Consider the following 57,671-nt stretch of genomic DNA (forward strand, 5'->3'; position numbering starts at 1 on the left):
ATCATACTGACCAACAAATCATTGGCGCCAAAAGGAAAGTACGGATTTACGATAGGAATGAATTAAGAAGCGATTGTTGAAGCGCGAAACGTACACTTATTTTACGGAAACACCCCTGTTGATTGGCTACCAACAGGGGTGTTTCCGCAAATGGGCGTTTTAAATCGTGCTTATTAACCTAAAAGCCTACTTTTAATCAAATCTTTCAGGGAAGCTATTGAGTTTTACCTTTGATTTATTATTACATTTAAGTCATCGCAAAAACGTTACTTTCAGACAAGTGAAAATGAACAACTCTATTCTGTACATTATGCTTGCCATTACGGCGGGCGTGTTGATTCCTTTCCAAAGTGCCATGAATTCGGCCTTGGGCAAAGGGCTTCAAAACCCTTATTTTTCAGCGCTTACCATCTTTATCGTAGCCGTCATTGGGCTATCTGCCTATATAGTGTTATCGCGTCAAACCGTTCCCAACATGACGCATTTTGCCGCCCCTCCCAAGTGGAGCTATATCGGTGGCCTTTTGGGCGGCACCTACGTCTTGCTCGTTGTTTGGCTTGCACCGAAGCTAGGCATCGGAAACGTAACCGTTCTGGTATTGATGGGGCAGGTAATCGCCGCCATGGTAATTGACCAATTTGGGCTACTCGGCGCCCCGCTCCACCCCATCACTTGGCAACGATTGATAGGCGTAGTGCTTTTGTGTACGGGAGTGTATGTGATTCGGAAATTTTAGAGACTGTTTTTTTAGAATTATGTTACTTGGATTCCAGTTTCAAACAATCCCCCGTCACACGTATTCTATTGACAAATACAGCATTGACTCAAAGGCAAAAGCATAAATTAGTCGATGCGTTCAAATGTGGATTTTTCTTGACAAGTTGACAAGAAAAATCTACATTTGAATAAAAATAGGTAAAATGAAAATAATGACTGTTGGAGACTTAAAAACGCGATTCTCTGAGGTACTCCAGGAAGTGCAGGCCGGAGAAGAGATTGCCGTTGCTTTTGGAAAAAAAAAGGAAATTATTGCTTATCTCGTTCCAAAATCAGCGCGTAAGCCTGCAAAACGTACTTTAGGAATTTTGGCTAACCAAGGAAAAGTCACCTTTCAGGAGGATTTCAGCATAACCGAAGAAGAGTTTTTGGGCGTATGAGTTATCTACTTGATACCCATACGCTTATTTGGGCAATAACAGAGCCACAGAAGTTGTCTGCTACCGCAAAAAAAGTGCTTATTAATTCTGAGAATGAAATTTTGGTAAGCGCTGTTAGTTTTTGGGAAATCTCATTAAAGTATTCCATTGGCAAATTAACATTGGAAGGCTATATGCCTGAAGATTTTCCGACAGCTGCCATAGCTACGGGATTTAAGGTCATTCCTTTAACCGCGGAAACCACCAGCACTTATCATCGTCTCAAAGCATCTTACCATCGTGATCCTTTTGATAAGATGCTTATTTGGCAAGCCATTCAACATAACTTCACTCTCATAAGCTGTGATGAAAATGTACACAAATATGAGAGTGAAGGGTTAAAAGTTATCTGGTAAAACCGCCTTAAATCACCTCCCGTAAGGCCTCTTCGTTGGCCTCAATCAGCTGCTGAATGTGCGCATCTTCCAAGGCATACGAGAAAAACAGGCTTTCAAACTGCGACGGTGCCAAATAAATACCCCGCTTAAGCATGGCTTGGAAATAGCGACCGAACATCGGCAAATCCGACGCTTTGGCAGAGGTAAAATCCGTGACGGGCTGGTCGGTCATAAACAGCGTAAACATCGACCCGATGTGATTGATGGTGAAGTTCAGCCCTAGTTTTTGAAGGGATGCTTTAAACCCAGCGGTAATGGTGTTTCCAACTTCATCGAGGCGCGTATATACTTCGGGGTGCGCTTCCAAATAACGCAGCATCGCCAATCCCGCCGACATTGCAATCGGGTTCCCAGAAAGCGTACCTGCCTGATACACAGGCCCTGCGGGCGAAACACAATCCATGATTTCGCGCTTACCACCGTAGGCCCCCACGGGCATTCCTCCGCCGATGATTTTACCCATCGTAGTCATGTCGGGCACAATGCCGAAGCGCTCCTGCGCGCCGCCTTTGGCCAACCGAAAACCCGTCATCACCTCGTCAAAAATCAGCACGATTCCTTCTTTGGTACACAACGAACGAATGGCCTCTAAATAACCTGCATTGGGCAACACACAACCCATATTTCCGACAACCGGCTCCAAAATCAAAGCGGCAATTTGACCTTTGTTGGCATCAATGAGTTGCTCTAACGCGGGCAAATCATTAAACGGAGCCGTCAAGGTATCGTTGGCTACGCCTTTGGTCACGCCCGGACTATCGGGAACGCCCATCGTCACCGCACCACTGCCCGCCGAAATCAAAAAGCTATCGCCATGACCGTGGTAACACCCTTCAAATTTAATGATTTTGTCACGCCCCGTGTAGCCACGCGCCACCCGAATCGCCGACATGGTGGCTTCGGTCCCAGAATTGACCATCCGGACTTTTTCAACCGACGGCACCATCCCTACAATCAGTTCGGCCATTTCAACTTCTTTGCGCGTAGGCGCACCAAAAGAAAAGGAGTTCTGAATGGCGTCCGAAACCGCCTTTTCAATCAGCTCGTGGGCATGACCCAAAATCATGGGTCCCCATGAATTGATGAATTCTAAATATTGATTTCCGTCTTCGTCGTAGATGTAGGGACCTTTGGCCCACTTGATGAAAACCGGCGAGCCACCCACGGCCCTAAAAGCTCTCACGGGGGAGTTTACACCTCCCGGAATATATTGTTTTGCTTTTTCAAAAAGGTCCTGACTTTGTGTACGTTGCATTCGTTTTTGTTACTTAATTAGATGTAGATGATATAAATTTATTATTGCCCGTTGGCCAACACCCACCGCATATCGTCCATTTTCACAATAGGCACAACTTGGTTGTCGTTTGAACTCTTATAATTAAATCCTGAAAGCAGATAATCGTCCTCAAAAACCCGCGTATCCAGTCCGCTGCGCAGTTGATTGCGGTACTTATGCAACAAACGGCCAAAAAACAAAAGGGCATCGTACCCCTGCATGGCATATATCGACGGAATCGTATTTCGCTTGGCTAGATAGTTTGTCTGAAAATCTCTTACCTGCGCCTTAGAGGTATCAATAAACTCAGTATCAATTATATAAACTTCTCGTCCTGCTAAGGTAGAAGAAACAACGTTTTGCATGTTAAACGCCAATGAACTCGCCAAAATCGGGACGTTGATTCGCCGTTTGTTCAGCATATTAATCACCTTGTTTCCATCCGTTTCAGTACTACTAAAAACCACCACGTGGCCCGGTTTGTTTACTTCCGTAATCGTAGCACTTGAGTCGAGTTTCTCGCGCGTTTTGCGAAAATCAATGGTTTGGTAGCCCGCTTCCGTGGCCTTGGCCTTATAGGAAGCCGCGAGGGTAGAATCGCGCCGGGATGCTCCGTAATAAATGGCCAGTTTGCGGTTGGTCGAAGGCTGCGAGCGCATAAAATCAAAACTTTGTTGCGCCTGGCGTTCAAAGGAGGGCTGCAACAATAACGTATTGGCATGATTCACCAAAATATCAGTCGCTAGGCTCGTTGGATGCACATAAAATATGTTGTTGCTTTCGGCATAGTCTGCGGCCAGCTTGGCAGGCTCATTGTAAACTGGTCCAATCAACAAGTCGGTTTGCGCAAAATTGGCATTGTTGACCACATTGACCATCTCTTCGGGGTCGTTGCTGACATCGTACGTAAATAGATTGACCAAAATGCCCTCCTGCTGTAATTTGGCCTTAGCCAGCTTCATCCCTTCATACATATCATACGCAAATTGATTACTACGTACCCGCTGGTTGGGACTGAATTCTTTAAGCCGAAACGGCAGCGCCACGGCCACGTTATAATAGCCTTTCTGAAGGTTGTTATTACTTTGACGGACGGGAGTAACTGGCGAAGAGGGCTTGGAAGAGACAACCCCAAAGCGGTTGGTCAATTGGTCCGACAGCTCTAAATCCGATTTTTCATTGGACGTTCGCTGAATCATATCAATCAGCGCCAACGCTACCGTCTTATCGGCAGGATGTTGGCGGTTCAGGCTCTTGAGGTAGGCAATGTCCTGTAGTTTATTAACGTAAAAACGCTTTAGATTTTCAGCCTCTTTTTTGACGGAAGGGGTTGAAATTTCCGCTAGGTAGTCCAATGCCTCTCCAAACTGTTTTTCCTGAAAAGACACATCGGCCAGCACGTAGCGTACATCGTCCATTTTTTTCCAATCAGGAAAACGCTCCCGCAGTTGCATCAGCATCTGGCGGCTTTCCGACAAACGATTGGTTTTGAGGGCCGCCAACGACCAATAATAATGCGCAAAAGGCGCCAAGCCGTGGGTATATTTACGGGCCGTCAATGGGGTAAGTGCGCTCATGGCGGAGGCAAAATCGCCCGATTTGTATAACGCCACGCCGCGCTTGTATTCGCGCTCGTAGGTGGCGTCAACACCCTGGGCATACATAAAAAAAGGAAAGAGGTAAATCAGCAAAAAGGATTTTCTCATTAGAAAAACATTAGTGGGTAAAACCGGAAGTCAAAGTTAAAAACAATTTTAACGTGTCTACTGCTGGGACGGCAAGTAGCTGTAAAAATAATGAAGAGGATGTAAAACAAAAAAGCCATCACGCTATATGCGAATGGCTTTTCTCACACTTAACCTATGATGAAAAGTTCTGAAGTATCTTCGGAACTTCAAACGTAACGTGAATATACGTTAATTTGTTTTATTTCTACAAACTTTTTTCAAAAAAATATCAAATTCCCCTATTTCAGGTGAAGTTCTTCGCCGATATTTTTCACTTTTTGTTTCAATGATTCGTACACCGCATCAAAATCTTCGTTGCGTTCTAGCTTGGCAACTACGCCCACGTAAAACTTGATTTTGGGTTCAGTACCCGAAGGACGGCACGTAAATTTGGTACCATCAGCCGTAAAGAATTGCAGTACATTTGAAGACTCAATCCCCATACTTCCCGACGGGATGTCGACCGTGGTACCGTTTTCGGTACGTTTCAAAAACTTATAATCATCAATCCGAACAACGGGGGAACCCGCAATCGACTGCGGCGGGTTAGCCCGAAAATCGGCCATCATTTGCTGGATTTCTTCGGCGCCTGTTTTGCCTTTTTTCGTCAATGAAATCAGGCCTTCATAATAAAAACCAAACTGCTTATAGACCTCCATCAACAAATCAAAAAGGCTCAGTCCTTTGTCTTTGGCGTAGGCCGTCAACTCGGCAATCATGGCGCAACTTGCAATGGCATCTTTGTCGCGAACGGCATCGCCGATGAGGTACCCGTAGCTTTCTTCACCGCCACCGATAAACTGCTGCTGCCCTTCCAACTCTCTGATTACCTGCGCAATATACTTAAATCCAGTCAGGGTATTGTAGCAGTTGACATCGTATCCCGCCGCCATTTTATCGATGAGGTCGGTCGTTACGATGGTTTTACAAACAAACTCTTTGCCCGTCAACTTACCCGCTTCTTTCCATGCTTGCAAGAGGTAATAGATAAGCAAAGTAGCCGTTTGGTTTCCGTTCAACAATTGGATTTCTCCGTGGTGGTTCTTGACGGCAATACCTACGCGGTCGGCATCGGGGTCGGTGCCCATTACGAGGTCAGCGTCGATTTCTTTGGCGCGATTTACGGCCATCGACATCGCTTCTGCTTCTTCAGGATTGGGGTACACCACCGTTGGGAAGTATCCATTTCCCTGCGGTTCGGCCTGCTCGGCAATAACGGTCACGTTTTCAAAACCCATTTTGGCGAGCAGCTGCGGCACCAGCGTCACACCCGTTCCGTGAATCGGCGTAAAGACAATCTTGAGGTCTTTTTGACGCTTGATGGCTTCTTTTGAAATCGAAAGTGAAAGGATTTGAGCAATGTATTTTTCATCCACTTCTTCGCCAATGAGATGAATCTTGGAAGCATCTCCCCCAAATTTAATATCATCAATGGACTGAATAGCGTTTACTTCATCAATGATATTTTTATCGTGCGGTGCCACCACCTGAGAGCCATCGTCCCAGTAAGCTTTGTAGCCGTTGTATTCTTTAGGATTGTGAGAAGCCGTAATCACCACTCCACTTTTACAGCCCAGCAGACGTGCCGCAAAACTCAATTCTGGCGTGGGGCGCAGTCCTTTGAAAAGATAAACATCGATGCCATTGGACGAAAAAACATTGGCCGTTACCTGCGCAAATACATCCGATTTGATGCGGCAATCGTGGGCAATGGCTACGCTGATTTTTTGTCCCGCAAAGGTTTTATTCAAATAATTGGCTAATCCCTGCGTTGCTGCTCCTACGGTGTATTGATTCATGCGGTTGGAGCCAATGCCAATCAATCCGCGCAGACCGCCCGTGCCAAACTCCAAGTCTTTATAAAATGAGTCAGTAAGTTCAGTAAAATTTTGTTTATCAACCAGTTGCTGAATATCAGCCTTGGTATCGGCATCATAATTACCGCTAAGCCATAGGTCTACTTTGGTTTGTACAGCAGCTTCGAGCATAATGTTTTGAGTTTTGGAGTTACAGTTTTAGATAAAAAAGCAGAAACGTCCCCAAATTTAACGACTCATCCGAATCTTGCAACTTTATGTTTTATTTAACGCCAATTTTATGTTGTTAGAATAACTTTTTACTCCTTTTATCCTGCAAGGGGCCCATTATTATTTCTTCTTTTTCGGATATAAATCTACAATTATTCCCATTTTTTTTCTCAATTCTATCCCGATTGACGGCACAAATTTGAAAAAAAAATCGTTTGTAGAAAGTGAATACACGGCCTAAACTGTCTATAAAAGCAGTAACGTTTAGTGATACCGTTGGTATGACTTGTTGAATACTCAATACGTTAGAAAATCGTTTTACTTACTTAATAGCCATCAATAACAATGCAGTTACAGCCGATTGACAAACGCTCGGGACTTACGCCCGAGGAGTTCAGAGAACAATACCTTTTGCCCGCCCGTCCCGTCGTTTTTCGGGATCTTGCGGCGGATTGGCCCGCTACCCAAAAGTGGACATTTGAGTATTTAAAACAAAATTACGGACACTTAAAAGTCCCACTTTTCGGCAATGACTTCCACGATGCTGGCAAAGGCTACATGAGTCCCAAAGTTCACATGCCTTTTGCCGAATACTTGGATTTGATTCAAGCGGGGCCGACCGAATTACGGATGTTTTTGTACAACATTTTCCAACACGCCCCCGAACTCGTCGACGATGTCAGAATGCCGACCATCATGCCGGGGTTCGTCAAAGAATACCCTTTTATGTTTTTTGGAGGACAAGGCGCAGTGGTAAAATTGCACTATGACATCGACTGCTCTTCGGTTTTTTTGACCCAGTTTCAGACCCGAAAACGGGTAACGCTGTTTGCTCCCGACCAAAGCCGTTTTTTGTATCAACATCCTTTTACGGTGCAGAGCCACGTAGATGTTTTGCATCCTGATTATGAAAAATTCCCTGCCTTCAAAAAAGCGGTGGGCTGGGATACCGTGCTCGAACACGGCGAGACCATTTTTATCCCCTCTACTTTTTGGCACTTTATCCAGTACGTAGACGGCGGTTTTTCCATCGCTCTTCGCGCCAACGACAGCGTGTTTACCCGTCTACGTGGCGTGTCAAACATTGTCCGGCATTTTGTGGTCGACAAGGGCATGAACAAGCTGCTTGGCCCCCGGTGGAAACATTGGAAAGAAGAAAAAGCCGCCGAACGCGCCATGGCGTAGTATGAGCCCCACCCAAGGCATTTTCGGAAAGTTGGGACGGGGTATCATTTTACAAAAAAGTAAGCGTTAAGCAGATACTCCGCTTAACGCTTACCAAATAATGCTCCGTTTTCAACCTTACCTAACTCCCACCTGCACTTCGGTGATGTTGTTTTCGGGCGTTTCAAAATCCATATTGATGTACATTTCTCGGCACTCATCGGTCATGTGAAGTCCTTGGGCGTGGAGTTGACGAATGAGGGTTTCGTAGGTTTTGGGCAGTTGCTCCCAAGGCCCTTCCAACACCGCAGAAACACACTTAAAACCCGCAATACGCCGCCACTCAAACTCCGACGAAACCACCTCTTTTTCTTGAATAGGAAGCGCTATTTCCAACAGAAACTTCGTGTCAGGCTGTCCGTCGATACCATAATAATTCCAGTGAATGGCCCCCGTAACCATCAAATCGAGGCGCGCCGCTTCGCGGTAGAGGCTTTTGGCCACGTGAGCCACGTGGTTTGATAATTCTGGCAGGGTGGTTTCGACGCGAAAAACCAGGGCATTGTACGGTTTTGATTCTTTGATATTCATGGCTGTATGGGTGGTTGTTTAGTTTTGCGGATAGTCGAAGTTAACCATCCATTTGATGCCAAATTTATCGGCGGTCATTCCGAAGTAAGCTCCCCAGAAAGTATCCTGAAGCGGCATTTCAACTTCGCCACCTTCGGCCAATCCGTTAAAGATTTTTTCGGCTTCTTCTTTGCTTTCAGCCCCGATGGCCAACGACAGATTGTTTCCCAGCGTAAGCGTATGACCCATAGATTCGAGGGCGTCGGTTCCCATCAGAATCGTATTGCTGCCAATCGGCAAAGCCACATGCATGATTTTGTCCTGATCGGCGGCTGATAATTTATCCGCCTCTGGGGTGTCTTTAAAACGCTGAAGCCCGACAAATTCTCCCCCAAAAACTGATTTGTAAAAGTTAAACGCCTCCTCTGTGTTTCCCAAAAAATTCAAATACGGATTGACTGTTGCCATGGTTGTGTTTTGTTTAAAGTTGATTAAAATGACTGATTATTTAACTTCAACAAAGGTACAACCCGTTAGTGACAACGGTATGTCAGTAGGGTTTTAGGAAAGATAATGCTCCTGAATTTCGAGGGCCAAGGTGTGCATCATGTCTTTCATTTTTAGGGGGCTTTCTACGCTAACGTGCTTACCAAACGTCAGCAGCCAACGGCCCATTCCTTCAAAAAATTGCGTCATAAACGTCATTTTGACGTATTTGTCGTGTACTTCTTCCGACAGGAACCCCCACGTATAGCGTTGCTCCTGCATAAACATCGCCGCTCCTTTGTGCACCCAAATGGTCACTTCTTCGAGCTGCTCCTCTACGCGCAGGCGGTCAAGGTAGGCTTGCAGGGTAAGTAAGTTTTGTTTCGGAAAAAACACCTCTGTATTGGTCAAGTTCTGAATCCGGTCGACCCTAAAATCACGGTAATCGCCCCGCAGCCGACAATACGCAATCAAATGCCAGTGAGAACTATAATGCACCAAACCGATGGGTTCAATTTCACGCTGCGTACTGTGGCTATGAAAATTGGTAACGTAATCAATCCCCAGTACCTGCTGCCGCACAATAGCCTGTTGAATCACATTGAGGGAATTCACCGAAAAAGGCTCCGCGCGCTGCCGTGCCAGCACCTCCACCCGCGATTCGAGGTCTTCTAAGTGTTCTTTTTCGTTGCGTTTCAGCACGGATTTGATTTTGTAAAACGCCGAATCAAACCCTTCGCGCAGCGACTCGTCGGCCATTTTTCCAATCAATTTGGCCCCAAACAGCAGCGCACTGGCTTCTTCGTTGGTAAACATAACGGGCGGCAGGTGGTAGTCTTCCAAAAAATAGCCCACGCCCGCCTCAGCCCCAATGGGTACGCCGGCTTCTTCCAAGGCCCGGATGTCGCGGTAGACGGTGCGTAAACTCATTCCGAAACGGTCGGCAATTTCCTGCGCTTTTACGACGCGTTTGGATTGTAACTGAATTAAAATGGCGGTAAGTCGGTCGATACGGTTCATAAGAGGAAAGGCTGTTTGACGAAATGACGGGCAGAATTTGCGGTAACATTTTGCAAACTGCCGATTCCGTTATAGTATTGAGTATGATTTTCAAAATTCATAAAAAACCATGACTTCACGCCTTTTTTCGTTCCTTTTTCTGATTTTATTCATGGCTTGCCACCGCCCCGCCGACAACGTACAGGAGGCCCAAACCCGCCTCACGAGCGTACCGAAATGGGAAATTCAGGAGATATTGATGGACGAAGCCCCCATCTTTAAGGACGGCAAAAGCGTACCGCACATCAGCGGGGTAGAATTTGATACCTACATGGATTGGGTGCGGTTTTTGCCCGACGGCAGTTTTGAGGGCCATTTTAAAGGGGCCGCCGACACCAAAAAGTTTCAGTGGGAAGCCTATACCAAGCAAAACGTCATTGCCCTGCGGGATACGAGCACCAAAACGGGCGGCTGGAATATCTACCCGCGCAACGTGTATGAAGATGGTTTTGAAATGGAAACCCGCAGCAGCGTGTATGACCCACCACGGGTCACCAAGCTGACGCTGAAGTTTAAGCCGCTCTAAAACAAGCCACGATTTAAGCACAAAAGCAACGTTAGACAATTCCTACATTTGCATTGAAGCGTTCTTCTCCACAAAGTACATCTTGATTTCACCTTTTCCTTTTGCGCTGATGTTTCCTCGGTATTCAAAGGAGAAAAGTGGGTCGTCTTTTATCAATTCGTAGAATGCCTCGCTGATGTTTACTTTGCCCACGCTTCCGTTGCTTTCCATACGGCTGGCGGTATTGACGGTATCGCCCCAGATGTCGTACTGAAACTTTTTTACGCCTACAACCCCCGCCACGATGGGACCAGCGTGGATACCCAGCCGCATTTCAAAGTGAGGCTTTGGGGCTAGTTGGTTTTCGATGGCCCTTTGGGCAATAAACGCCTGCATTTCCAGCGCTGCCAATACCACATTTTGGGGGGAGTTTTCGTCGGCATTGGCCATGCCTCCTGCGGCCATGTAGGCATCGCCGATGGTCTTGATTTTTTCGATTTGGTATTTTTCTGAAATCCTGTCAAACGCCTCGAAGCAGACATTGATTTCTTCGACCAATCGCTGCGGTGACATGGTTTGGGCGGTTTGGGTGAAGGATTGAAAATCGGTAAAAAGAATGGAAACCATTCCAAAATCTTTGGCTTTGACGCTGCCCGTTAGTTTGAGTTCTTCGGCGATTTCTTGGGGCAGGATATTTAAAAGTAAGGCTTCTGAACGGTCTTTTTCGATTTTGAGGGTTTCTTTAGCTTTTCTCACAAAATTCAGTCGATACCACAAACCGCCTGCTATCAGCAGCACCATTCCCAACGAGGCGATGATGATATTTCGCTGCTTTTCTTTGGCCTGTATTTCGGCTTGGTGTCTGAGTTGGGCGGCGCTTTGTTTTTTGACGAAGGCGATGCTGTCCACCAACTGTTGCTTTTGAAACTCCATGTTCATCATTCGACTGGAGGCTTCTTTTGTGTTCAAACTATCTTCAAAAGCATTTACTTTTTCATAATACAGCAACGCCAACGATGTGTTATTCAGAGATTTATAAGCATGATAAAGACATTCGCAGGCATCTTTTTTGATAGAAATCGCACCCATTTTTTCGGCTATTGTTAGCCCCGCGCTGCATTTTCCAACGGCTTCATTGTATTTTTTTAGTTGATAGAATATATTGCCAATGGCAATGCTACAGCTACTTCTATACTGTAATTTGCCAATTTCTTCGGCTTCTTTTAGACAGCTGTTGTAATAGAACAACGCTTTTTGAAAATCTGATTTTCGGTAAAACAACTCTCCCAAGTTTGACAGCACTTCTATTTCTACCTCTTTTTCTTTCGCTTTTTGAGCAATGGTCAGTGATTCATCAAACTCTTTCAAGGCTTTGTCAAAATTGCCTTGCTCCATAGAGATATAACCCACCTCCATCAGTATTTTGGCAACTCCTCGTTTGTCGTTTGACTCTTTGAAAAGGGCATCTGCTTTGTTGAGGTATTTCAGGGCATTGGGGTAATCTTTTATTTTTGAGTAAATACCTCCAATGTTTCCTGTAATGGTAGCAGTCGTATTTTTATTCCCAATTTTTTCTTGCATAAAAATGGTCTGTTTATACAGCTCTACCGCCTGTGGATAATTGCCCATGCTGTAATAAATCACACCTACGTTGTTTAATAAAGCAGCCACCCCTTTTTTATATCCCGCCTTTTTATAGGCAACTACGCCTTTTTCAAAATAAGAAAGGGCTTTAGAAAGGTTGCCTTGGCGGTAATAACTTGCCCCGATATAGTTAAAACAATGACCAACTTCCCGTTGCTTTCCCAGTTTTTGGTAAATAGATAAGCTGCTTTCAAACAATGGCAGGGCTCGTTTTGAGTCGCCCACACTGTCATATTTTTCAGCAAGTTTGAAAAGGCTATCAGCGGTTGATGGATTTGGGGAAGTGGCAATCTTCTGTATGTTTTGGGCGTGCAGTTTTACCTTCACCAGCAGAAAGCAAAACAACAATAAATACATCCAAGGGTTTTTCACGCGTTTAGTGGGTTTCAATTTGTCTGGTGTCTTTGTTTTACTTCACTCCCAACCCTTCATACACCTCCTGAATAATGGCCGTGCAGACGTTGAGGGTGGAGATTTTGACAGGCCATGCCATTAGACTTTCCAAGACTTTGAGTCTTGGAAAGTCTGCATATAGAAACCTTACTTTAGCCCCAACCCCTCATACACCACCTGCATAATGGCCGTACGGACGTTGAGGGTGGAGATTTTGTTGTTGTCGCGCGTGGGGTATACGCGGTTGGACAAAAAGACGTAGTTGAGGTTATAGGCGGGGTCGTTCCAAATCATAATACCCGTATAACCCGTATGACCGTAGCTCATCGACGTGGCGCTTTTGGGGGCGTTACCGCAATCTCTTCCCCGGCAGGGTTTATCAAAGCCTATGCCGCGACGCGACTCGGGGAATTGATAACTCGTAAACTCGTTCATGGTGTTTTCGGAAATAAACGACTCACCGCCGTAGCTGCCTTTTTGGAGGTACAGTTGCGTTACTTTCATGAGGTCGTTCGCATTACCAAAAAGCCCCGCGTGACCGCTGAGCCCGCCCAACATGCTGGCGCCTTCGTCGTGTACGCGCCCGTGGATGAGCGTTTCGCGGTAAAAAGTATCCCGCTCACTGGGCACAATTTTGCTTAAATCATAAAAGCGTCGCGGATTGAAGGTCAGCGAATTAGCGCCTATTTTACGGTATACGTTGGTTTTTAAATAATCTTCAAACGGCACACCCGTGATGTTTTGCACCACCTGCGGGTACAGAATGAAAGATAAGTCCGAATAAATGTATTCCTTTTTCTCGTTAAGCGGCGATTCGCGAATGGCATCAAAAATCTTCTTTTGGTATTTTTTGTGCAACCAAAGGCTATCCGTCACCTGAACCGTGTACGGCCCATGGGCGGTTTTGCCCCAGCTAAAGGTCTTTTTCTTCCAAGTACCGTCGGCATTTTTGGTATCACGCCAGAACGGAATCCACGCTTTCAAGCGCGCCTGGTGCGTCAGCACTTGCCGCCAGACCAAATCGGCTTTGTTTGATTTGTCATAACTGGGCAAATAATCCTTCATCGTTCCGTCCAGATTGAATTTGCCTTCGCTGTGCAATCGTGCCAAGGCCATGGTCGAGCCGGCAATCTTGGTTACCGACGCAAAATCGTACAAATCCGTCAACTGAACGGGGCGCGGCGGCACATTTACCATCTTCAGCGGAGTTGGATACACATGAGTGCCGTAGGCTTTGCGATAAAATACCTTTCCGTCTTTGGCCAGCTGAACCACGATACTCGGCGTTGCTTTTTGGGCAATGGCGTTGTTGGCCAGTGAGTCAATCTTGAACGAAAGCCATTGGCTATTTAGCCCCACTTCTTCTGGAATGGTGTATTTGAGGCGACCGATGGCAGGAATGTCCAAACCCGCGCCGTAGCCAAACTGCGCATTGACCGTCACGGGGAGTTTGCCTTTGGCAGGAATGGCTCCGAATAACAATTGCGCCGACAACTCTTCGGTAAACGGCGTCAATTGGTAGGCCATCACCAAGGCTTTGGCATTTGAAATATCCTCCAATTTATTGAGCGAATACGCATTTCCAAAAACCGTTATGATTGAATTACCGTTGTTGGCCAACTCTTTTACCCAAGCTGCTGTGGTGGGCGTAATCCCATAATTTGTTCCCGGACGAATGTTGTTGAGGTGCGCCCCTACCAGCACCACATCGTAGCTTTTCAGCGCCGACCGAATACGTGATTGCACGCTGTCGGGCGTTTGGGGATGAATGATAAAATGGTCTATGTTGGTATATAAAGAAAGTGTTTTTTGGAACGTAGTCAGGTCGCCCGTTGAGGCTGTTTCATTACGAGTACCGAGGGCTACAACTCCATCTTTGGTGGCCGCCGTGGCCGCTGGCGCGTCCGTTAAGGAAACGGAAGCAATCGTTATTTTATCTAAATGCTTGATGGGTAAAACATAACCCTCATTTTTCAGAACCGTCAGCGCATTTTCGGTGAGCAGGCGATTGAGCAATTCAGATTCTTTGTCGTTAATATCGGCAATCAGATTTTTGGTTTCAATGGGTTTGAATTGAGCCAATCCAACCCAGGCTTTGGCGGCCAAAACTTTCTTGACCCGCGCGTCTATTTCGGCCTGACTGATGCGTCCTTCGGCAATGGATTTTTTGATTTCGGCAATGGCGGCGGGTACATTGGGGCTAAATTCCAGCACATCCATACCTGCTTCCAATCCTTTGGCGTCGCCTGTTCCGTTGGGGAAATATTTGGTCAGGCCCTTCATGTTCATCGCATCCGAATAAATGAGGCCGTTGAAGTGCAGTTGGTCTTTAAGCAAACCCGTTACGATGGGTTTTGAGAGCGTAGAAGGCACATTTTTGGCAGTATCCAATACTGGTATCGCCAAGTGCGCCATCATGATGCCGTCGGCACCTTTCTCGATGAGTTTACGAAAAGGGTATAATTCTACGGAGTCTAATCGGGCGCGATTGTGCGGAATAACGGGCAAATCATAATGCGAATCCACACCCGTATCTCCATGACCGGGGAAGTGTTTGAGCGAACTCAAAATTCCTCCGTCCTGCATTCCTTTCATGTACGCGTACGATTTTTCGAATACTTTTTGGGGATTTTCACCAAACGACCGAAAGTTAATGACGGGGTTATTAGCGTTGTTGTTGACGTCGACCGAAGGGGCAAAATTGATATGGACGCCCAGACGTTTCTTTTGCGCCGCCAGCGCTTTGCCCATTCTATAAATCAAATCGTCATTGCCCTGAATCGCCCCCATCGTCATCTGGTACGGGAAGCGCACCGCACTGTCTAGGCGCATGGCCAAGCCCCATTCGGAGTCCATCGCTACCAAAAGCGGTACTTTGGAAATGGACTGGTAATAATTGGTCAGTTGCGCTTGTTGCACGGGGCCACCCTGAAAGAAAATCACGCCCCCCACTTTGTAGTCACGAATGTACTGCGCCACCACGCGCGGGTTGGAGAAAGTCGTGTCAATGATGACTCGTTTGGGGTTCATCGGATACCCGTGGGCCGCCACCATAATAAGCTGCGCAATGCGCTCGTCGGGCGTCAGGCTGTTAAAGACCGAATCTACCCAGCGCTGGTTGGGGTTTTGCAAAAAAGGCGGTGTAGTTTGAGCAAAAGAGGAAGTTGCAAGGCAAAAAAAGGAAAAGAGAAATAGAAACAGAGGCTTTTTCATGTAAATCAGCGATAATGCCGGTGTTGATGGTTATTGATAGTCAAAGGTTGAAAAAAGGTAGGCATAAGTCAAATCTCCGTGCTAAAAAGATTGAGCCTTATCCACAAAAAACCCCGCCGAAGTTGGTTTTGGCGGGGCTTTTATCTATTTATTTGCAATGCATTATTTATGGGTATCTGCTTCTTAGGTAGTTTCATTCACAAATGAAGAGGCCTTTAATCGGTTCCACATCCTTCAATCTGTGCTTTGAACACCGCCCCCGCTTTGACCTCAAAGCCAGGTCTAAATTCTACGGACTTGCCCGCCTGATAGAGTACATCGCTGTTGGTGTTCAGTAGATTCGCGGCTTCAATTCGATGCTCTACCTTAAAATAATGGATAGCTCCCGAAGCAGTTGTTTCACCGGGATTGCTAAAGAAATATTCTGGAGGACATTCGGGGCGCATCCTCCACAACTCCCGTCCAACATCGGCCCGGTAGGCAGAAAAATAAACCCGTCCGTTATGGACCGAAACCAATTGTGGCGAAGAGTTGCGGATGCCCGCGTCGATATCCGTCAATCGTACCGTGCCTGAGATGGTGCCGTCCGAACGGTACAATTCGTAGCTTTTATGTTGGGGACCAGAAGCGGGAGAAGATTCATAAGCATTCAAATACAAAGAACTGTCTCCTTTCGTCATTCGATAGTCTGAAAGCAACGTACTTTTTAGCAGTTGGGTCCCCTGAGCGGTACCATTCGATTTCCAAAGTTGCTGGTTGGCAAGGAAATAAAGCTCATTTTTAAAAGTCACCAACGAAAAAGGAGTAGAACTAGCCGTTCCCAAGGTAATATCTTTGACCAATACTGTACCAGCTGCCGTACCATCCGACCGCCACAGTTCAGTGCCGTTTGTTGCATCAGAAGCCCTAAAAAAGAGTTTGTCGTCGTAGATAATCAACGCCCCGTAGGATTCCTCAAAATAGGGATTTTGTCCAAAACCGCTGTTGGGCCCAGCATAAATGTCTTTGACCAGCGTAGTGCCCATAGCCGTACCATCCGACCGCCATAGTTCATAACCTAAACTGTCGGTGTTAGCAATAAAATACAGGGTATCTTTATACACTACAAAGCCATAAGGCATTGAGCCCGCCATCCCCACATTGATGTCTTTGACCAACGTAGTGCTCAAATCAGTACCATCCGTACGCCACAATTCCACACCCGCGCTATCGGAGCCTTGGGCCGCGAAATACAAAAACCCCTTGTAAGCAATCATTTTTACGGAAGAATCTGGCTCCGAATAGCTTCGGGCAGGCGCGCCAGTTATTTTATCGGTTATTTTCTGAAAACCGCTTTGACTGCTTTTATAAAGTCCGTTGGATAGAAAATAGAGTTCATTGTTAAGCGTGGCAAACAGCACTTTTTGGGATGTGGACGAAAAAGTATCAAAAACCTTCGTTGGGGCGGTCTCACCGTTGGTTTTCCACAAATACCGCCCGTTGACCATCCAATAAAGTTCATTTTGGAAAACAGTAAAATTATTAAAGTAGGTAGAAAAACCCGTTGCGCCAACCGAATGCCCTAGGCTTTGTGATGCATTTTTGGTAAAGTCGCCGTACAATAACGCACTAGCGGCGGTGCTATCGGCCCTCCACAGCTCCGTGCCCGATTTGCCGTCGTTGGCGGTAAAGAACGTTGCGTTGTTGAAATGTACCACTCGACCAAAAGGGTTCGTGGCCGAATTGGCCATTTCGGTATTCATATCCTTGACCAAGGTTGTATTGGCCTGCGTTCCGTCGGTGCGGTACAGCTCAAAGCCCGAAACGGGGCTATAAGCCGTAAACAAAACGCCCGTCCCCAACGCCAGCGGCACCACACGGGCCAGTTCAAGACCTAAACTTTGATTGAGGCTTTTGACCAAAACTGTTCCCGCGCTCGTGCCATCCGACACCCACATTTCGTAGGTATCGTTGGGAGAAGGCGCCCTCATAAACGCTATTTTATTGCCAAAGGCAAACGTAGTATTGGTTTCAAAGTAAGAACTGATGGTAGAATCAGCGATGTTTTTTACCAAAGCCGTACCCAGCGTGGTGCCATCAGTTTTCCATAATTCACGCCCATTGATACCATCATTGGCAAAAAAGAAAAGGGTGGTTCCGGCCACGGTAAAGCCTGGATTTGAACCAAAAGTCCCATCATTATAAGCCGCCGAGCTCGGATTGATGTCTTTTAGCAAGGTGGTTCCTGCGGTGGTCCCGTCAGATTTCCACAACTCAAATCCTTTCAAACCTTCGGAAGCGACGAAGAATAGTTGATTGTTAAACACCACGGGGTTTGTCACGTGTCGCAAAGAGTCTTTCACTACCTGCGTGCCCAAGGCCGTACCGTTGGATTTCCACAATCGGGTAGAAACGCTATCGTAAGCCGTAAAATACACCTGATTATTAAGCACTTGCAAATTACTCGGCGTACTTCCAATCGTTCCCGCATGAATATCTTTCACCAAAACAGTTCCTGCTCCGTTGGATTTCCATAACTCGCAACCGTTTGCGCCATTGGTTGCCTGAAAAAACAAGGTGGTATCTACAACCGCAAAATGAGCTGGATAACTACCCAAAACCCCCGTATTGATATCTTTCACCATCACAGTTCCCGCCGACGAGCCGTCTGTTCGCCACAATTCCGCCCCGTTTATCCCGTTATTGGCCTGAAAATACGCCTTCGTTCCAATCACTTTAAAAGACTTTGGATTAGCATTTGCACTACCCAGATTGATATTTTTTACCATATAGGTACCAGCGGCCGTGCCGTTTGTACGCCATAATTCAACCCCAGTACTATCTTGCAAAAAACTGAAATACAATACATTGCTCAAAACTCCTAGAACTTTCATGTAAGCATTTCCCGAGGCAGTATTAAATAATTCGGTGGTTCCAGTGATAGAGCCATTGGTTTTAAACAAGCCGTAACCACTGCCGCGTTTGTGCGCCAAAAAAATCAGCGACCCGTTATAATTCGTCAGATTGCTGGGCGATTGTATATAATCCCCAACGGCCGTCATATCCAACAATACCGTCCCGCTGGGTGTGCCGTCAGTTTTGTACAGCATCGTCCCTTTTTCTGACGAAGCCGTATAATAAACTACCCCACTAATGTTGACGGCATTGGCTACATCCAACGTACTCGCGTTTGTGCCATACACATCCTTGAGCAGTTGTTGTCCATAAGATTGAACGAATAAAAGAAGATAAAAAAAGGTTGTGCAAAATTGTTTCATAACGTTTAACTCAAAGCCCCTCCTGCCAAACTACCCGATGTTAAATAATAAACTCGCATTGTAATATACTATAAAAATTAAGAATTGAAGCGCCATTTTTTCCATTACAATTCAACGACGAATGGGATATATATCAAATAAAAATATCCCTATAAGACAAATTTAGGATATTATATTTAAAAACAAACTAAAAATATCCTTGTGAATCATCGACAGGGATTATTTTTACAAAAAAGGTAAAATGATTTTTTTAGGTTAAAGATGTAGATTTGAAGTGCAATTATCCAGCAGTTGCTGGGTAGGTGATTACCCAAAAAAGAGCCAACTCTTCTAAATAACAAACCATAGTTTTGTGGTGTCAAAAGAATATGTTGCATCGTTAATCAGTCATAACTTTGAACGCTTTTGGCGGCAATCCAGCTACCAAAACGGAGCTACATCGCCTAAAGACCGAAAAACGAGTATTTACGCCAACGCGACGCCAAACAGGAAGAAACCATCCAGGTATTGGAAAATACCATAAAGAAGCTTTCTAAAACCAATTCTTCAAATGGGGAAATAAATGAACAGATTGGGGGGGGGCAACACATTGATTTCCAGTAAATTAAAAAAGGGATAACCTGCTGAGGCTATCCCTTTTTTAATGAATTTTGAACAATAAGTTTACTTCTTTTCTCCTCCTCCTTTCGGTGGGTTATTATTCGGTTTAGTGTTATTGGCAGGATTATTCCCTCCTGCGTTTCCCCCACCTCCGCCTTTTTTCTTTTTATTTCTGTTACGATTGCCGCTTTGTTGCTGGTCACGGTCGCGGCTGCTGAATTTCTTATCCATCTTCGCCAAATCGCTATTGATGCCGGGAGCCGGCAACAACGACACAAGCTCTTCGATTTCTAGCACTTCCAACGAAACAGGTTTTTGTCCTTTGGCATTAAGACTCAATATCCGATTGACGTTTTCTAGCGAAATCGGGTGCCAAGTGGTGCTGTCATTCTCGTAGCCAAACCACATGATTTTCTTGAAAATATCCGTTTTTTGCAGGTGTGCTTTTCCCTTTTGGGTTTGAAGCGGTGCATCTACGTGCGGAATATCCTTGAGGGCATCAATGTAGGTTTCGAGTTCGTAATTCAGGCAGCATTTCAAGCGCCCGCACTGACCCGACAATTTGGTCGGATTTAACGACAAATTTTGGTAACGTGCCGCTGAAGTGGTAATGTTTTTGAAATCGGTCAACCACGTAGAGCAGCATAACTCACGGCCACAGGCCCCGATACCACCCAAACGTCCCGCCTCTTGACGCAGGCTAATCTGCCGCATCTCAATCCGTGCCTTAAATTCTCCCGCCAATACTTTGATTAATTCACGAAAATCGACGCGCTCGTCGGCTGAGTAATAAAAAGTAGCTTTGGTATTGTCTGACTGAAACTCTACATCTGAGAGTTTCATATTAAGTTTCATGTCTTTGACCAACTCCCGGGCGCGGTACATGGTGGTGAGGTCGCGGGCAATGCTTTGCTCGTGCTTTTCCAAATCGCGCGGAGTGGCTACGCGATAAATGCTCTTCAGGTTTTCGTCATTGGCTACTTTCTTTTTGACCATTTGCAGGCGAACCAAATCTCCTTGCAATGATACTGAGCCAATATGATAACCAGAGGCCATCTCGCACACGACGTAGTCGCCAGTGTGCAAATCGAGTTGATTTATGTTGCGAAAATACTCTTTACGTCCGCCCTTAAATTTAACTTCTACGACATCAAACCGTTTCATCACTGGCACGTCCATGTCGCTGAGCCAATCAAAAACGTTCATTTTATTACAGCCACCCGTTCCACAAGCGCCATTATTTTGACAACCGGACGTTTTTTCAGTCAGGCCACGCGTGCCGCAACCTCCGGTTGAACATGATTTACAGGACATAATTTATAGAATAGTGAGTAGTGGGTAGTGAGTAGTGACGGGGCTGCCCGAGCAGTAGTGAGTATTTTAATACTGACCATAAACCACTAATCACCAGCCGCTAGTCGTTATAACGGATCAAATCCAATCCAATATCTTTGCGATAATATTTACCTTCAAATTGTACCGTTGCTGCTGCTTTTTGAGACTTATTGACGGCTCCTTCGAGCGAGTTTGCCAAGGCTGTTAAAGTCAACACACGGCCTCCGTTGCTGAGTACCTCGCCATTTCCATTGGCGGCGGTCCCAGCGTGGAAGACGAGCACGTCTTCTATTCTTTCTAACTCTGCAATTTTCTTGCCTTTTTCGTACGCTTCAGGATAGCCCCCCGACACAAGCACCGTGGTCACGGCCGTTTGCGGCGAAATCAGCAAATCACTTTCCGCCAATTTTTGGTCGGCAGCGGCGAGCAGAAGCGTTACGAAATCGGACTGAATACGCGGCAATACCACCTCGGTTTCGGGGTCGCCCATGCGCGCGTTGTATTCAATCACGTAAGGTTCGCCTTTTACGTTCATTAAACCGATAAAAATAAACCCGACGTAGCGGATTTCTTCGGCCTGCAATCCCGACAAGGTAGGCTTAACGATTTTATTTTCTACCTTCCGCAGGAAGTTTTCATCGGCAAACACAACCGGTGACACCGCCCCCATTCCGCCCGTATTGGGGCCCGTGTCTTTTTCTCCGATTCGCTTGTAGTCTTTTGCTTCAGGCAAAATTTTATAGTTGATACCGTCCGTTAATACAAAAACAGAAAGTTCGATTCCTCTTAGAAACTGTTCAACGACCACTTTGTTTCCAGCATCGCCAAACTTGGCATCTACCAGCATATCTTGCATGGTGGCCTTGGCCGTGGCGATGTTTTCTGCGATAATTACCCCTTTGCCAGCGGCCAATCCATCGGCTTTCAAAACAATCGGCAAAGCATGTGACTCCAGAAAAGTAAGGCCTTCTTCGAGCGTCTCGGAGGTAAATGTGCGAGAAGATGCCGTAGGAATCCCGTACTTCAACATGAAGTTTTTGGAGAAATCCTTGCTTCCTTCCAGTTGGGCGCCCAGTCGGTCGGGGCCTACAATTTTGACTCTTGAAAGCTCAGGACGTGCTTTCAAAAAATCAACAATTCCATTGACCAGCGGCTCTTCTGGTCCCACAATCACTAATTTAATTTTTAGGTCCACAATTGCTTTCGCAGTTGCTTCAAAGTCATTATAGCTAAAGGGGAGATTGGTCGCTACTTGAGCGGTACCTGCATTGCCGGGGGCTACATACAACTCATCACAGTGTGGGCTTTGCGCAATTTTCCAAGCAAAAGCGTGTTCACGTCCGCCCGAACCAAGGATTAGAATGTTCATCTTTTTTGTATAAAAGGGATCGCTACGAGTAAAATGTTGAGTAATCATAAAATTAAGAACAAACGCGGGTTTGTTCTTAATTTTATGGGGTTAGCTTTCCACCTAGTTTGCTACTTCTGACAAGAATTTGATACGCATCAATCGGAGTTCGTCCTCGGTGACATCTTCCTCCGCCAACTCATCCATGGCCACTGCAATACTATCGGTTTCGGTTGCCATGAAGTAATCGTAAATATCCCGTTGGCGGTCACGGTCCATAATCTGATTGATGTAGTAATCCAAGTTTAGTTTTGTACCGGAGTAGCAAATGTGTTCAATCTCCTCAATCAACTCGTCCATCCCAAGCCCTTTTGCTTCCGCAATCTCATCCAAATCCACTTTTCGGTCTATCTGCTGAATAATAAAAATCTTCACTTTAGACTTGTTAGCTGCTGATTTTACAACTACGTCTTTAGCGGTTTCTATCTCATTTTCTTCAACGTATTTGGTGATTAAATCAATAAATGGTCGTCCAAATTTTGATACTTTCCCCATTCCGACCCCGTTGATTTGGGCCATTTCCTGCGACGTGGTAGGGTAAGTGGTGGCCATTTCTTCCAACGACGGATCTTGGAAAATCACGTACGGAGGAAGGTTTTTTTCTTTCGCCAGTTTCTTACGTAGTGCTTTCAATAAACCTAAAAGCGCTTCATCGTAGGCATTGCCCCCACCCGCTGGGGCAAGATCCGTTACATCTTCTTCATCGTTTGCTTTCTGAATCTCACTTTCATCAAACGTATGATCTTTGGAAATCGTAATCGGATAAGGGTCTTTGATAAACTTGCGTCCCTTTTCCGTCATTTTTAAGACCCCAAAATTTTCGGAATCTTTAGACAGAAATCCAAAAATCACCAGTTGGCGAATCATTGAACGCCAGAACTCCACTCCGTATTCTTCTCCTTCTTCTTCATCTTTAAATTTACCAGCCCCGTACATTTCAAGCTTGTTGTGCTCGTAGCTTGTTACGTAGATGTTGTCGGTTGCCGTAATCAAGTCGGCAATGTGGTCTCCGTCAAATCGCTCGTCTGTTTGGTCGATGGCTTTAAGGACCAAAACCGCCTCTTCCTGAATCCTAATCCGCTGGGTAGGCTTAACGCAATTGTCGCAAAACCCGCAGTCTTTCTCCATGTACTCTCCAAAATAACTCAATAACTGACGCCGGCGACACGCGCCGAGGTTGGCGTAGGCCACCATTTCATTGAGCAAATGACGCGCGTTGTCACGTTCGGTAACGGACTTATCTTTGTTGAATTTCTCCAGTTTTTGAATATCGTCGATGCAGTAAAACATGACGCAATTTCCTTCCAGACCATCGCGTCCAGCACGTCCTGTTTCTTGATAATAGCCTTCCAACGACTTGGGGGCGTCGTAGTGAATCACAAACCGCACGTCGGGCTTGTCGATTCCCATTCCAAAAGCAATCGTTGCCACAATCACGTCGGCTTCTTCATTGAGAAAGGCATCCTGATTGTGCATCCGGGTCGACGAGTCCAATCCTGCGTGATAGGGCAGTGCTTTTACATCATTCACATTCAGCAAATTGGCCACTTCTTCCACCGTTTTACGGCTCAGACAATAGATGATACCCGATTTACCTTTGTTGTTTTTAATGTATTTGATGAGTTGTTTGTTAACATCACCTAATTTAGGACGAACTTCGTAGTAGAGGTTTTTACGGTTAAACGATGTTTTAAACATCGCCGCTTCTTCCATCCTTAAGTTTTTGACAATATCCTGCTGTACTTTGGGCGTAGCGGTGGCAGTCAACGCGATAAGCGGCAACTCAGGGTTGATGTTATCAATAATTCCACGGATACGACGGTATTCAGGTCGAAAATCATGGCCCCACTCAGAAATACAGTGCGCTTCGTCTACCGCTACAAAAGAAATATTGGCTCTTTGTAGAAAATCAAGGTTCTCCTCTTTGGTCAACGATTCTGGAGCAATATATAACAGTTTTAGGGTTCCGTCTAAGGCGTCTTTTTTAACTTTATTAATTTCAGCCTTGTTGAGGGTAGAATTCAAAAATTGGGCATTGATTCCGAATGCATTGAGTTGGTCCACCTGATTTTTCATCAACGCAATAAGGGGCGAGATAACGATAGCAATACCTTCAGTTGTTATCGCCGGCAGCTGATAGCACAGGGATTTGCCAGCACCAGTAGGCATAATAACGAAGGTGTTATTGCCGCCCATGATGCTATTGATGATAGCCTCCTGCTCTCCTCTAAACTGACTGTAACCAAATATTTCTTTGAGTCGCTCTTTAAGCGTATGCTGTACGCCTGTGTCTACCTGAATCATCCTCGTGACTTATAAATTTTAGTGGCTTTTACTCTCCTGATTTACAGGGATTTGTATAGCTTTTGTGGTGAGTTGGAATGTAAAAAAACAACGATTATCCAGAGTTTTGCCAATCCGTTGTAATCGGACCCTGAACTTCAGTATCTAAGTTTGAAATTAGTAAAAATTATCAAATTTGACACAACAAATTTTCAGCTGTAAAAAAAACATTTTTTTTTACCGAACCACCCGAAATGACTAACAACCTACTGACAGCCAAAACCTTGCAGGGATTTTACTTAGTAAAATAGGGAGAAAATTTGTTTAAAAATATCCATAATACTTCCGTTTATTTATCGCATCCGCTCCTGCGAACGAACAAATTTCTCGTCGCGACGTATAAAACGGTTGGCAAGTACGTTGGCCAACATGGCTAATATAAGGGAATAAAAACCAAGTCCGAAATCTCCATTGGCGGCGGGATCAAAAAGATTTTTAGCTTTTCCAAACACAAAATACATGACCAAACCCATTATAATCGTCATAAGTACGGAGTTGGCGGCACATAATCCCGACTGAAGCAAACGGTTTTTGTATTGAGACAACGCAAAAGCGGCCAATGCCGCCACAAGTGCCCCCAGCAAAGTTAGGTACCACACTGGCGTGATAACCGAGCTAGTGCCTTGCTGGTGGATAAGCCGCAGGGCCGTCAAATGAACCGATTGAGTTGTATCTAATGCTGTTTTATCCCAAATAGGCAGGGAAATCATACCGCCCATTCCTACGGCAACCAAAGCTAAAAAAAGTGACTGAATACGCTGTAACATAACTTGTTAGTAGTTATTCTTATTTGTTTTTAATGATTTATTTACTAATAAAGGATGGCAAAGGTAATCAATTGACTATAATTTTGATACACCCGCTGGAGGGAAGATTTCAAACCTTCTTACCAACGCAAACGTTGGACCGCAGCACATCACTTTGATAGATAAACTTTATTTTTACGAAAAAATCAGCTTTTAAAAGAATCGAGTATGCTTTCAAAAACGTTCGGCAGTGCAGTCTATGGCGTCAATGCCACCATCATTACCATTGAAGTAACAGTAGGGCAGGGAATGCGTTTTTTTATGGTGGGATTGCCCGACAGTGCCGTAAAAGAAAGTGAACAGCGGGTGGAAGCGTCGCTGAAATACTTTAATTACCGTATGCCTCGCCAAAAAGTGGTCGTCAATCTGGCCCCTGCGGACATCCGAAAAGAAGGCTCGGCCTACGATCTGCCCATCGCCCTGTGTGTACTTCAAGCATCTGACCAACTGGTTGCCCAAAAGAATTTGGAAGACTACATCATCATGGGAGAACTTTCGCTAGATGGCAACCTCCGCCCCATCAAAGGAGTGTTGCCCATTGCCATCGAAGCCCGTAAATTAGGGTATAAAGGGTTCATTCTTCCCGCCGCCAATGCCCACGAGGCCGCGATTGTCAATAACCTAGACGTGATTCCCGTCGAAAACCTTAAAGATGCCATCGAGTTTTTTGAAGGCACCAAAGACATCACGCCCGTAACCATTGATACCCGGGATATTTTCCTGAGCACCCACAACGAATACGACGCTGATTTTGAGCATGTACAGGGGCAGGAAAACATCAAACGCGCCCTCGAAATTTCGGCGGCGGGCGGACACAATGCCATCATGATTGGGCCTCCCGGTTCGGGAAAAACCATGTTGGCGAAGCGAATTCCGTCCATTTTGCCCCCTCTAACGCTCCACGAAGCCCTCGAAACGACCAAAATCCATTCGGTAGCGGGGAAATTGGGCGCAAAAGCCGCGCTTATTTCACGGCGTCCGTTTCGGGCACCTCACCATACCGTAAGCGACGCCGCTTTGGTTGGCGGTGGTTCGTTTCCCCAACCTGGCGAAATCTCGCTGGCGCACAACGGGGTGTTGTTTCTGGATGAACTGCCCGAATTTAAACGTACAGTTTTGGAAGTAATGCGACAACCGCTCGAAGAACGTCGTGTAACCATTTCGCGGACCAAATGGGCCATTGAATTTCCCGCCAATTTTATGCTCATTGCCAGCATGAATCCTTGTCCGTGCGGGTATTATAACCATCCCGAAAAAGAATGTGTATGCCCACCGGGAGCGGTGCAACGCTATCTGAACAAAATCAGCGGTCCGCTCCTCGACCGCATTGATTTGCACGTAGAAGTCACGCCCGTTTCGTTTGACCAAATTGCCTCTACCCGCAAATCCGAAAACAGCACCGCCATCCGCGAGCGAGTCATCAAGGCGCGCGAAATTCAAACCGAGCGTTTTAAAGAAAATACGGGTATTTACTGCAACGCCATGATGCCATCGCAAATGGTGAAAGAAATTTGTGACATTAATCCTGCGGGCAAAATTCTGCTCAAAACCGCCATGGAACGCCTCGGTCTTTCGGCGCGGGCGTACGACCGTATCCTGAAAGTATCACGCACCATTGCCGATTTAGCCGCCAGCCCCGACATCAAAATTGAACACTTGGCCGAAGCCATTCAGTACCGAAGTTTGGATAGAGAAAGTTGGGCGGGGTAGAGCTATATTTGTTTTAATGGTTAAATTTGCGCTACTATGTCAAAAATATTCTTCGAACAATCAAGACCTACATTTTCGGAAATCATAGGGAACGGAAAAACCTTTGAAGTTCCTAATTATCAACGAAATTATAGTTGGCACTACGATGAGTGGGAGGATTTGTGGTTAGATATTGAAGAGCTCAACTCAGACGACAATCATTACATGGGTTATGTTGTTCTTAAGCGTACGCCTAATCCTAAACATTATGAAATAATTGACGGGCAACAACGAATTACGACGCTAAGTATTATTTGTTTGGCATGTATCAGTCTGTTACAGGATTGGATAAACGACGATATTGAGGCTGAAGACAATCGAAAAAGATTAGAATTAATACGAACAGGTTATATCGGCTTTTTGGAAGGGCGTACGCTGGTTACTAAAGCAAAGCTTAGATTAAACCGGATTAACGAATATTTTTTCAGAAGTTACTTGGTACAGTTGCGTAAACCCAGTAATATAAGCAGCGAAAAACCTTCCGTCCAAAAATTGTACAAAGCATTTACTTATTTTAAAAAAAAGGTAGAAGAAAAGTTTGAATCAAATAAATCTGGCGCGGATTTGTTTGATTTTGTAGACGGTAATTTAGGCAGCAATTTATTTTTCACACTTATTGAAGTAGGTGATGATACAAATGCTTACAAAATTTTTGAAACTCTTAATGCACGAGGGGTAAAACTGTCGGCTTCTGACTTGCTAAAAAATTATTTATTTTCTCTTATCTTATCTGATTCACCTGCATTGGTAGAAGATTTAGATATGAAATGGGACGCCATAAACGACATCCTTGGAAATACAGAAGTTACCACCTATTTACGCCATTATTGGAATGCTCGCCAAAATAAAATCGAACGAAAATCCACCTTATTCAAGGCGTTAAAAAGAAAAGTGGCTAAGCAGCAGGAAGCATTGGACTTATTAAACAGCTTGGAAGAAAATGTTAGTGTATACGCAGCGTTAAGCGATGAAAATAATGCATTGTGGTCGGATGATGAGAGAAAATCCATTAAAGAGCTGAATTTATTTGACGTAACTCAGTGCTACTCTTTATTGCTTGTCGCGAAAGAGAAGTTAGCACCTGGCGAATTTGTAAAGCTACTTAAGGATATAGTTGTTATAAGTTTCCGGTATAATATCATAGGCGGACAAAATCCTAATGAGTTGGAAAGAGTATATAACGACGCTGCCAACAAAGTGTTCAGGGGAGAACTAACAACCGCAAAGGCAATTTTTAAATCATTGGAAAGCGTATATATAGCTGATACAAATTTCAAAAATGACTTTGCTACAAAATCAATTAATACAAATAAAGCAAATCAACTCGTTAAGTATGTCCTCTCAAAACTCGAAAGACAATACGGAGGAAACGAAATAGATTTAAACGATAAGTCGGTAACGATTGAACATATTCTACCCGAAAAGCCAACGGATGAGTGGATTGAGGCGTTCCACAATACGGATACTTCCCAATATATCTACCGAATCGGAAATTTAACGTTATTAAAAACCAATACTAATAATACTGTTGGAAGAAAACTCTTTGCAGTTAAATACCCTGAATACAAAAAAAGTGATTTTAAATTAACAAATTCACATCTTGAGTATGATAAATGGGATGCAAGTACAATAAGCAGTAGGCAAAGAGACATGGCTACAAAAGCTATCTCCATTTGGAAAATAAATTATTTGTAGCCATTCCTCTCTTTACGTCACATCCCTATACAACTCCTCCACGACCCTGCGACCCGATTCAATCGCACCGTGAACGGTGCCGCTGTGGCCGCCGTAGTGCGTAGCCTCCCCAGCAAAATAAACTTTGCGCTGCACGGGCAACGACAGCGTTTGGCGGGTCAGGAGTCCGCCACCCCCCACGATGGGGTACGAATAGGCGCCCTTAATAAACGGGTCTTTGCCCCAATCCATTAGACGGGCATTCGTAAGGGCACCAGAAGCAACACCTTTTCCATAAATCACATCCAACTCTTTGATGATGCTTTGAATCGCCGCCGCGCTCGATTGCGCACTAAGGGCTTCGGCTTTTTCACCCATCGTCAAGCCTGTCAAAACAAAGGATTTTGTACTGCGCCCGTTTGAACTTACCCGATATTCGGGTATGGCGCCCGACGTATACACAGAATCCGTGGCGGCATCCCAAAAACGTTGATTGAACTCCAATATTACTTTAATTCCAGCCCCCGTGCCAATACCCCTAATGGAAGCAAGCTTAGATTCTGGAAGTGCTGGTACAAACTGTAAATCAGTGCTTTGCAGCACAGCAAGCGGTACCGTTATAATCACCTTGTCTACGTAGCGTCGCTGGGCTTGGGCATCTTCCAACATGATGCGTTCATTGGTATAATCAATGCGCTTGATTTGCGTATTAAATACAACCCTTGGCAGTATATTCTTGAATTTTTCTTCTAAAACCGAAGTTAACGAACGATTTGCGAGCAAAAACTCTCCCTCTCCAGCGGACCAAGCTTGGCGCTCCTCCGCCGTACCCAAAACACTCAGGCGGTTGGCCGACGTACCGTGGGGATTGGCCACCAAAGCATCGGCAATGTGCCGCACTCCTGACGCTAATTTGGCCGATTCCATGTATTGAAGCAAGGTAGTGTCGGCGCCCGAATAATTCATTGACTGTTGAGCCAAAGACACGGCGGCTTTGAAATCAGCGTTATTGCCCCATTGGGCTTCGGAAAGAACCTGATTACCAATTTGATAAAAATCTGTCGAGGTGTTCGACACAAAAGACGCACCTGATTCTTTGACCCAATCGTACCAGAGCGAGCGGTTTCCCTGAATTTTTTCGGCTCCTAGCTCAATGTCGAAATCAGCGAAACCCTTCAGCGAACGAATTCGTCCGCCAATTTGGTCGGCCGCTTCATAAATGGTATAATTTGCTTTCTTTTCTGCCAACAAAGAGCCCGCATACAGCCCCGCCGCCCCCGCTCCGATAATGGCAATCTGTCCTTTATACTCTCGCTCCGCATAGGGGTCTTCTTCTTTACAACTGCCAAAGGCAATGGCTCCAGTGGTAAAGACGGTATTTTTGATAAAATCGCGACGTTGCATAGTGGTGAGTTAATGAGGATTCAATGGTGCTTTTGCTTACGTGTAAAAACTCCCGTTCTCTATTTTTCAATTGTACATTTATTCAAAAACGCTTACTTGGCTGTCATCCGTACATTCGTTAAGCAATTCTTGGTTGGTCTTATGTAAAACAGGATGCACAAAATCAGGGGCTATTTCGACCAAAGGCACCAAGGTAAAACGACGTTGGTGCAATCTGGGATGAGGTAAATGCAGGTTTTCTGTATCCAAAATCAGGTCAGAATAATACAGCATGTCAATGTCTATCACTCTTGCCCCCCACCGTAAACGCCGTTCGCGCCCCAGTTGTTTTTCAATTTCAAGCGTTTGATTCAGCAATTCTTCAGGCGTCAAAACCGTTTCAATACTAATCACCTGATTCAAAAAAGCGGGTTGGTCGGTCACGCCCCAAGGCGCCGTTTCGTACAAGTGCGACTGCAACATAACTGGCGCAATTCGTTCCGAAATCAAGTCCGTTGCTTTCGCTAAGGTAGCTTCTCGTTCGCCCAAATTTGCACCTAACAATAAAAAAACTGATTGCTGATTCATGCCGTAAAGGTAGGAAAACAAAAATAATGAAAAGAAACGGCCGCCTTTTGTCTTTCAATAAAAATTGCTAACGCTTTACACACATGAACATTATTACTAAAATAAACGTAACGGTCTTTGGTATTTTGTCGACACTGTCCTGCCTTGCACAGCAAGAAATCGCACTTTACCCAAGCACCGTTCCCAACGCAAAAGACGTTGTAAATGAAGAGGTAAAAACGGCTTCAAACGTCGTTTCCAAAGTTTCTCAACCTACCCTCACGGTGTTTTTACCTCCCAAAGACAAAGCCACGGGCGCAGCGGTAATCATCTGCCCAGGAGGCGGCTATGGTGTTTTGGTCATCAAAAGAGAAGGCTACGATGTGGCCGAGGCTTTTACCAAGCAGGGCATAGCAGCCTTTGTTTTAAAATACCGACTACCCAGCGAAAAAACCATGATTGACCCTTCCATCGGGCCACTGCAAGATGCCCAGCAGGCCATCAAAACCATTCGTCAACGCGCCGCTGAATGGAACGTTGACCCCACGAAAATCGGCATCATGGGCTTTTCAGCAGGCGGACATTTGGCGGCTACGGCAGGCACGCATTTTGAAAAAACCGCCCTTTCCACGACCGACGGCATCAGCGTTCGACCCGATTTTATGATTTTGGTGTACCCCGTCATAAGTTTCATGGATGGCATCGGCCACAAAGGTTCGGGAGTGAACCTTCTGGGCAAAAATGCTTCTTCCGCGCAAATCAAGCTTTTTTCAAACGAACTTCAAGTAACTTCTTCAACGCCACCGGCTTTCATCACCCACGCAAGCGACGACACCGTGGTGCCCGTTTCCAATAGTCTGCTATTTTACGAAGCCCTCCAACGAAACGCTGTTTCGAGCGAGCTGCACATTTATTCAAAAGGGGAACATGGCTATTTGAAAGTTCCCGCTTTTGACGAGTGGTTTGGCCGTTGTCTGCATTGGATGCGAACGGCAGGTTTTGTTAAATAGGCTGCGCGAGGTAAGAAATACGAGGTAAGAGGTAAGAAATAATACCCATAGACTTCTTTCCTCCCGCTTCATACTTCCTACCTCCTATTGCAAATTTTCCATTTCTCCTTTCCAACCTTTTCCTTCCGTTGGCTGCTCTTTGAGATTGAAAGCCAAATTCATGACCGAAAAAGAACTGATTCAACGCTGTCTTTCCAACGACCGGGCCGCCCAACATCTTTTGTACGACCGTTATAAATCGGCCATGTACACGTTGGCTTACCGCATTACGGGCGATTTTGACGAAGCCAACAGTGCCTTGCAGGACACGTTTTTGTCGGTGTTTCGCAACTTAGCCCAATATCGCGGCGAGGCTACGCTAGGCGCTTGGATTAAGTCGATTTTGGTTCGAAAGGCGTATCACAATGCCCAAATAAAACGACAATATATTTTGATGGATGCCATCCCGACCGACACCACAACCGTCGACTGGGGAAACGACTCTATTGAGGCTGCGCATTTGGAAAAAGCCATTTTGAGCTTGCCCGAAGGCACACGAACCGTATTTGTATTGACCGAAATCGAAGGCTATACGCACCGCGAAGTAGCCGAAATGCTGGGCGTGTCGGAGGGAACCTCTAAGTCGCAATTGTTTTACGCAAAAAAACGACTGAGAGAAATGTTGAAGAGTGCACCGTAGGGGCAGGGATTGCCTCTGCCCGAAGAGTGCTTTCGGATTCTCAAATCCGAACCAATAAACAAACAAAACACAGGATGGAAAATTCATTGAAAGATACACTTCCGCAGTATTCCCCGCCCGAATCGGTCTGGGAAAATATTGAGCAGGCTCTCAATGAAGCGCCTTTGCAGGAAGCCCTGGGCAAGTTACCAACCTACGAGCCGCCCGTTCAGGCTTGGGTTGAGATTGCCGCACAACTGCCAAACTCACCAAGAACGTGGTGGCAATATGCGGCCGCCGCCGCCGTGGTGTTGGCGGTAGGAATTGGTGGGTATGTAGCCATGCAACAAAACGCCGAAAAGGCAGCTATTTCGTATTCACAGGAAAAAATAAATCCCAAAACAATGGTCGCACCAGACGAAACCATTGACCAACAATACGCTCAATTACAGGCACTTTGCGAAGACAGGGTAACGGTTTGTGAAAAACCCGAATTTAAACATCTCAAACAAGAACTTGACAATCTCACAGCGGCAAGCAACCAACTCAAAGACGCGCTCGGCTCATACAATACCGATGCGACTTTGTCGGCTCAACTCTCTGAAATAGAGCAAGAACGCGCCGATATTCTTAGAAAACTTAATGAAAGAATATAACCACTACAGCCAGCCACAACAAAAGCAGCCATGAAAAAACGAATCATTTTCAATTTGTGGAGATTCCCCCCACCCTTTCAAAATGAATGGAAGCCATCGGGCCATTATCATTGCACCCGAAGGCTCCTGTTCATTTTTACATTACTCATTTTGCATTTTACAATTTGCGGTTTAGATGCTTCTGCGCAAACCCTGCAGGTAGTGACCAAAACAGTCGAGAAAACATTTGCGGCCGACCGATACCCCAAAGTTAGGGTGTGGGGCGAGCGCAGCGACATTGAAATAACGCCCTGGAACCACAATGAAATCAAAGCCGTCGTTGAACTGACGGCCAAACATCCCGACCGGCACACGGCCGAAAAAGACCTCGAAACCCTGCATTACACCGCCGACAAATCGGGCAGAACGCTGAGCCTGCACAATTTTGTGGTATTGACCAAAAACGGGGCAAAGCCTCAATCCAACCTCAAAGCACGCTTTACGCTGTTTGTTCCGGTAAATTGTGCGGTCGAAATTCAAAACAGTTTCGGCAAAACAACCGTCAAAGGACTCCAAACGGTGATGCAGCTGCAAACAGAATTTTGCACGGTAGAACTAACCGACCTGCGCGGAAACATCACCGCTCGCACGCAATTCGGCGCTTTGAAAGCCGACAACCTAAACGGTACGCTCAGCGTAGTGGCGGAGCGCACCGACCTGCTGCTCCAACAAATCAAAGGCGAATGCCGCGTGAGGGCGCAGTACGGAAGCCTTGATATTCAGACCGATAAGTCGCAGGTGAAACTGAACGTAGAAACCAAAAACACTGAACTCCGCAACGGCACCACCGTGGCCAAGCATTAACCCATTACCAGCTAACAACCATGAAAAAACTAATTCGTTTTCTATTTTTTGTCATTCCCGCGACAGGAGGATTCTCTACCGCCTTCGCCCAAACCGACTCCGTCCGTATTACGCATACGCAGGAAACGGGAACGCTTGAAAAACAGCGATTTATTGACCGGTATGACTATGTTTTTATGACCAAAGAGCCGACGAAGTGGATGCTGAAGGGGTATGGGAATATTAACAATCTCATCGGTTTCAACATTTTTCAAAGAGGGTATATAAAAAGAACTGTTGATTTTAGATTGGGCGTAGAGCGAAAGTTAAGCCCTTCATTTTCAATAGAAATAGACGTAGCACGTGTTTCTAAGGTTCCTCTTACAGAAGCTGGCCTTATTGATTATTCGAATTTTTACCCATCAAATGGTGACAAACGTTGGGCTACATCGGCCGAACTGAGGTGGTACTATGACATGGCAAAGCGTATTCGAAAGGGAAAAAGCAGTAACAATTTTTCGGGAAATTATCTATCGCTCAGGTATGAAAGATTATGGCAAAATGAAAAATATGTCTCTACGGGGCTTTCTGGTACAAATGGAAAATGGAATACCGACTATTTCGGCAGTTATTACCATTCTCAACTCAGCTTGAATTATGGAATCCAGCGACGCTTTTTCAGATACGGTCTCATTGATTTTTCAATCGCATTAAACCGCAACACGAATCAGCAAATCCACCGGAAACTTACTTTCTTAGACGGCGACAATTCAATCAAACAACCAATAGACTGGAACAATATTCAAGAAAGTATTACTTCAACTCCTCAACACAATTGGCTTATCACGACCAATTTCAAAGTAGGTGTAGCTTTGGCCGACTTCAAAAAAACGGCTAAAATCCCCGCTTGTGATGTATTTCAATGCTTTGAAAACGAGAACAACCTATGGAAAATCAGTTGGCCTCGGATAAGCCTCAGCACCTCTATGCAGGCACTTAATGGAAGTATTGGTTACGAACAAAAAATTGCCAAATCTGCCTTTTCAATCAATACCTATCTGAACTTATATACCTTAAACTCAGTTCAAAAAAACGCTCAACAATATGACCCAGTCACAGAAACTTATTTCCCCAGTAACAGCCAAAGCCTAAGTCTAGGCGCACGGTTATACATTCAGCCACGCTGGTATTTTTTGATGAATCGTCAGGTTCGTTTGGGTAAATCAGGCAATAATTTATCAGGTGTTTATGCGGGCTTGAACAATGTTTTTTTGGGGTCATACGGGTTTACAAAAAACGACCGATATAAACACAATTTCGACTTTACTCCAATGTTTATAAATACGGGATTATTAATTGGCTATCAAAGGAAATTATTTAAAAACGGATTCCTTGACCTAAATATTTCAAAAATGATGTTAGACCGTCATCCCTATTCATTAGGCCCAAGCAACTTCATTTTTGACTTCAAACTCGGCTTTGCCCTCTAAACCTCCCTAGCCATGAAAAAACTATTCCTTTTCCTTTATTCTACTTTCTACCTTCTCAGCTCAACACTCGCCCAAACCGACTCCGTCCGCATTACGCATACGCAGGAGACTGGAACGCTTGAAAAACAGCGATTTATTGACCAGTATGATTATGTCTTTATGACCAAAGAGCCGACGAAGTGGATGTTGAAGGGGTATTTATCAGCCAGTCCTATACCTAGTTTACAATTAAGAGGCCCAAGTAATGAAATCTCAGAAAGCTTACCTAGTTCGTTATCCTATGCTTTTGGTTATGAACATAAAATTGGGTCTTCGTTCTCTATTGATATAGGCTTAAGCGGTGGCTACATTAGTGATTTCCAATGGGCATCTCATTTTGCAAGTGCCGAAATTCGCTGGTTTTATGATATGAAAAAACGCTTAAAACAAGGTTTACAAGCTAATAACCTAACAGGTTCGTATGTAGGTTTTAAGTACGGACAAGCTTTTGAAATACCCTCTATTAAGTTTGTGAGCAAATTACTCGAAGTACCATTCATCGGAAATCAATCCAATCAGTGGTATAAGAACTCCCAAATTTTTGCACTAAAATTAGGTACCCAAAAGAGATTTTTCAGGCGAGGATTTGCCGATTTCTCTCTCAATATTGGGCGCACTACTTACGATTTGGCCCTACACAATCAATCAAACATCAATGTTCCTGCCCCCAAGAACGAATGGTTTATATTTTCAGATGTAAAATTTGGTTTGGGATTTACTTCTGCAAAAAAAACAGCATCTCTCAATGCCAGTGATTGCAATGTTTGGAAGTGTTTTAAAGAAGAAAACCACCTTTTTAAAATCAATATTGTCTCGCCTCTCACCTTTACCAATCGCCAATTTAACTTCTCTTTGCCCGTTTCGTATGAAAGAAAGATTGTAAAATCAGCGTGGTCCATCAACACTGAATTAAATCTATTTTTAGCATATTTGAGCAGAAAAGCGCTCCAATCATTTGGCTCGCAATTTTTGGTGGCTGGCAGTACCCTTTTAATACAGCCTAGGTACTACTACAACCTAAAGAAGCGAATAAGAGAGGGAAAATCGGCCAACAACCTTTCGGGGAACTACTTCGCTATTATGGGCAGCCAACAGCTATCGTTTAGTGACATGGATTATAATCCTATTTTTCAAGTAAAACGAGAAACACGTTGGAACAATACCAGAGCTGCCTACGCGACTTGGGGAATGCAAAGAAGGATATTTGAAAAAGGTTTTTTTGATTTTCAGCTTGGATTACTCTACAAAGAACGTTCTACTACCAAGCATCAACCTATTTTTGAACCTTATAGTAGTTTCAAACTCGGCTTTGCCCTCTAAACCTCAACAGCCACGAAAAAACGACTCCTTTCGAGAAGGTTTTCTTCAAAATTTAACTTTGTTATTCAACGCTGAACCACACACGAAAGCATCCCTGCGTTTTTTGGCGTTTTTATGTACTTTTGTCAAAAAGACATTGGTATGAGTCACCGCGCTATCCCTTCCGAACTCAAATCGTTGCTGTCAGACCTTAAAAAGGGGCTGTTGGAATTATATGGTGAACGTTTACACCAAGTGATTCTCTTTGGCTCCTATGCCCGCGGGGAACAGCGTGAGGAGTCGGATGTAGATGTTTTGGTAGTTCTGAATGATGAAAAAATCCATCCTCTTACCGAAATAAGCAACATGTCGGTGATTAACAGTGATTTAGGATTAAAATATGATAAATGGATTTCAACCATTCCAGTAGTCAAAACTCGGTTTTCTTCATTGAAACTACCGTTATATGAGAATGTAAGAGAAGACGGTATAGAATTATGAATTCTCTGATCATTTTTCAAAAAGCGGAAGACTGTTTGCAGGATGCAACTGATTTTTTGGAGCAAGGGCGTTATGAAGCCAGCGTAAATCGCGCGTATTACTCTATTTTTCATTGTATTCAGGTTTTACTTTGGATAGAAAACATTCATACTAAATCTCACGAAGGAGCTCATAATCAATTCCGATTGAAATACATTAAAACGGGGATTTTCCCATTGGATTCTAATGTCTGGCTACAAAAATCTTATGAAAAGAGACGATTTAGCGACTATGATTATGACGACATTATCTCTGAAGAAGCCAATGAATCCGTAGAAAATGCCAAAAACTTTTTTAATATAACTTACCAATTCCTGAGTCAAAACTCCCACCTCTAAATGAATTATATAAAAGCTTTTGCCCCGGCCACCGTTGCCAACGTAGCCTGCGGGTTTGATATTTTTGGATTTGCACTGGACGAACCCGGCGACATCGTAGAACTCCGCAAACGCGACGAGCCTGGCGTAATTATCAAAGACATCATCGGCGATGAAGGTCGCCTGCCGCGCGAACCCGAGCGCAACGCCGTGTCGGTGGTGATGCTTAAATTTCTGGAACACATCGGTTCTACCCAAGGGGTGGAAGTAACACTTCACAAAAACATGCCTTTGGGCAGCGGGATGGGTTCTAGCTCAGCCAGCTCGGTGGTGGGTATTTTTGCCATCAATGAGCTGTTGGGGCGTCCGCTGACGCAGCGGGAGTTATTGCCGTTTGCGATGGAAGGCGAGCGAATCGCCTGCGGGGCGGCCCACGCCGACAACGTAGGGCCTGCACTGTTGGGCGGCTTCGTGGTCATTCGCAGTTATTCCCCGCTTGATGTGTTTAAGGTCAAAGTTCCCGATGAGTTATTTTGTACACTGGTTCATCCTGACGTAGAAGTCAATACCAAAGATGCGCGTTACATATTGCGTAACGAGGTTTCACTCAAAAATACGATTTCTCAAATGGGCAACGTAGCGGGGCTAATTGCGGGGCTGATGCAGGAAGATTACGACTTGGTCAGCCGTTCGATGGTGGATGTCATCATCGAGCCAGTACGCTCCATTCTTATTCCTGAGTTTGACCACGTAAAACAAGCCGCCCTCGACAGCGGCGCGTTGGGGTGCAGTATTTCTGGTGCTGGCCCGTCTATGTTTGCCCTCAGCCGTGGCCGCGACACCGCCGAGCGCGTTGCTAAAACCATGAGCGAAGCCTTCGGGAGCGTGGGCATTACCACCAAAAGTTACGTGTCTCAAATCAACCAACAAGGCCCCAAAGTGCTGGAAACAGCGTAAACTCTATTTGTCATGCTGAAAGCATCTATAAAATCGTTCATTGCAGTTTCATTAGCCACCTCTTTCCTTTCGTTTTCTGTTTCTGCTCAATCGCTCAAAAAACTGCCCGAAACCAAGTATTCACGCGCCGAAGTAGAAATGAACATGCGCTTTTTAGCCTCCGACGAGTTGCAGGGGCGGCGCACGGGGGAGCAGGGCAACTTGGTCGCCGCGCGGTACCTCGCGGAGCAGTTTCGGTACTTGGGCATCAAGCCCGCTCCCGGCCAAACGACGTATTTGCAACCCGTTCCGTTTCTTATTCAAAAAAGTGCAAAAGAAGGACTTTTAATTGCCAACAGTGATACTTTACACTCGGGCAAAGAATTTGTCATTTTGGGAGGAGGCGCCGCCAACTTCAGCGCCGATGTGGTTTTTGTGGGCTATGGGCAAGCCGCTGATTATACAAAAGATGTGAAAGGCAAAATCGTGGTGGCGCAGGTAGGCACGCCCGAATCAAAAACGCCACAAGAAATCTTTGCCGCCGCCAACGATAAACGCAAACTTGCCACCGAAAAAGGCGCCGTCTTGCTCATTGAACTGTTTACCGCTCAAATCCCTTGGAATTTCGCCTCTCGGTATTTTGGCAACGAAAAACTGAGTTTGGACAATGGCGGAAGCAACGGAATAACGCACGTTTGGGTCAATGGCCAGCAAAAAAAATACGTGGATTTATTCAAAAGCGGTGCCACCTCAGCCAAGTTTCAAACCACAGGCCGTGACCAACAAAATATCAATTCCTATAATGTGGTAGGAGTGATTGAAGGAACTGACCCCGTGCTCAAAAACGAATATATTGTGGTATCGGCACACTTTGACCACGTAGGCATGGGTAAAAAAGGTGGCAATACCTACACCCCAGCCGACAGTATCTTCAACGGTGCCCGCGACAATGCTTTCGGAACGGTAGCCATGCTGACCGCCGCCAAGACTTTATCTATCCAGCCCGCCAAACGTTCTATTTTATTGATTGGCTACACCGCCGAAGAAGTGGGCTTATTGGGAAGCAAATATTATGCAGAGCACCCGCTAGTACCGCTAAATCAGTGCGTGTTTAACCTCAACAGCGACGGGGCGGGCTACAGCGACAAAACGCTGGTTTCGGTCATCGGCCTCGACCGCACCAACTGCAAAACAGAAATCGAGGCGGGTTGTAAAGCGTTTGGATTAGGCGTTTTTGGCGACCCCGCTCCCGAACAGGGCCTTTTTGACCGCTCAGATAACGTAAATTTAGCCGCCAAGGGCATTCCTGCCCCAGATTTTGCCCCAGGATTCAAAAGTTTTGACGGTGAGATTGCCAAGTATTATCACCAAGCCACCGACAATCCCGACTCGGTTGATTTTGATTATCTGTTAAAATTCTGCCAATCGTTTGCTTATTCAGCCCGACTCATTGCCAACAAATCCGTTCGCCCTTACTGGATTGCGGGAGATAAATATGAGCCCGCCGCCAAGGCACTTTATGGGAAATAAGTGATTGTTTTTTGCTAATTTTGTTAAAAAACTCATTCATTTATGAAAGCAGTTGATCAATTGCCGCTTAACGAAGTTCAACTCAGTCTACTCAGGATGTTTGCACGCCCTATGTCAGAAGAGCAAACACTGAAAATAAGAAGAGCGCTTGTTCAGTTTTTATCTGATGAATTGGATAACGAAATTGAGAAAGTTGTTAAGCAAAAGAATATTACGGAAAAAGACTATGACAAACTTCGTAACCAACATCAACGTACTCCTAAAAAATGAGAGTTGTTATTGATACGAATGTCTTGCGTACAACCATAAAAAAAGGAAACTTTGAACGATTTATTTATGATGCCTTTAAAGCAGAAGTTTTTGAATGGGTAGTGAGTACAGAAATTTTAAATGAGTATCACGAAAAACTAACTGAATTTTATTCATCCGAAACCGCAGATTTGGTTCTAAATATCTTGATGGCTGCCCCTAATGTAATTCTTACCGAACCTGCCTTTCGCTGGAATCTGATTAGTCTCGACCCCGATGATAATAAGTTTTCTGACTTAGCGATTTCTACAAATGCCTTTTGTTTAGTTACTTACGACCGTCATTTTAATATCTTCAAAGGGATTTCTTTTCCAAAACTTAAAGTCGTTAAACCAAAAGAATTTCAAAAAATAATCAATTAGCCTTAGTGCTCTTACTCCCACATGATTCGTAAAGCCGTTATACCTGCCGCTGGTTTAGGAACCCGATTCTTACCTGCAACCAAGTCTCAACCCAAAGAAATGCTCCCCATCATCGACACGCCCACCATTCAGTACGTGGTGCAAGAAGCGGTCGATTCGGGCATTGAAGACATTCTCATCATTACGGGGCGCGGTAAGCGCGCCATCGAAGACCACTTTGACCGTAATGTAGAACTGGAAGCCAAATTGGAAGAAAAACAGGACGAACTGCTTTGGAACGAAATGCGCCGGTTGTCCGACATGGCCAATATCCACTACGTTCGTCAACGCGAAACCAACGGCCTCGGCGATGCCATCTATTATGCCAAACAACACGTTGGCAATGAACCCTTTGCAGTACTCTTGGGCGATACCATCATGGATTCGGTCATCCCCGTTACGCAGCAATTGATTGATACCTACGAGCAATACCAAAGCACCGTGATTGCGGTCGAAACCGTGCCACGCGAGAAAGTAAACCGCTACGGAATCGTAGGCGGAACGGCACTGAGCGATACCATCATGCAGTTGGATGCCCTCATCGAAAAGCCTTCCATTGAGGCCGCTCCTTCTACCCTAGCCATTGCCGGACGGTATATACTTTCGCCCGAAATCTTTACGGCGATTGAACAAACGGGCAAAGGTAAAGGCGGAGAAATCCAACTCACCGATGCCTTCCAAATCTTGCTGCGCCGCGAAAGCATCTACGCTCACCGCATTGAAGGCGAGCGCCACGACATTGGAAACAAACTTGATTTCTTGAAAACAACGGTAAAATTTGCCCTTAAACGCAAGGAATTTTCGGCTCCGTTCCTCAAATTTTTGAGAGCAACGTTGGCAGAATACGAGGGTAAATAAAATGTTAGCCGTTCTCAGTTAACTGTTATCCGTGGTCCAAAGGATTAACCAACTACCGATAACGGTTAACTATTAACAAACTCCCATGCCCAACCTTCTGCTCATCGACGATGAAATTAAACTCCGGGGACTGCTCAAACGCATTCTGGAGCTAGAAGGCTATCACGTGAGCGAAGCCGACAATGCCCATTCAGCTTTTAAGATTCTGGAAAAACAAGACATTCAGGTGGTTGTATGCGACGTAAAACTACCTGATGCCCACGGTGTTGAACTTACCCAACGCCTCAAAACGCAATTTCCGCTTGTTGAAGTTATCCTGCTGACGGCCTACGGCACCATAGCCGACGGGGTACAGGCCGTCAAAAATGGCGCGTTTGACTACCTTACCAAAGGCGACGACAACGATCGCATTGTGCCGCTGGTGGCGCGGGCGACCGAGAAAGCCGAGCTTCGTCAGAAAGTCCATCGACTAGAGGAAAAAGTAAGTCAAAAATTTGGGTTCGGAAGTATCATCGGAACCTCAAAACCCATTCAGGAGGCCATAGAATTGGCCCAAAAAGTAGCCGTAACGGATACTACGGTATTGCTGTTGGGCGAAACTGGTACGGGCAAAGAAGTATTTGCCCAAGCCATCCATCAACAAAGTCCACGACGCGATAAACCTTTTGTGGCGCTCAATTGCAGTGCATTCAGCCGCGAAATTCTGGAAAGCGAACTCTTCGGCCACCGCGCTGGAGCTTTTACGGGCGCGATAAAAGACAAAAAAGGCTTGATGGAAGAAGCCCACGGCGGCACGTTGTTTCTGGATGAAATCGGTGAAATGAGCCCAGACTTGCAAGCCAAGCTCCTGCGTGTTCTGGAAACGAATGCGTTCTACAAAGTAGGCGACACCAAGCCAACCCAAGTCAGCGTTCGGTTTGTGGCCGCCACCAACCGCGACTTACAAAAAGAAGCTGAAAACCAACACTTTCGCCTCGATTTGTACTACCGTTTGTCGGTTTTTGAGATAAAACTTCCTTCCCTGCATCAACGCCCCGAAGATATTCCGTTATTGGCCGCGCATTTTGTCCAAATCTATGCGGCTAAAATGAACCGCCCAGCGCCAAAATTATCTGCGTCATTTTTAGAAAAACTAAAGCAGTGTGCTTGGAAAGGCAATATCCGTGAATTAAAAAATGTCATCGAGCGCGCCGTTATTCTGGCCGACAATGATGAATTAACCCAGCGGGAACTTCCCTTTGAAATGCAGTTTGGCACCGCCAATTTCACACCGGGTGTTGCGACATTGGCCGAAATTGAAAAACAGCACATTGACTGGATGTTGCACCATACCCAACACAACAAAACCGAAACCGCCCGCCTCCTCGGCATCGGTCTCACGACACTGTATCGGAAGATTGAAGAATATGAATTGTAGCGCTGCAAAATTTTGCGGCGCTACCCTATCAAAATGAAAACCAACCCTTCCAAAATGGAAGGGTTTTTTATTGTTCAATTTATAAAAAAAATACCCTAAACACCTCTTTTTTAACACCTTAACTACCATCCATTTCGGCAGGCACGGCTTTGGCATACCTAAGTGTGTCTCATTAAAACACATTTTCATTATGAGTATGCTTATCATTCTTCTTTTCGCGGGCATTGGGTGCTTTGCCCTGTTCTACGGTTCTATTCGATTCTTTGAAAAAATCTAACGCTATGTTCACCGCTCTCTTCATCCTTGCTTTGGCTGTGTTTGGCTACTTGGTGTACGTCTTACTTAAACCTGAAAAATTCTAGAAACTTCATTAAAATCATGTTACAGGAAATTCTCGGTATCAGTTTAATTTTTGTCCTTACGGTTTTATTGGCGCTGCCTTTGGGGAGCTACATCGCCAAGGTTTATTTAGGCCAACCTACGTGGCTGGACTTTATGTCGCCGCTCGAAAACTTTATTTACAAAGTGTGCCGCATCAATCCCAAAAAGGAAATGACGTGGCAGGAAAATTTGGCTGCTCTTTTAACCATTAATTTTGTATGGTTTTTCTGGATGATGTTTGTGCTCATGAATCAAGGATGGCTCCCGTTCAATCCAGACCGTAATCCCTCGATGAGTGCTGATTTAGCGTTTAATACCGCCGTTTCTTTTTTGGTCAATTGTAATCTGCAACACTATTCGGGTGAAACGGGAGTCACATATTTTTCGCAGTTGGCAGGATTAATGTTTATGCAATTTGTGACGGCAGGAACGGGTATGGCCGCAGCGGCGATTGTATTTAAGGCAATGAAAGAGCACCAAACCAATCAATTGGGCAATTTTTATAGTTATTTCCTTAAATCATGCACCCGTATTTTGTTGCCTATCGCGTTAGTGTCGGCCGTTATTTTGGTATTCAACGGAACACCCATGAACTGGGAGGGAAAAGCGAATATCGTTACGGTGCAGGGTGATTCGGTACAGGTATCACGCGGACCAGCGGCAGCCATGATTGCCATCAAACAGGCTGGAACCAACGGCGGTGGGTATTTCGGGGTCAATTCAGCACACCCGCTGGAGAATCCGAATTACTTGACCAACCTCATCGAAAACATTCTTATCATCCTCATTCCCATTGCCTTTGTGTTTGCGCTCGGCTTTTATCTTAATCGAAAAAAACTCGCGTGGATGATTTTTGGCGTAATGACCCTGGGCTTTTTCCTCCTGCTGAGCGTCTCCGTTTATTTTGAAATGCAAGGCAATCCTGCCATCACAAAAATGAATATCAACCAATCATTGGGCAGTATGGAAGGCAAGGAAATACGGTTTGGCGCAGCGGCTTCTGCTTTTTGGGGCATCACCACTACCACTACTTCCAACGGCTCAGTCAATGCAATGCACGACAGCATGACGCCGCTTTCGGGGGCCATGCAACTCATTGATATGATGATTAATGCGCTTTACGGAGGTGTGGGCGTCGGCTTTCTGAACTTCTACATTTTTATCATCATTGCGGTCTTCATTTCGGGATTGATGGTAGGACGTACGCCCGAATTTTTGGGTAAAAAAATTGAAGCCAAGGAGATGAAAATTGCCACCATTATCGCGTTGCTGCACACCTTTTTGATTCTGGCGTTTACGGCGCTTTCAAGTTATGTATTTACCCAAGACCCAAGCGTAGGCTGGCTTAACAATCCTGACTTTCATGGATTTTCGGAAATGCTGTATGAATACACTTCTTCTTCGGCCAACAATGGCTCGGGCTTTGAAGGATTGGGCGACAACACTCCTTTTTGGAACATTACCTGTGGTATTGTGCTGATTATGAGCCGTTATATTCCCATCATTGGGCCAATTGCCATCGCGGGAATTTTGGCAAATAAGAAGTACATCCCTGAATCTGCGGGAACGCTCAAAACTGACACCGCTACGTTTGGTTTTATGGTTTTTGCCGTAATTTTCATCATCGCCGCGCTGTCGTTTTTCCCTGCGTTGGCGCTGGGGCCGTTGGCGGAGTTTTTTAGCCTTCGCTGAGTTGGGAAGCAATATAGGTCAAGACCTTTTCAATGGTCATTGGCTCGGAGGGCAGCACATTGGTTTCGGAACCGACGTGTTTATGAAAAGGAGAAGTTGAAAGATGTGGATAATCATGGGCATTATCCCAGCGGAGAATCAGAGAAGCATCAGATCTTTGCCACTGATAAGCGTAGTCAATTTTATTTTCTTCAAAAACAGTTACCTCTTTAACATATAAAATGCTATCGGTAACCAATTCAACCTTATATCTTAAAATATGAATGCGCGGGGTGATAAGTTCTTTGATTAAAATGGATTTTGTGATAATCGCATCAAAAGCTGCTAAATCAGGTAAAGGCATCAGTCTTCTAACGTTTTCAGTTTGCTTTCTACCAATTCAATCGCTTTTAAACAAGCTTTCCATTCTATTTCATCATCTTCTTTCTCAAATAAACCAAACTTGATAATTGAATCAAACTTTTCCAGAAATGACTGAAAATTCATCTCATACTTATTTTCAAACTCAGTTACTTCCTGCTGATAAATACCTATTTCGTTACGCAAAGCCTCTTTGGCTTTTTCCAAAGCAAATGCATCTACTGAATCATACCCTAATTCATGAATTGCGGCAGCCAATGCTTCGGTTTGTTGAATAGACATAGCTTACAAATTTTTTCTTCAAAATTACAAAAAATATGAAACGTTCTCAATCTCCCTCTCTCTTTCAGGGAGGTATGGTAAAAACCGCTCTGATAGAGTCATTTGTCAAACTCAATCCCACTATCATGTTCCGAAATCCCGTCATGTTTGCGGTCGAAATCGGAACACTTGTGATGCTTTTGGTGTGCCTGCAAATTGCCGTTGGCGGTGCTGCTACCCAAGGAAGTTTAGTCTATAACGTTATTATATTCTCGGTTCTTTTGCTCACCTTACTTTTTGCAAATTTTGCCGAAGCACTGGCCGAAGCACGCGGCAAAGCCCAAGCCAACAGCCTCCGAAAAACCCGCGAAGAAACCCCAGCCAAGGTCATCCGAACCCTCGGCCGCCTGAAAGTGAACGAACTTCAAATCATTCCTTCTTCCCAACTTGAAAAAGGCGATGTGTTTGTGTGCGAAGCAGGCGATATTATTCCAACCGACGGCGAAATCATCGAAGGATTGGCCACCATCGACGAGTCGGCCATTACGGGAGAATCCGCGCCTGTGATTCGTGAAGCGGGCGGCGACAAATCGTCGGTGACGGGTGGCACCAAAGTGCTTTCTGACCACATCAAAGTAAAAGTAACAACGCAACCAGGAGAGAGTTTTCTGGACAAAATGATTGCTTTGGTGGAAGGTGCATCTCGTCAGAAAACACCTAACGAAATCGCGTTAACTATCTTATTGGCAGGTTTTACGCTCATCTTCGTCATCGTCTGCGTCACGCTCAAACCCTTTGCTGATTATTCCCACAACTACATTCCCATTTCAGCTTTTATTGCACTCTTTGTCTGTTTGATTCCGACGACCATCGGAGGTTTGCTTTCGGCTATCGGGATTGCTGGGATGGACCGCGCCCTGCAGGCCAACGTGATTACCAAATCGGGGAAAGCGGTAGAAACCGCAGGCGATATTGATACACTCCTATTGGACAAAACAGGAACCATCACCATCGGGAACCGCAAAGCAACAAACTTCTGGCCCACGGCGGGTATCAGTGAAGAACGCTTTACAACATCTGCCCTGTTTTCTTCTTTGGCCGACGAAACCCCCGAGGGGAAATCCATTATTGAGTTAGGGCAACAAAAAGGGGGGAAACTGCCCACGATGCCCCAAAATGCCGAGATGATTACATTCACCGCTGAAACTCGCTCTTCGGGAATTAATTTGCCACATAATATCCGCATCCGCAAAGGCGCGCAAGATTCGATTCGAGTCATGGTTGAAAGAGCAGGAAACGTATTTCCGAACGATACTGCCGACAAAGTGCGCGAAATTGCCACGAATGGCGGTACTCCGTTAGTAGTTTCTGAAAACGAAAAAGTGTTAGGGGTCATCGAATTGCAGGATGTCATCAAACCTGGCATTAAGGAACGTTTTGAACGTCTACGCAAAATGGGCGTCAAAACGGTCATGGTCACGGGCGATAACCCACTAACAGCTAAATACATCGCCACCGTAGCGGGTGTGGATGATTTTATTGCCGAAGCCAAGCCCGAAGATAAAATGAACTACATCAAAGCCGAGCAGGCCAACGGCAAACTCGTAGCCATGATGGGCGACGGCACCAACGACGCCCCAGCGCTGGCCCAAGCCGACGTGGGCGTGGCCATGAACAGCGGAACCCAAGCGGCCAAAGAAGCGGGCAACATGGTCGATTTAGACAACGACCCCACCAAGCTCATCGAAATTGTCGAAATCGGAAAACAACTGCTGATGACACGCGGCACGCTCACGACCTTCTCCATTGCCAACGACGTAGCCAAGTACTTTGCGATTGTGCCCGCATTGTTTATGACATCTATTCCAGCCTTACAGGCGCTCAATATCATGCATTTGGCCAGTCCAGAAAGTGCCATTTTGTCGGCGGTGATTTTCAACGCCATCATCATTCCATTGTTGATTCCGTTGGCCTTGAAAGGCGTGGCGTATAAGCCCATCGGAGCAAGCGCGCTGTTACGCCGCAATTTGCTGATTTATGGCCTCGGCGGGTTGATAGTGCCGTTTATCGGCATCAAACTCATTGAAATGTTATTAGGAACTTGGCTGTAATCGGTTAGTGCTGTTGGTAGTTAGTGTTGTTGGTTACTCATAACCAACACTTGGGTTTCTTAAAACCCAATGCCATTCATCTTTCAAGTATAATCTAATTCAAAAGTATTCAAATGAAAACACACATCGTACCCGCCTTATTAATGACCGCTACTCTGTTTGTACTGTTGGTGGTTATTTATCCCTTACTTGTATGGGGATTTGCCCAATTTGCGCCCGAAAACGGTCATGGCGAAACTGTTTCGGTCAATGGCAAAGTCGTAGGTTTTGCCAAGGTAGGCCAAAAATTCACGGAAGATAAGTACTTTTGGTCGCGCCCGTCGGCGGTGGAATACAATGCTGCTGGTTCGGGAGGGTCCAACAAAGGCCCTTCCAATCCTGATTATTTGGTACAGGTACAAGCTCGGATTGACACGTTTTTGGTGCATAATCCAACCATCCCCAAATCAGCTATTCCCGCCGAACTCGTGACGGCTTCGGGTAGCGGACTTGACCCCGACCTATCACCCCAAGGGGCCGAGGTACAGGTTGCTCGAATTGCAAAAATCAGAAACCTTTCAGAAAATAAAGTCAGAGCACTGGTTAAAACACACACCCAAGGCCCTCTTTTGGGCTTGTTTGGACCTTCAAAAGTAAATATTTTGGCATTGAATTTGGCTTTGGATAACTTGTAACCACATAGACGTATAGGTCACATAGGGGATTTATAGGTTATTTTCTCTATGTGGTTGCCAAAAATCAGAAATTACCATGAAAAAGTTTGTAACTGTTGCACTTGCCTACGTGCTGTGCACACCCTTATTTGCCCAAACCATTGATTCTACGGCCAAGCTTGTCCTATCTGGCTACGTAGAAGCCTATTATAGCTATGATTTTAATCAGCCCCTCAACAACGACCGACCGTCGTTTGTATACAGTCACAATCGGCACAATGAATTCAACCTCAATTTGGGTTTTATCAAAGCCGCTTACGTTGACGAACGAATTCGCGGAAATATTGCCCTGATGGCTGGCACGTACACCAACGCTAATTTGGCCGCCGAACCTGCTACGTTGCGCCATATTTTTGAAGCCAATGCGGGTCTTAAACTCGCAAAAACCAAAAATCTCTGGCTCGACGCAGGCGTGTTTTCTTCACACATCGGTTTTGAAAGCGCCATCTCAAAAGATTGCCGCACGCTCACCCGCAGCCTCATGGCCGACAATACGCCTTACTATGAGACGGGGGCCAAAATTGGCTATACCACCGACGACGGAAAATGGTTTTTATCGGGATTGGTGCTCAATGGTTGGCAACAAATTCGACGGACGGATGAAAACACCCGTTTGGCCGTAGGCACTCAAATTACGTTTAAGCCAAACGCTAAGGTTACGCTCAATTCCAGCACTTTCTTGGGAAGTCGCCCCGACAACACCAACCGAAATCGTTTTTTTCATAACCTCTATGCCATAGTTCAATTAAACAAAAAATGGGAGTTAATTGCCGATTTTGACTACGGGATAGACCAACAACGCCCCAGTGCCGCTACTTACGACGCTTGGACAAGCTGGGCGGCTATTTTAAAATACCAACTCAGCTCAAAAGTAGGCGTTGCGGGGCGTGTTGAAAATTATAGCGACCCCAAAGGGTTGGTCATCACCACTAACTCACCAAACGGTTTTCGCGTAAATGGCTATTCATTCAACCTAGACTATACCCCTATTTCGAATGCATTGTGCAGGATTGAAGCCCGTAGTTTGGGGAGTAAAGATGATTTATTTGAAAAAGCAGGCCGAAAAACCGCCACCGATTTTATTGTCACCACCTCATTGGCCGTGTCATTCTAAAATCATGCCCAATTCTACCAAACAAAACGCCCAATATTTCCTTGACCTCATCAAAAAATCGCGACGGGGTAAGTTGAAGGTTTATATCGGCATGAGTGCAGGCGTGGGTAAAACGTACCGAATGCTGCAAGAAGCCCATACCCTTTTACGCAACGGCGTAGATATAAAAATCGGTTTTATTGAAACCCACCGCCGCGCGGATACGCACGCCTTGCTCGACGGTTTGCCGCTCATCCCCCATCGTAGCGTATTTTATAAAGGGAAAGAAATGGAGGAAATGGATTTGCAGACTATTCTTAACCTTCATCCTGAAGTAGTGATTGTGGATGAACTCGCCCATACCAACATCCACGGCTCTAAAAACGAAAAGCGTTGGCAGGATGTATTAGACATTCTGAATGCAGGAATTAACGTTATTTCGGCCGTCAATATTCAGCATCTCGAAAGCCTTAATAATGACGTTTTTAGAATCACAGGAATTGAAGTTAAAGAAACGGTCCCCGATAGTATCTTGCAGCAAGCCGACGAAGTGGTCAACATTGACCTCACCGCCGATGAGCTTATCGCCCGCCTCAAAGAAGGCAAAATTTATGACCCCACTAAAATCGAGACCGCACTCAATCATTTTTTTAAAGCCGACAAAATTCTGCAACTACGCGAATTGGCCCTGAAAGAAGTAGCCTCTCAGGTGGAACGAAAGGTGGAATTGGAAGTACCCAAAAATGCGAACTTACGCTCCGAACGATTTTTGGCCTGCATCAGTTCTAACCACGAAATAGCAAAAAAAATACTGCGTAAAACCGCGCGTTTAGCGAGTTATTACCAAGGAAAATGGTACGTATTGTACGTTCAGACCCCGGCAGAAGAGGCCGACAAAATCGGTCTTGCCGCCCAACGCCATCTTATCAATAATTTTAAATTAGCGACCGAAATTGGGGCTGAAGTGATTCGGGTCAAAAGCAATGAAGTGGCCCAAACCATTTTTGACACCGCTCAAAAACATAACATTACAACCGTCTGCATTGGCAAACCCCATCGCAATTTTTGGAAAAATATTACTGGCAACTCGCTATTTTTCAAGCTATTGAACAAAGTTTCCGATACTGACATTGATTTAGTAGTGATAAGTTAATGAACTAAAAAAAAGCTCCCTTACAATGGAGGGCTAGGGTGGGGTTATGAAACTAAAAACCAAACTTCGACTTGCGCTTACCTTTTTGTTTGCCGTCATTGTGTTGCTCGGCAGCCTAGGGGCTTGGTACCTCAAAAAACTCTCCTCTGAAGCGCAGGAGATATTGAAAGACAATTACATCTCGCTCGAATACGTACGCAACATGCGCAACGTAATTGACGAAAACGCCTGGAAAAACGAAGACGTTGCCCTTTTTGAAAAAAGCCTTCTTCATCAAGAACAAAACATCACCGAAATAGGCGAGGCCGAAGCCACCCAGCAGCTTCGAAGTCACTTCAATGCTCTCCGCAAAAGTCCCGACAGTAGCCGTATTCGCCTCATTGCGCAACAGTTAACCAAACTTACCGATGTCAATATGCAAGCCATTGTGCGCAAAAATGCACAGGTAAAAAAAACGGCCGATGAGGTCTATTCTTACATGGTGCTTATTGCCACGGTATGCGCGTTGGTGGCGTTTTCGTTTATCATCAACTTTCCTAACACCATCGCCGAGCCCATCCAACAATTGACCGAAGGCTTGCAGGAAATCAGCCGTAAAAACTACGAGTCGCGGCTGGGTGTGGAGCGCAAGGACGAACTCGGAGAAATGGCGCGCGCTTTTAACCTAATGGCCGAAAAACTGGACGAATACGAACACAGCAGTCTGGCCAGGGTGCTTTTCGAAAAACGCCGCACCGAGACCATCATCAACCAAATGAACGACGCCATTGTGGGCTTGGATGAAAGCGACTATTTGCTTTTTGTCAACTCAACTGGAGCCGAAATGCTCGGCCTAGATGCGTCTCAACTGGCGGGCAAATACGCCCCCGATGTGGCCCTCAAAAATGATTTATTACGAACATTATTAAACGACGGCACCCCGCTCAAGCCCCTCAAAATAGTGACAAACGAGCGAGAAGGCTATTTTACCAAAGAGGTTTTAGAAGTAAAAAATGGCGAACAACGCATCGGCAAAGTGATTATCCTTAAGAACATTACGCCCTTTCACGAACTTGACCAAGCCAAAACCAATTTTATCGCCACGATTTCGCACGAATTGAAAACGCCGATTTCGGGCATTAAAATGAGCCTAAAACTTCTTGAAAATGAGCGCATTGGGCCATTGAACAAAGAACAAAAACACTTACTTAATCAAATCCAAGACGACAGTCAACGGCTCCTCAACATTACGGGTGAGCTCCTTGACCTGTCGCAGGTAGAAACGGGCAATATTCAACTCAATTTCAGAAGCATCCATCCTCAGGAAGTTGTCAAGGCCGCAACTGAGGCGTTGCTATTTTCGGCAGAGCAAAAACAGATAGAATTGCATTGTCAACTTCCTGCTGATTTACCCGCTATTCAGGCAGATTTAGACAAAACGATGTGGGTTTTGATGAATTTTCTTTCCAACGCCATTCGGTATAGCCCCGAAAAATCAACCATCACGGTAGAGGCTCAGGTCGGCCATGACCAAAAACACGTGCTTTTTTCGGTACAAGATTTTGGAAAAGGAATTGAGTCAAAATACCAAGAGCGCATCTTCGACCGCTATTTTCAGGTTCCCAGCAACGGCCAGTCTAAATCAGGAACGGGGCTTGGTTTGGCCATTTCCAAAGAGTTTATTGAAGCACAAAAGGGACAAATCGGCGTTGAAAGTGAATTGGGCAACGGCAGTCGTTTTTGGTTTCAACTGCCGTTGGCTTAAAGGTACTGGCCCGATTTGAAATCTGGTCCCAATTCAGGTATGTTTATACTGTCTCTGTCGCATCAAAATCCTTATACACCAGTCCAATCTCTTGCCGCACCGCATCCAACAACGAAATCAGGTTCATGCTGTCGGTCAATGACCAGCCGTCGCTTTCGAGCTTTCCCGCTTCCAAACATGCATTTACTTCTTCAATTTCGTACTGATACCCCCAAGTTGGGCGGTCGAAAGCAAAGGTTTCGGTGGTTTCGTCGTCATAAGTGACCGTCACTGCCTTGCTTTCGTGCCAGCGCGAATCAATGGCTATGCTCCCTTTTTCTCCGTATATAAACGCCTCGCATGGCGTATTGGCCATGAAGGTGCAATCCAAAAAGGCAAACTGTTCGTCGGCATAGGTCAACGTCATGCCTGTCGATTCATCCACTTTGGTTGCGCCAAAAATGGCCTGTGCCGTAATTTTGGTTGGTTTTCCCAAAATCAGGTATGATAAAAACAACGGATAAATCCCAATGTCGAGCAGTGCGCCTCCTCCCAAATCTTTGTTAAAAGTCCGTTTGTCGACGTCGTAAGGCGCTTTAAATCCAAAGTCTGCCTTCACCCCCAACACTTTGCCAATGGCCCCAGATTCAATAATTTCGAGGGTTTTGAGCGTGGTTGGCAGAAAACGCGTCCACAATGCTTCCATCAAAAATACATTCTTGCCCCTCGCCACGTGAATCATTTCGCTCACCTGAGCGGTATTCATGGCAAAGGGTTTTTCGCACAAAACAGGAATACCCGCGTTGAGGCACAACAACGTATGCTCAAAGTGGCCGATGTGCGGGGACGCAATATAGACGGCATCCAATTCTGGGCAATTGATTATTTCTTCGTAGCTGCCGTACGTATACGTAGCGCCGTACTCCCGCGCAAACAGCTGCGCCCGGCCCAAGTCGCGGGAGGCTACCGCCGTGAGTTTGGCGTCTGCCACCTGCATTAAGTCTTGGGCAAATTTATGGGCAATGCGCCCCGGCCCGATGATTCCCCAACGTGTCATGTGGATTTTGGTTTGAGTTTAAACAAAGAAACAATCAGCGAAGCACAAATTCCAAATAATTGGCAGAATTAATCACGGCGGTACGGGCTGCGGGGTAGTTGTGGGGTGAAGTTTGGCGGAAGAACGCACCTTTTCTGTACAAATAATAGCGTCACAACTTCCTCTGTTTTACCCGTTGGCAGTGTAAATCAAAGATACGATACTTTTTGAAAGCTAATCACAACAACGTACTAGCAATGTACATTGACCTTGCAGCCCACATAAAAATCTCTGAGAAATTGTCTAGCTTTGTTAGAGACCTGTATACGTTAAATGAATAAGCGCATTGTTATTATTTTACTTTGTTGTTGTGGAGCAGTAATAGCGCAGCTAAAACCTGTCGCCAAAGATGACAGTTTGCTGAGTTCCTCCAAAAAACAATGGATAGACCCTCAAACTAAGCCCACCCAAAAAGCCAAAGCCCTTCAACGTATCGTTATTTCCTACTTTCAAAATCAATCTTCTGCCGACTCGCTTGCTTTTTATAATGATTTATACCTCCGTTACACGTTGCAGCACAAGCTCAACACTTTTGTTGTTGACGCTTATTTTCAGAAAGTCAATGCCGAGCGCGGGCGAGGTGATTGGATTGCGTTGATAAAAACCGGACAGGAAGCTCTCCACAAAATAGATTCACTAAAAATATCCGTCTCAGCGCATCAAAAAAGCCTTATCATTGATGAAATGGTATATGGGTATATTTTTTTAAGTGATATAGAAAACGCTGTTTCTTATACTCAACAGAGCATTGAGGCCCTCCAAAAAGAGAACCACAACGGTGCAAACAATTTACAAATTTCGATGATGTACCTGACTACCGCCCGCGCTTTTGGCTACACCAACGATTACCTTACATCTAGCCGCTACCTAGATAGCTCGTTGGTGTATATCAACCAAACCAGCGACGTATTGCAAAAACACTATATCCTCAACGACTGGGTAAGCATTAAAATTGACCTTAAAAAATACGCGGAGGCACTTCCTACCGCTTATCAGTGCCTGCGTTTTTTCGAAAAAAACACCAATATTCGCGGCTTGACCGAGATTCAGATGCTCATGGGGCGGCTCTTCTTGGGGCTAAGAAAGTACGATGAAGCGATTGCTTTCAGCAAAAAAAGCATTGAAAAAATCACCAATACCCGGATTTTGTACCGGTCGTACGAAACACTCTACTACGCTTATAAAGCCAAAAATCAGTTGGCAGAAGCACTCACTGCCCACGAACACTACATAGAGTTTAAAGATAAGCTATTCAATGAGCAGGTAGCTAACGCCAAGGTAGCTTTAGAAAGAAGATTCGCGGAAGAAAAAGCAACGGTTTTGCTCAACAAAGAAAAGGCCGAAGTAGCGATTCAGAAGCGTTATAGAAATTATTTCATTGCAGGCGCTATTCTATTGGCGATTGTCTCGGCGGTTTTGTTTTTTAACCGGAGGCTACTACAAAAACAAAACCAAGAAATTGAATATCAAAGAGATACGATTGAGAAACTCAACGTTAATCTGGAAGCAAAGGTACAGAGCAGAACTGCCGAATTGCAAAAAGCCTACGACGAAATCAAAGACGCCATGCAACGCGGTCAGAACCTTGAACGCAGGCGAATGGCCGCTGACCTGCACGACAACCTTGGGAGCCTTCTTACCGCAATCAGTATTTCATTGGACAACATAAACCCCCAGCACCTCAATCATCGTGAAAAAAAAATCTACACCAATATCATTTCAATGACCGAAAATGCCTACTCAGAAATCAGACTCCTCTCCCACAACCTTATGCCAGAAGTGCTCGAAAGAGAGGGGCTACCGCAGGCATTAGAACAGTTTGCGCGGAAACTTAATCTGAATCAAAAAATTCATTTTTCTGTAAAAATCAACGCTTTACCTACACTAAGCAACGTTGTTTCCCTGAATGTATACGCCATTTGTCTGGAACTCGTTCAGAACATCATCAAACACTCCAAAGCCACCGAATCTACCATTTGCATCTTTGAAAACGGCACAATATTGTGGGTGGAAGTAACCGACAATGGAAAGGGATTGCCCAACAACCAACATAAAGGCTTCGGAATCGGCAATATACAAACAAGATTGGAGACAATTGGGGGTGATTTTTTGATTGATAAGGGCTATTCTAGAGGGACTAAAATTGTAATTTCAGTCCCCTTGGAGGGTGATAAAATGGAGAAGCCCGAAGTTATTTAATTGTAAATCACAAAATAAAACGCCTGATTGACCGAAATAAACGCATTCTGATTGGAAAAACCATCCTTTAGAAAAACACTGCATTGCCCATTGCCACAAGCTGCGGAGGCGATTATTTGAGCATTGCTACTGTTGAGTGTTACCAGTATCGTAGACTCATGGGTAATGCTTGCGTTTGAAATAATGTACTTTCCTTCATAATCATTTTGGGAAGTCCAATTTCCAGAACCAGACGCGGGCGTACCCGAAAAACTTACTTTTCCATAACAAATAGGGAACAAACTTCCGCTTGGATTAGTACTTTTTGTAACCTTGCCAGTTAAGGTAATATCACCAGTTACTTTGACATTTCCCAGCACTTCCAGTCTTTCGTCAGGCGACGACGTCCCAATTCCTACCCGATTTTGGGTGCCGTTTACGTACAATTCATTGTTGATATTTACCAAGTCATCCGCCCCTAACGTATTGATATTCAAATTATTCAGAGAATTAGTACTTATAGAGGCCACGTTTGTTCCTTGATAATTAAAAAAAAGCTTTGCGCCTGCGCTCCCATCAAACTCCAGCTGGTCATACCCGTGGGTACGAACCATGAACCTGCCATTGGTATTACTGCTGTTAAGCCCGATACGCAGATTGTCGCCTGACAATTGCACAAAACCCTTATCGGTGTATCCAGAAGACGGGAAGTTGCTTTGGCGTAACTGTAAAATAGGGTTGACGGCATCTAGCATGATACCCACTCCCGACCCCAATGCCCTCACATGCAATCTATCTTCGGGGCTGCTTACACCGATGCCTACATTGCCTGGCAATAGCGTGTATAAATTATCCCCAGATGCGTTCCAATTGTTGTCACTGTCGTCGGCAAAACGTACCCACGATGAACCATTGTACCAGTACATACCGCGCGGATTGCCAGTATTGGTCGTGGTCTGAAAGATCATCATACCACTGCGAGCATTGACAATATTATCCCTTTCCGTTTTGGTCATTCGGGGCATCAACAAAGCTTGATTGGTCGTATTTAATTCTAAAATAGCTGAACTGCCAGAAGGCGTGAGGGTGATACTTTGCGCGAACAGTGCCGTTGCAAAGCCCTCAACCAATAACCAAAGTATAATTTTTTTCATGGGAGTGTTTTTTTATCAAAATTCTCCCGAAAAATAATAGGTGTCAATCACGGCAAACCGTGATTTTTAATCAATAAGCTTATGGTCTAGGGCAAACCGAACCGCTCCTGCGAGGTTCTTTAGATGGAGTTTTTGGTAGATACTTTTTCGGTGGCTTTCAACCGTATTTAAGGAGATATTAAGTTTTGCGGCAATTTCAACACTCGAATTTTCGAGGGCAATGAGCTTCAGCACTTCTATTTCGCGGGCAGAAAGCATACTGGGCAGGTTTTCACGGACAGGTTCTGCAATATTAAGTATCTCCAAAATCTCGTTTCCGAAGTATCTTTCTCCATTGGCCACGGTCAAAATAGCCTTTTCGAGTTCGGCTTTTTTGGCTTTCTTTAGCACATAGCCCAAAGCTCCTGCCTGAATTGCCTGCTCTATCAGATGGGCCTCTTCAAGCATTGAAAGCATCAAAATTTTAAGGTTGGGATAACACTGTCGCACTTGCAAAACCGTAGCAATGCCATCCATTTGTGGCATTTGCATATCGCACACCAATACATCCACGTCATAAATCGACAATTTCTCCAGTACTTCCAATCCATTTTTTGCCGTACAGATTACTTCCAAAAATTCACTAAAATTGATGGAATCGGTGAGACTATCGAGCAAAATCTCGTGATCGTCGGCAAGAAGAATCCTGATTTTC

The 57,671-nt window shown here is 45.2% G+C and carries 50 protein-coding genes (2 of these 50 only partly in view); 30 read left to right on the plus strand and 20 right to left on the minus strand.

The features are described 5' to 3' along the window. The 4 genes from NCI00_RS02815 to NCI00_RS02830 all read left to right on the plus strand — a co-directional run. A protein-coding gene (locus tag NCI00_RS02815) for a heparinase II/III domain-containing protein (RefSeq protein WP_253524811.1) crosses the window boundary here: on the plus strand, positions 1–66 show its 3' portion. 1,869 nt of this gene lie to the left of the window's left edge; 66 of the gene's 1,935 nt are visible here — the last part of the coding sequence; its start codon lies off the left edge, out of view; it ends in the stop codon at positions 64–66. A gap of 220 nt (positions 67–286) precedes the next feature. Further along, positions 287–736 carry a DMT family transporter gene (locus tag NCI00_RS02820; RefSeq protein WP_114069148.1) on the plus strand — a complete coding sequence of 150 codons (450 nt, stop codon included), beginning with the start codon at positions 287–289 and terminating at the stop codon, positions 734–736. Positions 737–920: 184 nt separating this feature from the next. After that, positions 921–1,157 (plus strand): type II toxin-antitoxin system Phd/YefM family antitoxin, encoded by a 237-nt coding sequence (locus NCI00_RS02825; protein ID WP_253524813.1) that lies wholly within the window; start codon positions 921–923, stop codon positions 1,155–1,157. Beyond that, entirely contained in the window at positions 1,154–1,552 is a 399-nt protein-coding gene (locus NCI00_RS02830; RefSeq protein WP_253524814.1) for a type II toxin-antitoxin system VapC family toxin, read from the plus strand. Before NCI00_RS02825 ends, NCI00_RS02830 begins: the two co-directional genes overlap by 4 nt. A gap of 7 nt (positions 1,553–1,559) precedes the next feature. On the opposite strand, the gene hemL is transcribed toward NCI00_RS02830, so the two are convergent. The 3 genes from hemL to NCI00_RS02845 form a co-directional block, all read right to left on the minus strand. Beyond that, complete coding sequence (hemL, locus tag NCI00_RS02835; RefSeq protein ID WP_253524817.1) at positions 1,560–2,849, minus strand: glutamate-1-semialdehyde 2,1-aminomutase; 1,290 nt, start codon at positions 2,847–2,849, stop codon at positions 1,560–1,562. Between the two features lie 41 nt (positions 2,850–2,890). Beyond that, complete coding sequence (locus NCI00_RS02840; protein ID WP_253524820.1) at positions 2,891–4,576, minus strand: ABC transporter substrate-binding protein; 1,686 nt, start codon at positions 4,574–4,576, stop codon at positions 2,891–2,893. 260 nt (positions 4,577–4,836) lie between these two features. After that, a complete protein-coding gene (locus NCI00_RS02845; protein ID WP_114069143.1) occupies positions 4,837–6,585 on the minus strand; it encodes a phospho-sugar mutase in 1,749 nt (582 codons plus the stop codon). A gap of 384 nt (positions 6,586–6,969) precedes the next feature. Here NCI00_RS02845 and NCI00_RS02850 point away from each other — a divergent pair, with 384 nt between their 5' ends. Next, the gene (locus tag NCI00_RS02850) at positions 6,970–7,809 is read left to right on the plus strand and encodes a cupin-like domain-containing protein (protein ID WP_166559664.1); all 840 of its coding nucleotides are present in this window, start codon (positions 6,970–6,972) and stop codon (positions 7,807–7,809) included. A gap of 117 nt (positions 7,810–7,926) precedes the next feature. Here the strand turns inward: NCI00_RS02850 and NCI00_RS02855 are convergent, their stop codons facing one another. The 3 genes from NCI00_RS02855 to NCI00_RS02865 form a co-directional block, all read right to left on the minus strand. Beyond that, positions 7,927–8,379 (minus strand): GyrI-like domain-containing protein, encoded by a 453-nt coding sequence (locus NCI00_RS02855; protein ID WP_253524823.1) that lies wholly within the window; start codon positions 8,377–8,379, stop codon positions 7,927–7,929. Positions 8,380–8,397: 18 nt separating this feature from the next. Then, positions 8,398–8,826 (minus strand): VOC family protein, encoded by a 429-nt coding sequence (locus NCI00_RS02860; RefSeq protein ID WP_253524827.1) that lies wholly within the window; start codon positions 8,824–8,826, stop codon positions 8,398–8,400. A gap of 93 nt (positions 8,827–8,919) precedes the next feature. Beyond that, positions 8,920–9,864: a helix-turn-helix transcriptional regulator gene (locus NCI00_RS02865; RefSeq protein ID WP_253524830.1), complete on the minus strand. Its 945-nt coding sequence runs from the start codon at positions 9,862–9,864 to the stop codon at positions 8,920–8,922. A gap of 109 nt (positions 9,865–9,973) precedes the next feature. On the opposite strand from NCI00_RS02865, the gene NCI00_RS02870 reads away from it, so the two are divergent. Further along, complete coding sequence (locus NCI00_RS02870) at positions 9,974–10,429, plus strand: hypothetical protein (protein ID WP_253524834.1); 456 nt, start codon at positions 9,974–9,976, stop codon at positions 10,427–10,429. A gap of 42 nt (positions 10,430–10,471) precedes the next feature. Here NCI00_RS02870 and NCI00_RS02875 read toward each other — a convergent pair whose 3' ends face one another. From NCI00_RS02875 to NCI00_RS02905, 7 genes are all read right to left on the minus strand, one after another. Next, positions 10,472–12,424 (minus strand): adenylate/guanylate cyclase domain-containing protein, encoded by a 1,953-nt coding sequence (locus tag NCI00_RS02875; RefSeq protein ID WP_253524836.1) that lies wholly within the window; start codon positions 12,422–12,424, stop codon positions 10,472–10,474. 168 nt (positions 12,425–12,592) lie between these two features. Continuing rightward, complete coding sequence (locus NCI00_RS02880; protein WP_253524838.1) at positions 12,593–15,658, minus strand: serine hydrolase domain-containing protein; 3,066 nt, start codon at positions 15,656–15,658, stop codon at positions 12,593–12,595. A 215-nt stretch (positions 15,659–15,873) separates the two neighbouring features. Further along, a complete protein-coding gene (locus NCI00_RS02885) occupies positions 15,874–18,915 on the minus strand; it encodes an ELWxxDGT repeat protein (protein ID WP_253524840.1) in 3,042 nt (1,013 codons plus the stop codon). 663 nt (positions 18,916–19,578) lie between these two features. Then, positions 19,579–20,829: a PSP1 domain-containing protein gene (locus tag NCI00_RS02890; RefSeq protein ID WP_253524842.1), complete on the minus strand. Its 1,251-nt coding sequence runs from the start codon at positions 20,827–20,829 to the stop codon at positions 19,579–19,581. 100 nt (positions 20,830–20,929) lie between these two features. Then, on the minus strand, positions 20,930–22,219 hold the full coding sequence (purD, locus tag NCI00_RS02895) for a phosphoribosylamine--glycine ligase (RefSeq protein WP_253524844.1): 1,290 nt from the start codon (positions 22,217–22,219) through the stop codon (positions 20,930–20,932). A gap of 102 nt (positions 22,220–22,321) precedes the next feature. Further along, complete coding sequence (gene recQ, locus NCI00_RS02900) at positions 22,322–24,562, minus strand: DNA helicase RecQ (protein ID WP_114066897.1); 2,241 nt, start codon at positions 24,560–24,562, stop codon at positions 22,322–22,324. A 332-nt stretch (positions 24,563–24,894) separates the two neighbouring features. Then, positions 24,895–25,368 carry a DUF4293 domain-containing protein gene (locus NCI00_RS02905; protein ID WP_114066898.1) on the minus strand — a complete coding sequence of 158 codons (474 nt, stop codon included), beginning with the start codon at positions 25,366–25,368 and terminating at the stop codon, positions 24,895–24,897. A 207-nt stretch (positions 25,369–25,575) separates the two neighbouring features. On the opposite strand from NCI00_RS02905, the gene NCI00_RS02910 reads away from it, so the two are divergent. Next, positions 25,576–27,117, plus strand: coding sequence for a YifB family Mg chelatase-like AAA ATPase (locus NCI00_RS02910; RefSeq protein WP_253524846.1), 1,542 nt, complete (start codon positions 25,576–25,578; stop codon positions 27,115–27,117). A gap of 36 nt (positions 27,118–27,153) precedes the next feature. Next, positions 27,154–28,851, plus strand: a complete 1,698-nt coding sequence (locus NCI00_RS02915) for a DUF262 domain-containing protein (protein ID WP_253524848.1) — start codon at positions 27,154–27,156, stop codon at positions 28,849–28,851. A 12-nt stretch (positions 28,852–28,863) separates the two neighbouring features. Here the strand turns inward: NCI00_RS02915 and NCI00_RS02920 are convergent, their stop codons facing one another. After that, entirely contained in the window at positions 28,864–30,234 is a 1,371-nt protein-coding gene (locus NCI00_RS02920; RefSeq protein WP_253524850.1) for a flavin monoamine oxidase family protein, read from the minus strand. 78 nt (positions 30,235–30,312) lie between these two features. After that, a complete protein-coding gene (gene folK, locus NCI00_RS02925; RefSeq protein WP_253524852.1) occupies positions 30,313–30,801 on the minus strand; it encodes a 2-amino-4-hydroxy-6-hydroxymethyldihydropteridine diphosphokinase in 489 nt (162 codons plus the stop codon). A gap of 83 nt (positions 30,802–30,884) precedes the next feature. On the opposite strand from folK, the gene NCI00_RS02930 reads away from it, so the two are divergent. From NCI00_RS02930 to kdpA, 16 genes are all read left to right on the plus strand, one after another. Next, a complete protein-coding gene (locus tag NCI00_RS02930; protein WP_253524854.1) occupies positions 30,885–31,790 on the plus strand; it encodes an alpha/beta hydrolase in 906 nt (301 codons plus the stop codon). A 160-nt stretch (positions 31,791–31,950) separates the two neighbouring features. Beyond that, positions 31,951–32,469, plus strand: coding sequence for an RNA polymerase sigma factor (locus NCI00_RS02935; protein ID WP_253524855.1), 519 nt, complete (start codon positions 31,951–31,953; stop codon positions 32,467–32,469). Positions 32,470–32,543: 74 nt separating this feature from the next. Next, positions 32,544–33,104, plus strand: coding sequence for a hypothetical protein (locus NCI00_RS02940; protein ID WP_253524857.1), 561 nt, complete (start codon positions 32,544–32,546; stop codon positions 33,102–33,104). 30 nt (positions 33,105–33,134) lie between these two features. Next, a complete protein-coding gene (locus NCI00_RS02945) occupies positions 33,135–33,947 on the plus strand; it encodes a hypothetical protein (protein ID WP_253524859.1) in 813 nt (270 codons plus the stop codon). Positions 33,948–33,967: 20 nt separating this feature from the next. Further along, a complete protein-coding gene (locus NCI00_RS02950) occupies positions 33,968–35,416 on the plus strand; it encodes a hypothetical protein (protein ID WP_253524861.1) in 1,449 nt (482 codons plus the stop codon). 159 nt (positions 35,417–35,575) lie between these two features. Further along, positions 35,576–36,775: a hypothetical protein gene (locus tag NCI00_RS02955; RefSeq protein WP_253524863.1), complete on the plus strand. Its 1,200-nt coding sequence runs from the start codon at positions 35,576–35,578 to the stop codon at positions 36,773–36,775. 141 nt (positions 36,776–36,916) lie between these two features. Next, positions 36,917–37,255 (plus strand): nucleotidyltransferase family protein, encoded by a 339-nt coding sequence (locus NCI00_RS02960; protein ID WP_253524865.1) that lies wholly within the window; start codon positions 36,917–36,919, stop codon positions 37,253–37,255. Further along, positions 37,252–37,632 carry a HEPN domain-containing protein gene (locus NCI00_RS02965; protein ID WP_253524867.1) on the plus strand — a complete coding sequence of 127 codons (381 nt, stop codon included), beginning with the start codon at positions 37,252–37,254 and terminating at the stop codon, positions 37,630–37,632. Before NCI00_RS02960 ends, NCI00_RS02965 begins: the two co-directional genes overlap by 4 nt. Next, positions 37,633–38,568 (plus strand): homoserine kinase, encoded by a 936-nt coding sequence (locus tag NCI00_RS02970; RefSeq protein ID WP_253524869.1) that lies wholly within the window; start codon positions 37,633–37,635, stop codon positions 38,566–38,568. 12 nt (positions 38,569–38,580) lie between these two features. Beyond that, positions 38,581–40,077, plus strand: coding sequence for a M28 family peptidase (locus NCI00_RS02975; RefSeq protein ID WP_253524871.1), 1,497 nt, complete (start codon positions 38,581–38,583; stop codon positions 40,075–40,077). A gap of 42 nt (positions 40,078–40,119) precedes the next feature. Then, positions 40,120–40,347, plus strand: coding sequence for a DUF8507 family protein (locus tag NCI00_RS02980; RefSeq protein WP_253524875.1), 228 nt, complete (start codon positions 40,120–40,122; stop codon positions 40,345–40,347). Next, positions 40,344–40,748 carry a putative toxin-antitoxin system toxin component, PIN family gene (locus NCI00_RS02985; protein WP_253524877.1) on the plus strand — a complete coding sequence of 135 codons (405 nt, stop codon included), beginning with the start codon at positions 40,344–40,346 and terminating at the stop codon, positions 40,746–40,748. The genes NCI00_RS02980 and NCI00_RS02985 overlap by 4 nt, the downstream gene beginning before the upstream one ends. 21 nt (positions 40,749–40,769) lie before the next feature. After that, positions 40,770–41,645, plus strand: coding sequence for a UTP--glucose-1-phosphate uridylyltransferase GalU (galU, locus tag NCI00_RS02990; protein WP_114066913.1), 876 nt, complete (start codon positions 40,770–40,772; stop codon positions 41,643–41,645). 85 nt (positions 41,646–41,730) lie between these two features. Beyond that, positions 41,731–43,062, plus strand: a complete 1,332-nt coding sequence (locus NCI00_RS02995) for a sigma-54-dependent transcriptional regulator (protein ID WP_253524879.1) — start codon at positions 41,731–41,733, stop codon at positions 43,060–43,062. 281 nt (positions 43,063–43,343) lie between these two features. Next, on the plus strand, positions 43,344–43,424 hold the full coding sequence (gene kdpF, locus NCI00_RS03000; protein ID WP_114070236.1) for a K(+)-transporting ATPase subunit F: 81 nt from the start codon (positions 43,344–43,346) through the stop codon (positions 43,422–43,424). Between the two features lie 16 nt (positions 43,425–43,440). Continuing rightward, on the plus strand, positions 43,441–45,135 hold the full coding sequence (gene kdpA, locus NCI00_RS03005; protein WP_253524881.1) for a potassium-transporting ATPase subunit KdpA: 1,695 nt from the start codon (positions 43,441–43,443) through the stop codon (positions 45,133–45,135). Here kdpA and NCI00_RS03010 read toward each other — a convergent pair. Together NCI00_RS03010 and NCI00_RS03015 are read right to left on the minus strand one after the other, a co-directional pair. Continuing rightward, the gene (locus NCI00_RS03010; RefSeq protein ID WP_253524884.1) at positions 45,122–45,478 is read right to left on the minus strand and encodes a toxin-antitoxin system TumE family protein; all 357 of its coding nucleotides are present in this window, start codon (positions 45,476–45,478) and stop codon (positions 45,122–45,124) included. The genes kdpA and NCI00_RS03010 overlap by 14 nt on opposite strands. Next, positions 45,478–45,777, minus strand: a complete 300-nt coding sequence (locus tag NCI00_RS03015; RefSeq protein WP_253524887.1) for a hypothetical protein — start codon at positions 45,775–45,777, stop codon at positions 45,478–45,480. Before NCI00_RS03015 ends, NCI00_RS03010 begins: the two co-directional genes overlap by 1 nt. Before the next feature lie 35 nt (positions 45,778–45,812). On the opposite strand from NCI00_RS03015, the gene kdpB reads away from it, so the two are divergent. The 5 genes from kdpB (at position 45,813) to NCI00_RS03040 (ending at position 52,570) form a co-directional block, all read left to right on the plus strand. Continuing rightward, entirely contained in the window at positions 45,813–47,867 is a 2,055-nt protein-coding gene (gene kdpB / locus NCI00_RS03020) for a potassium-transporting ATPase subunit KdpB (protein ID WP_253524890.1), read from the plus strand. A gap of 113 nt (positions 47,868–47,980) precedes the next feature. Further along, entirely contained in the window at positions 47,981–48,541 is a 561-nt protein-coding gene (locus tag NCI00_RS03025) for a K(+)-transporting ATPase subunit C (RefSeq protein WP_253524892.1), read from the plus strand. 76 nt (positions 48,542–48,617) lie between these two features. Further along, positions 48,618–49,694 (plus strand): porin, encoded by a 1,077-nt coding sequence (locus NCI00_RS03030; protein ID WP_253524895.1) that lies wholly within the window; start codon positions 48,618–48,620, stop codon positions 49,692–49,694. A gap of 4 nt (positions 49,695–49,698) precedes the next feature. After that, entirely contained in the window at positions 49,699–50,826 is a 1,128-nt protein-coding gene (locus NCI00_RS03035; protein WP_253524898.1) for a sensor protein KdpD, read from the plus strand. A 46-nt stretch (positions 50,827–50,872) separates the two neighbouring features. Next, positions 50,873–52,570, plus strand: coding sequence for a HAMP domain-containing sensor histidine kinase (locus NCI00_RS03040; RefSeq protein WP_253524901.1), 1,698 nt, complete (start codon positions 50,873–50,875; stop codon positions 52,568–52,570). A 43-nt stretch (positions 52,571–52,613) separates the two neighbouring features. Here the strand turns inward: NCI00_RS03040 and NCI00_RS03045 are convergent, their stop codons facing one another. Next, positions 52,614–53,606, minus strand: a complete 993-nt coding sequence (locus NCI00_RS03045; RefSeq protein WP_253524904.1) for a Gfo/Idh/MocA family protein — start codon at positions 53,604–53,606, stop codon at positions 52,614–52,616. A 312-nt stretch (positions 53,607–53,918) separates the two neighbouring features. Here NCI00_RS03045 and NCI00_RS03050 point away from each other — a divergent pair, with 312 nt between their 5' ends. Then, on the plus strand, positions 53,919–55,844 hold the full coding sequence (locus NCI00_RS03050; RefSeq protein ID WP_253524906.1) for a sensor histidine kinase: 1,926 nt from the start codon (positions 53,919–53,921) through the stop codon (positions 55,842–55,844). Here the strand turns inward: NCI00_RS03050 and NCI00_RS03055 are convergent. After that, positions 55,841–56,977, minus strand: a complete 1,137-nt coding sequence (locus tag NCI00_RS03055) for a phage tail-like protein (RefSeq protein WP_253524908.1) — start codon at positions 56,975–56,977, stop codon at positions 55,841–55,843. The genes NCI00_RS03050 and NCI00_RS03055 overlap by 4 nt on opposite strands. 66 nt (positions 56,978–57,043) lie before the next feature. Continuing rightward, a protein-coding gene (locus tag NCI00_RS03060) for a response regulator (protein WP_253524910.1) crosses the window boundary here: on the minus strand, positions 57,044–57,671 show its 3' portion. The gene runs 2 nt beyond the window's last position; 628 of the gene's 630 nt are visible here — the last part of the coding sequence; its start codon straddles the right edge of the window (only 1 of its three bases is visible, at position 57,671); it ends in the stop codon at positions 57,044–57,046.

This window comes from Runella salmonicolor, assembly GCF_024158025.1.
GTDB lineage: Bacteria > Bacteroidota > Bacteroidia > Cytophagales > Spirosomataceae > Runella > Runella salmonicolor.

Excerpts from the sequence above, each read along its gene's own strand:
- folK (WP_253524852.1), bottom strand. The coding sequence starts at position 30,801 with ATGAATCAGCAATCAGTTTTTTTATTGTTAGGTGCAAATTTGGGCGAA.
- NCI00_RS02960 (WP_253524865.1), top strand. The coding sequence starts at position 36,917 with ATGAGTCACCGCGCTATCCCTTCCGAACTCAAATCGTTGCTGTCAGAC.
- NCI00_RS02985 (WP_253524877.1), top strand. The coding sequence starts at position 40,344 with ATGAGAGTTGTTATTGATACGAATGTCTTGCGTACAACCATAAAAAAA.
- NCI00_RS02840 (WP_253524820.1), bottom strand. The coding sequence starts at position 4,576 with ATGAGAAAATCCTTTTTGCTGATTTACCTCTTTCCTTTTTTTATGTAT.
- NCI00_RS02830 (WP_253524814.1), top strand. The coding sequence starts at position 1,154 with ATGAGTTATCTACTTGATACCCATACGCTTATTTGGGCAATAACAGAG.
- hemL (WP_253524817.1), bottom strand. The coding sequence starts at position 2,849 with ATGCAACGTACACAAAGTCAGGACCTTTTTGAAAAAGCAAAACAATAT.
- NCI00_RS02965 (WP_253524867.1), top strand. The coding sequence starts at position 37,252 with ATGAATTCTCTGATCATTTTTCAAAAAGCGGAAGACTGTTTGCAGGAT.
- purD (WP_253524844.1), bottom strand. The coding sequence starts at position 22,219 with ATGAACATTCTAATCCTTGGTTCGGGCGGACGTGAACACGCTTTTGCT.
- NCI00_RS02855 (WP_253524823.1), bottom strand. The coding sequence starts at position 8,379 with ATGAATATCAAAGAATCAAAACCGTACAATGCCCTGGTTTTTCGCGTC.
- NCI00_RS02950 (WP_253524861.1), top strand. The coding sequence starts at position 33,968 with ATGAAAAAACTAATTCGTTTTCTATTTTTTGTCATTCCCGCGACAGGA.
- NCI00_RS02910 (WP_253524846.1), top strand. The coding sequence starts at position 25,576 with ATGCTTTCAAAAACGTTCGGCAGTGCAGTCTATGGCGTCAATGCCACC.
- NCI00_RS02940 (WP_253524857.1), top strand. The coding sequence starts at position 32,544 with ATGGAAAATTCATTGAAAGATACACTTCCGCAGTATTCCCCGCCCGAA.
- kdpB (WP_253524890.1), top strand. The coding sequence starts at position 45,813 with ATGAAACGTTCTCAATCTCCCTCTCTCTTTCAGGGAGGTATGGTAAAA.
- NCI00_RS02995 (WP_253524879.1), top strand. The coding sequence starts at position 41,731 with ATGCCCAACCTTCTGCTCATCGACGATGAAATTAAACTCCGGGGACTG.
- NCI00_RS02825 (WP_253524813.1), top strand. The coding sequence starts at position 921 with ATGAAAATAATGACTGTTGGAGACTTAAAAACGCGATTCTCTGAGGTA.
- NCI00_RS03040 (WP_253524901.1), top strand. The coding sequence starts at position 50,873 with ATGAAACTAAAAACCAAACTTCGACTTGCGCTTACCTTTTTGTTTGCC.
- NCI00_RS02930 (WP_253524854.1), top strand. The coding sequence starts at position 30,885 with ATGAACATTATTACTAAAATAAACGTAACGGTCTTTGGTATTTTGTCG.
- galU (WP_114066913.1), top strand. The coding sequence starts at position 40,770 with ATGATTCGTAAAGCCGTTATACCTGCCGCTGGTTTAGGAACCCGATTC.
- NCI00_RS02980 (WP_253524875.1), top strand. The coding sequence starts at position 40,120 with ATGAAAGCAGTTGATCAATTGCCGCTTAACGAAGTTCAACTCAGTCTA.
- NCI00_RS03010 (WP_253524884.1), bottom strand. The coding sequence starts at position 45,478 with ATGCCTTTACCTGATTTAGCAGCTTTTGATGCGATTATCACAAAATCC.
- NCI00_RS03015 (WP_253524887.1), bottom strand. The coding sequence starts at position 45,777 with ATGTCTATTCAACAAACCGAAGCATTGGCTGCCGCAATTCATGAATTA.
- recQ (WP_114066897.1), bottom strand. The coding sequence starts at position 24,562 with ATGATTCAGGTAGACACAGGCGTACAGCATACGCTTAAAGAGCGACTC.
- NCI00_RS02945 (WP_253524859.1), top strand. The coding sequence starts at position 33,135 with ATGAAAAAACGAATCATTTTCAATTTGTGGAGATTCCCCCCACCCTTT.
- NCI00_RS02850 (WP_166559664.1), top strand. The coding sequence starts at position 6,970 with ATGCAGTTACAGCCGATTGACAAACGCTCGGGACTTACGCCCGAGGAG.
- NCI00_RS02865 (WP_253524830.1), bottom strand. The coding sequence starts at position 9,864 with ATGAACCGTATCGACCGACTTACCGCCATTTTAATTCAGTTACAATCC.
- NCI00_RS02920 (WP_253524850.1), bottom strand. The coding sequence starts at position 30,234 with ATGCAACGTCGCGATTTTATCAAAAATACCGTCTTTACCACTGGAGCC.
- NCI00_RS02820 (WP_114069148.1), top strand. The coding sequence starts at position 287 with ATGAACAACTCTATTCTGTACATTATGCTTGCCATTACGGCGGGCGTG.
- NCI00_RS02845 (WP_114069143.1), bottom strand. The coding sequence starts at position 6,585 with ATGCTCGAAGCTGCTGTACAAACCAAAGTAGACCTATGGCTTAGCGGT.
- NCI00_RS02880 (WP_253524838.1), bottom strand. The coding sequence starts at position 15,658 with ATGAAAAAGCCTCTGTTTCTATTTCTCTTTTCCTTTTTTTGCCTTGCA.
- NCI00_RS02890 (WP_253524842.1), bottom strand. The coding sequence starts at position 20,829 with ATGTCCTGTAAATCATGTTCAACCGGAGGTTGCGGCACGCGTGGCCTG.
- NCI00_RS03035 (WP_253524898.1), top strand. The coding sequence starts at position 49,699 with ATGCCCAATTCTACCAAACAAAACGCCCAATATTTCCTTGACCTCATC.
- NCI00_RS03025 (WP_253524892.1), top strand. The coding sequence starts at position 47,981 with ATGAAAACACACATCGTACCCGCCTTATTAATGACCGCTACTCTGTTT.
- kdpF (WP_114070236.1), top strand. The coding sequence starts at position 43,344 with ATGTTCACCGCTCTCTTCATCCTTGCTTTGGCTGTGTTTGGCTACTTG.
- NCI00_RS02860 (WP_253524827.1), bottom strand. The coding sequence starts at position 8,826 with ATGGCAACAGTCAATCCGTATTTGAATTTTTTGGGAAACACAGAGGAG.
- NCI00_RS02935 (WP_253524855.1), top strand. The coding sequence starts at position 31,951 with ATGACCGAAAAAGAACTGATTCAACGCTGTCTTTCCAACGACCGGGCC.
- NCI00_RS02955 (WP_253524863.1), top strand. The coding sequence starts at position 35,576 with ATGACCAAAGAGCCGACGAAGTGGATGTTGAAGGGGTATTTATCAGCC.
- NCI00_RS03055 (WP_253524908.1), bottom strand. The coding sequence starts at position 56,977 with ATGAAAAAAATTATACTTTGGTTATTGGTTGAGGGCTTTGCAACGGCA.
- kdpA (WP_253524881.1), top strand. The coding sequence starts at position 43,441 with ATGTTACAGGAAATTCTCGGTATCAGTTTAATTTTTGTCCTTACGGTT.
- NCI00_RS03050 (WP_253524906.1), top strand. The coding sequence starts at position 53,919 with ATGAATAAGCGCATTGTTATTATTTTACTTTGTTGTTGTGGAGCAGTA.
- NCI00_RS02885 (WP_253524840.1), bottom strand. The coding sequence starts at position 18,915 with ATGAAACAATTTTGCACAACCTTTTTTTATCTTCTTTTATTCGTTCAA.
- NCI00_RS03030 (WP_253524895.1), top strand. The coding sequence starts at position 48,618 with ATGAAAAAGTTTGTAACTGTTGCACTTGCCTACGTGCTGTGCACACCC.
- NCI00_RS03045 (WP_253524904.1), bottom strand. The coding sequence starts at position 53,606 with ATGACACGTTGGGGAATCATCGGGCCGGGGCGCATTGCCCATAAATTT.
- NCI00_RS02975 (WP_253524871.1), top strand. The coding sequence starts at position 38,581 with ATGCTGAAAGCATCTATAAAATCGTTCATTGCAGTTTCATTAGCCACC.
- NCI00_RS02905 (WP_114066898.1), bottom strand. The coding sequence starts at position 25,368 with ATGTTACAGCGTATTCAGTCACTTTTTTTAGCTTTGGTTGCCGTAGGA.
- NCI00_RS02915 (WP_253524848.1), top strand. The coding sequence starts at position 27,154 with ATGTCAAAAATATTCTTCGAACAATCAAGACCTACATTTTCGGAAATC.
- NCI00_RS02970 (WP_253524869.1), top strand. The coding sequence starts at position 37,633 with ATGAATTATATAAAAGCTTTTGCCCCGGCCACCGTTGCCAACGTAGCC.
- NCI00_RS02870 (WP_253524834.1), top strand. The coding sequence starts at position 9,974 with ATGACTTCACGCCTTTTTTCGTTCCTTTTTCTGATTTTATTCATGGCT.